At 59.9% G+C, this 57,671-nt stretch carries 50 protein-coding genes, 1 tRNA gene and 1 rRNA gene (1 of these 52 only partly in view); 33 read left to right on the top strand and 19 right to left on the bottom strand.

Annotated elements, in window-relative coordinates; translation table 11 throughout:
• From DXD16_RS03980 to DXD16_RS03940, 9 genes are all read right to left on the bottom strand, one after another.
• Positions 1-65, bottom strand: partial view of a DEAD/DEAH box helicase gene (locus tag DXD16_RS03980; protein WP_117655191.1) — the beginning only. It extends 2,380 nt beyond the left edge of the window; only the first 65 of its 2,445 coding nucleotides appear in the window; its start codon is at positions 63-65; the stop codon falls past the left edge of the window.
• A 116-nt stretch (positions 66-181) separates the two neighbouring features.
• Positions 182-1,486: an ATP-binding protein gene (locus DXD16_RS03975; protein WP_117655190.1), complete on the bottom strand. Its 1,305-nt coding sequence runs from the start codon at positions 1,484-1,486 to the stop codon at positions 182-184.
• Positions 1,479-3,233: a TerB N-terminal domain-containing protein gene (locus DXD16_RS03970; RefSeq protein WP_233502597.1), complete on the bottom strand. Its 1,755-nt coding sequence runs from the start codon at positions 3,231-3,233 to the stop codon at positions 1,479-1,481. Before DXD16_RS03970 ends, DXD16_RS03975 begins: the two co-directional genes overlap by 8 nt.
• Positions 3,234-3,320: 87 nt before the next feature.
• A complete protein-coding gene (locus DXD16_RS03965) occupies positions 3,321-4,037 on the bottom strand; it encodes a DUF554 domain-containing protein (protein WP_172622415.1) in 717 nt (238 codons plus the stop codon).
• A 118-nt stretch (positions 4,038-4,155) separates the two neighbouring features.
• Positions 4,156-5,586 carry a hypothetical protein gene (locus DXD16_RS03960; RefSeq protein ID WP_117645731.1) on the bottom strand — a complete coding sequence of 477 codons (1,431 nt, stop codon included), beginning with the start codon at positions 5,584-5,586 and terminating at the stop codon, positions 4,156-4,158.
• Between the two features lie 18 nt (positions 5,587-5,604).
• Complete coding sequence (locus DXD16_RS03955) at positions 5,605-5,820, bottom strand: hypothetical protein (protein WP_147325188.1); 216 nt, start codon at positions 5,818-5,820, stop codon at positions 5,605-5,607.
• 46 nt (positions 5,821-5,866) lie between these two features.
• Positions 5,867-6,466, bottom strand: a complete 600-nt coding sequence (locus tag DXD16_RS03950; RefSeq protein ID WP_089573324.1) for a hypothetical protein — start codon at positions 6,464-6,466, stop codon at positions 5,867-5,869.
• Between the two features lie 90 nt (positions 6,467-6,556).
• Positions 6,557-7,066, bottom strand: coding sequence for a hypothetical protein (locus DXD16_RS03945; protein WP_117629648.1), 510 nt, complete (start codon positions 7,064-7,066; stop codon positions 6,557-6,559).
• Complete coding sequence (locus tag DXD16_RS03940) at positions 7,063-7,359, bottom strand: hypothetical protein (RefSeq protein WP_089573322.1); 297 nt, start codon at positions 7,357-7,359, stop codon at positions 7,063-7,065. The genes DXD16_RS03945 and DXD16_RS03940 overlap by 4 nt, the downstream gene beginning before the upstream one ends.
• Before the next feature lie 345 nt (positions 7,360-7,704).
• Between DXD16_RS03940 and DXD16_RS03930 the strand changes: the two genes are divergently transcribed.
• Genes DXD16_RS03930 through DXD16_RS03920 form a run of 3 tightly spaced genes read left to right on the top strand, consistent with a single transcriptional unit; the run spans position 7,705 to position 11,330 of the window.
• Positions 7,705-9,306: an FAD-binding oxidoreductase gene (locus DXD16_RS03930; RefSeq protein ID WP_117655188.1), complete on the top strand. Its 1,602-nt coding sequence runs from the start codon at positions 7,705-7,707 to the stop codon at positions 9,304-9,306.
• A gap of 2 nt (positions 9,307-9,308) precedes the next feature.
• The gene (locus DXD16_RS03925) at positions 9,309-10,124 is read left to right on the top strand and encodes an electron transfer flavoprotein subunit beta/FixA family protein (RefSeq protein WP_089573320.1); all 816 of its coding nucleotides are present in this window, start codon (positions 9,309-9,311) and stop codon (positions 10,122-10,124) included.
• The gene (locus DXD16_RS03920; RefSeq protein ID WP_117655187.1) at positions 10,125-11,330 is read left to right on the top strand and encodes an electron transfer flavoprotein subunit alpha; all 1,206 of its coding nucleotides are present in this window, start codon (positions 10,125-10,127) and stop codon (positions 11,328-11,330) included.
• Here DXD16_RS03920 and DXD16_RS03915 read toward each other — a convergent pair.
• On the bottom strand, positions 11,327-12,139 hold the full coding sequence (locus DXD16_RS03915; RefSeq protein ID WP_117582900.1) for an HD domain-containing protein: 813 nt from the start codon (positions 12,137-12,139) through the stop codon (positions 11,327-11,329). The genes DXD16_RS03920 and DXD16_RS03915 overlap by 4 nt on opposite strands.
• A gap of 126 nt (positions 12,140-12,265) precedes the next feature.
• On the opposite strand from DXD16_RS03915, the gene DXD16_RS03910 reads away from it, so the two are divergent.
• From DXD16_RS03910 to DXD16_RS03895, 4 genes are all read left to right on the top strand, one after another.
• Positions 12,266-12,958 carry an AzlC family ABC transporter permease gene (locus tag DXD16_RS03910; protein WP_117645722.1) on the top strand — a complete coding sequence of 231 codons (693 nt, stop codon included), beginning with the start codon at positions 12,266-12,268 and terminating at the stop codon, positions 12,956-12,958.
• Positions 12,948-13,271 (top strand): AzlD domain-containing protein, encoded by a 324-nt coding sequence (locus DXD16_RS03905; RefSeq protein ID WP_117582902.1) that lies wholly within the window; start codon positions 12,948-12,950, stop codon positions 13,269-13,271. Before DXD16_RS03910 ends, DXD16_RS03905 begins: the two co-directional genes overlap by 11 nt.
• Positions 13,272-13,412: 141 nt before the next feature.
• On the top strand, positions 13,413-14,435 hold the full coding sequence (locus DXD16_RS03900; protein ID WP_117645720.1) for a 2-keto-3-deoxygluconate permease: 1,023 nt from the start codon (positions 13,413-13,415) through the stop codon (positions 14,433-14,435).
• Between the two features lie 190 nt (positions 14,436-14,625).
• Complete coding sequence (locus DXD16_RS03895; protein WP_158551538.1) at positions 14,626-15,768, top strand: diguanylate cyclase; 1,143 nt, start codon at positions 14,626-14,628, stop codon at positions 15,766-15,768.
• Positions 15,769-15,869: 101 nt separating this feature from the next.
• Here the strand turns inward: DXD16_RS03895 and DXD16_RS03890 are convergent, their stop codons facing one another.
• A complete protein-coding gene (locus tag DXD16_RS03890) occupies positions 15,870-16,805 on the bottom strand; it encodes a DMT family transporter (RefSeq protein WP_117655185.1) in 936 nt (311 codons plus the stop codon).
• 99 nt (positions 16,806-16,904) lie between these two features.
• Positions 16,905-20,651, bottom strand: coding sequence for a phosphoribosylformylglycinamidine synthase (locus DXD16_RS03885; protein WP_117655184.1), 3,747 nt, complete (start codon positions 20,649-20,651; stop codon positions 16,905-16,907).
• 184 nt (positions 20,652-20,835) lie between these two features.
• Here DXD16_RS03885 and DXD16_RS03880 point away from each other — a divergent pair, with 184 nt between their 5' ends.
• The gene (locus tag DXD16_RS03880) at positions 20,836-22,398 is read left to right on the top strand and encodes a cation:proton antiporter (protein ID WP_117655183.1); all 1,563 of its coding nucleotides are present in this window, start codon (positions 20,836-20,838) and stop codon (positions 22,396-22,398) included.
• A gap of 279 nt (positions 22,399-22,677) precedes the next feature.
• Here DXD16_RS03880 and DXD16_RS03875 read toward each other — a convergent pair whose 3' ends face one another.
• Both DXD16_RS03875 and DXD16_RS03870 read right to left on the bottom strand, forming a co-directional pair.
• Positions 22,678-23,427 (bottom strand): SDR family NAD(P)-dependent oxidoreductase, encoded by a 750-nt coding sequence (locus DXD16_RS03875; protein ID WP_117655182.1) that lies wholly within the window; start codon positions 23,425-23,427, stop codon positions 22,678-22,680.
• A gap of 216 nt (positions 23,428-23,643) precedes the next feature.
• Complete coding sequence (locus tag DXD16_RS03870; protein WP_117655181.1) at positions 23,644-24,987, bottom strand: homoserine dehydrogenase; 1,344 nt, start codon at positions 24,985-24,987, stop codon at positions 23,644-23,646.
• 250 nt (positions 24,988-25,237) lie between these two features.
• On the opposite strand from DXD16_RS03870, the gene DXD16_RS03865 reads away from it, so the two are divergent.
• The 6 genes from DXD16_RS03865 (at position 25,238) to DXD16_RS03840 (ending at position 31,536) form a co-directional block, all read left to right on the top strand.
• Entirely contained in the window at positions 25,238-26,404 is a 1,167-nt protein-coding gene (locus tag DXD16_RS03865; protein ID WP_117655180.1) for an ABC transporter substrate-binding protein, read from the top strand.
• 271 nt (positions 26,405-26,675) lie between these two features.
• Entirely contained in the window at positions 26,676-27,863 is a 1,188-nt protein-coding gene (locus tag DXD16_RS03860; protein ID WP_055250634.1) for an ABC transporter substrate-binding protein, read from the top strand.
• Between the two features lie 138 nt (positions 27,864-28,001).
• Positions 28,002-28,883 carry a branched-chain amino acid ABC transporter permease gene (locus tag DXD16_RS03855; protein WP_117582912.1) on the top strand — a complete coding sequence of 294 codons (882 nt, stop codon included), beginning with the start codon at positions 28,002-28,004 and terminating at the stop codon, positions 28,881-28,883.
• A gap of 9 nt (positions 28,884-28,892) precedes the next feature.
• A complete protein-coding gene (locus DXD16_RS03850; RefSeq protein WP_117655179.1) occupies positions 28,893-29,972 on the top strand; it encodes a branched-chain amino acid ABC transporter permease in 1,080 nt (359 codons plus the stop codon).
• The gene (locus tag DXD16_RS03845; RefSeq protein ID WP_089573307.1) at positions 29,962-30,822 is read left to right on the top strand and encodes an ABC transporter ATP-binding protein; all 861 of its coding nucleotides are present in this window, start codon (positions 29,962-29,964) and stop codon (positions 30,820-30,822) included. The genes DXD16_RS03850 and DXD16_RS03845 overlap by 11 nt, the downstream gene beginning before the upstream one ends.
• 12 nt (positions 30,823-30,834) lie before the next feature.
• The gene (locus DXD16_RS03840) at positions 30,835-31,536 is read left to right on the top strand and encodes an ABC transporter ATP-binding protein (protein ID WP_035137222.1); all 702 of its coding nucleotides are present in this window, start codon (positions 30,835-30,837) and stop codon (positions 31,534-31,536) included.
• On the opposite strand, the gene DXD16_RS03835 is transcribed toward DXD16_RS03840, so the two are convergent.
• The 4 genes from DXD16_RS03835 to DXD16_RS03820 all read right to left on the bottom strand — a co-directional run bounded on the left by DXD16_RS03835 (position 31,426) and on the right by DXD16_RS03820 (position 33,265).
• Entirely contained in the window at positions 31,426-31,794 is a 369-nt protein-coding gene (locus tag DXD16_RS03835) for a transposase (RefSeq protein WP_147326445.1), read from the bottom strand. The two genes, DXD16_RS03840 and DXD16_RS03835, sit on opposite strands and share 111 nt — an antisense overlap.
• A 253-nt stretch (positions 31,795-32,047) precedes the next feature.
• Positions 32,048-32,311: a hypothetical protein gene (locus tag DXD16_RS03830; RefSeq protein ID WP_089573305.1), complete on the bottom strand. Its 264-nt coding sequence runs from the start codon at positions 32,309-32,311 to the stop codon at positions 32,048-32,050.
• A 14-nt stretch (positions 32,312-32,325) separates the two neighbouring features.
• A complete protein-coding gene (locus tag DXD16_RS03825; RefSeq protein ID WP_117655177.1) occupies positions 32,326-32,958 on the bottom strand; it encodes a DUF1700 domain-containing protein in 633 nt (210 codons plus the stop codon).
• Positions 32,945-33,265, bottom strand: a complete 321-nt coding sequence (locus tag DXD16_RS03820) for a PadR family transcriptional regulator (RefSeq protein ID WP_187362357.1) — start codon at positions 33,263-33,265, stop codon at positions 32,945-32,947. Before DXD16_RS03820 ends, DXD16_RS03825 begins: the two co-directional genes overlap by 14 nt.
• 284 nt (positions 33,266-33,549) lie before the next feature.
• Here DXD16_RS03820 and DXD16_RS03815 point away from each other — a divergent pair, with 284 nt between their 5' ends.
• A complete protein-coding gene (locus tag DXD16_RS03815) occupies positions 33,550-34,227 on the top strand; it encodes a copper homeostasis protein CutC (protein WP_117655176.1) in 678 nt (225 codons plus the stop codon).
• Between the two features lie 3 nt (positions 34,228-34,230).
• The gene (locus tag DXD16_RS03810; RefSeq protein WP_117655175.1) at positions 34,231-35,028 is read left to right on the top strand and encodes a DUF4931 domain-containing protein; all 798 of its coding nucleotides are present in this window, start codon (positions 34,231-34,233) and stop codon (positions 35,026-35,028) included.
• 30 nt (positions 35,029-35,058) lie between these two features.
• On the opposite strand, the gene DXD16_RS03805 is transcribed toward DXD16_RS03810, so the two are convergent.
• Positions 35,059-36,057, bottom strand: a complete 999-nt coding sequence (locus DXD16_RS03805; RefSeq protein WP_117640564.1) for a bile acid:sodium symporter family protein — start codon at positions 36,055-36,057, stop codon at positions 35,059-35,061.
• 276 nt (positions 36,058-36,333) lie between these two features.
• Between DXD16_RS03805 and recJ the strand changes: the two genes are divergently transcribed.
• The 17 genes from recJ to DXD16_RS03720 all read left to right on the top strand — a co-directional run bounded on the left by recJ (position 36,334) and on the right by DXD16_RS03720 (position 57,546).
• Positions 36,334-39,621 (top strand): single-stranded-DNA-specific exonuclease RecJ, encoded by a 3,288-nt coding sequence (gene recJ, locus DXD16_RS03800; RefSeq protein WP_117655174.1) that lies wholly within the window; start codon positions 36,334-36,336, stop codon positions 39,619-39,621.
• A 15-nt stretch (positions 39,622-39,636) separates the two neighbouring features.
• A complete protein-coding gene (locus DXD16_RS03795) occupies positions 39,637-41,997 on the top strand; it encodes a bifunctional (p)ppGpp synthetase/guanosine-3',5'-bis(diphosphate) 3'-pyrophosphohydrolase (RefSeq protein WP_117655173.1) in 2,361 nt (786 codons plus the stop codon).
• An 84-nt stretch (positions 41,998-42,081) separates the two neighbouring features.
• Positions 42,082-42,762: an MBL fold metallo-hydrolase gene (locus tag DXD16_RS03790; RefSeq protein WP_117655172.1), complete on the top strand. Its 681-nt coding sequence runs from the start codon at positions 42,082-42,084 to the stop codon at positions 42,760-42,762.
• Between the two features lie 119 nt (positions 42,763-42,881).
• Positions 42,882-44,810, top strand: coding sequence for a BglG family transcription antiterminator (locus DXD16_RS03785; protein WP_117655215.1), 1,929 nt, complete (start codon positions 42,882-42,884; stop codon positions 44,808-44,810).
• A gap of 12 nt (positions 44,811-44,822) precedes the next feature.
• Complete coding sequence (locus DXD16_RS03780) at positions 44,823-45,143, top strand: PTS lactose/cellobiose transporter subunit IIA (RefSeq protein WP_117655171.1); 321 nt, start codon at positions 44,823-44,825, stop codon at positions 45,141-45,143.
• A 63-nt stretch (positions 45,144-45,206) separates the two neighbouring features.
• Positions 45,207-45,515 (top strand): PTS sugar transporter subunit IIB, encoded by a 309-nt coding sequence (locus DXD16_RS03775; RefSeq protein ID WP_117655170.1) that lies wholly within the window; start codon positions 45,207-45,209, stop codon positions 45,513-45,515.
• A 96-nt stretch (positions 45,516-45,611) separates the two neighbouring features.
• Complete coding sequence (locus DXD16_RS03770; protein WP_117655169.1) at positions 45,612-46,922, top strand: PTS sugar transporter subunit IIC; 1,311 nt, start codon at positions 45,612-45,614, stop codon at positions 46,920-46,922.
• Between the two features lie 97 nt (positions 46,923-47,019).
• The gene (locus tag DXD16_RS03765; protein ID WP_117655168.1) at positions 47,020-48,483 is read left to right on the top strand and encodes a glycoside hydrolase family 1 protein; all 1,464 of its coding nucleotides are present in this window, start codon (positions 47,020-47,022) and stop codon (positions 48,481-48,483) included.
• Positions 48,484-48,549: 66 nt separating this feature from the next.
• Positions 48,550-49,983, top strand: coding sequence for a glycoside hydrolase family 1 protein (locus tag DXD16_RS03760; RefSeq protein ID WP_117655167.1), 1,434 nt, complete (start codon positions 48,550-48,552; stop codon positions 49,981-49,983).
• A complete protein-coding gene (locus tag DXD16_RS03755; protein WP_117655166.1) occupies positions 49,983-50,903 on the top strand; it encodes an AEC family transporter in 921 nt (306 codons plus the stop codon). The genes DXD16_RS03760 and DXD16_RS03755 overlap by 1 nt, the downstream gene beginning before the upstream one ends.
• 188 nt (positions 50,904-51,091) lie before the next feature.
• Entirely contained in the window at positions 51,092-51,958 is an 867-nt protein-coding gene (gene fba, locus DXD16_RS03750; protein WP_035137086.1) for a class II fructose-1,6-bisphosphate aldolase, read from the top strand.
• 355 nt (positions 51,959-52,313) lie between these two features.
• Complete coding sequence (locus tag DXD16_RS03745) at positions 52,314-53,747, top strand: transglutaminase-like domain-containing protein (RefSeq protein ID WP_117655165.1); 1,434 nt, start codon at positions 52,314-52,316, stop codon at positions 53,745-53,747.
• A 39-nt stretch (positions 53,748-53,786) separates the two neighbouring features.
• Positions 53,787-53,873 (top strand) — tRNA-Leu (locus DXD16_RS03740).
• Between the two features lie 432 nt (positions 53,874-54,305).
• Positions 54,306-54,875 (top strand): translation initiation factor IF-3, encoded by a 570-nt coding sequence (gene infC, locus DXD16_RS03735; RefSeq protein ID WP_006234423.1) that lies wholly within the window; start codon positions 54,306-54,308, stop codon positions 54,873-54,875.
• A gap of 32 nt (positions 54,876-54,907) precedes the next feature.
• On the top strand, positions 54,908-55,099 hold the full coding sequence (gene rpmI, locus DXD16_RS03730; RefSeq protein ID WP_006234422.1) for a 50S ribosomal protein L35: 192 nt from the start codon (positions 54,908-54,910) through the stop codon (positions 55,097-55,099).
• Positions 55,100-55,145: 46 nt separating this feature from the next.
• Positions 55,146-55,505, top strand: coding sequence for a 50S ribosomal protein L20 (gene rplT / locus DXD16_RS03725; RefSeq protein WP_006234421.1), 360 nt, complete (start codon positions 55,146-55,148; stop codon positions 55,503-55,505).
• Between the two features lie 535 nt (positions 55,506-56,040).
• A 16S ribosomal RNA gene (locus DXD16_RS03720) occupies positions 56,041-57,546 on the top strand.
• Positions 57,547-57,671: the final 125 nt, after the last annotated feature.

Below are 57,671 nucleotides of genomic sequence, written 5' to 3'. Positions count from 1 at the left end.
CTCTCCCAATCGTGGGAGTAGATGAAGTCTTGGATAAACGGGGCGTAGCGGTCAAAGGCGTTCACGAGGCCTCCTTTCAAAAGCGAATCTCTCAACGCGGCGGGCAGTGGCTTGCTGCATTACTGCTTCAACGTTTGCCCAGATAGAGCCTGCCAAAATAAACCTGTCCCTTTTTGGCAGGTTAGATGGTGAATTCGGCGAAGTTACGGTCGCCGCCTGCGGTATCGGTGTCGCCTGTTGCGGCTGCCGGCGCCAGCGCGTCGCCGCCGACGCTTTGCAGCAGCTCGGCCACGTTGGCGTCGGGGTTTTGGCATAGGATGTCGAGCAACTCGATAAAGTCACGAATGACTTCACGCGGCGTCAAGTGCGTATCGGCTCCCACGCGGCCAAACTCAATCTTGAGGAAGTCCACCAAGTCGTTCTCGGTAAGCGTGGGCGTCCAGCCAAAGTAACCGGCATGGATTTGCATGAGTTTTTCGATGAGCACCAGCAACTCCTCATAGGTGAGTGGCTGCAGGCGGATGATGGGCGCGAGCATGTCCTTAAGGTCTTCGCGCGCAAAGCGGCCCTGAGCGAGTCGGCTGCGCAGGGCCTCGTAGGAGAACACGCCGCGGCGGCGGTCTTCGATGGAGGTTGGCGTGCCACCCATGATCATGCCCAGGTACTGCGCCTTGCCCTGGAGCGTGTCGTTGTACATGGTCAGGATCTTCTCGTAGTTGTATTGGCGCGTGATGGCGTTGGGAATCTTATACAGATTCACGAGCTCGTCGATGAGCACCAGCATGCCCTTGTAGCCGCTGCAGACCAAAAATCGCGCAATGAGCTTAACGTAGTCGTACCAGTCGTCATCGCTGATGATGGTTGAGGAACCCAGCTCGGCGCGAGCCTCGCTCTTGGTACGGTATTCGCCGCGGATCCATTTGGTCACGCGGCTCATGGCTTCTTCGTCGCCCTCGGATACGGCCGTGCGATAGCGGCGGAGCATGCGGGTGAAGTCGAAGCCGTGGACCATTTCCTCGAGCGGGGCCAGTTGGGCATTGACGACCGACTCGTCGACGTCGGCGCACGAGGCGACCCAGCGATCAAGAATAAGGTTGAGCGCACCGCCCTCGGGGCGCGTCTTGGTCGATATATTGCGTATGAGCTCGCGGTAGGTGGCAAGGCCCTGCCCCTGCCCGCCCTGCAGACGGCGCTCGGGGGATAAGTCTGCATCGGCGACGACGAATCCCTCGCCCATGGCATGCGTTCGGATGGTTTGGAGCAAAAAGCTCTTGCCGGCGCCGTAGCGACCGACCAGGAAGCGGAAGCTCGCCCCACCGTCGGCGATGAGGCTCAGATCGGTGAGCAGGGCGCGGATCTCGACCTCGCGGCCTACGGTGATGTAAGGAAGGCCGATGCGCGGGACCACGCCGCCCTTGAGCGAGTTGAGAATGACGGCAGCGACGCGCTTGGGCACGCGAGGTGCTGCGGATGCGGTATCACTCATGGTCTAGGTATCCTCTCACGTCTGCTTCGTAGTCCTCGATAATCTGCGGCCCTGCCGCGCTAAATTCAATTACGGTGTCGCCCACCAGGTCAAAGAGCGCCTCGTTGATGGTATCGACGAGCATGTCCTCGCTCTGCTCCGATTGCACTACCGCCGATTCCGCCTGTACTGCGTTGTGCTCGAGCAGCGCGCGGAGATAGGCGTCTGCGGCGAGCGCGAGTTCGTTCGTGGCGTCAGCGGGCGCAGCAGCTGCGAACGCGGGCGTCGGCGCGAGAAGCGGTGCCACGACACCAAACTGTTCGGTGGATATGGTCGGCTCGTCTGACTCGTCCTGCCCTGCGGCCGCCGCGACCGCCTCGACCGTCGCGTCGGCTACGGGCTCGGCTTCCGGTTGCCCTGAGTCCGCTGCCTCGGCTTCTGCGGACGCGCCGTCCTCGCGTTCCTCGTCGATCAAAAGCGCTTCGCGCGTTTGTGCGGCAGCGCTCCGAATGTGCCCCAGCTGGCTCAGATCGATATCGATCTTGACGGGCTGGCGTGCGGCGTCCCACGAAAGCCATGCTACAATCTCGTCATCGATAATCTTGGCCAGATATTTGGGGACCTTTTCTTCCTTAAGGGGATGGGCAGGGTCCAGGGCCAGGCGCAGGCGTTGGTCGCAGGCGCGCATCATCTCGCCAAGTTTGCTGCTCTTTTGTCTGCTGCCGTGAATCCGCATGCATTCCCAAAAACCGTTTTGGCAACGGTAGATATGGATGGGGTCCAGACGGTATTCGCAGTCCTCGTGGCGCTCGGGCGCAAAGAATACGGCCGAGGCAAACATGGTGTAGGACATGGCCGTCTCCTCCCCAAATAAACTTGCCACGATGCCGGTCTTTCGGTGCGTGTCATAGTAGCGCGCCATGCGGACATACACGGCGCACGCCACGTGGCGCAGATCGCGGTGGTGGCTGCGGTCGAGCCGCGAGCTACTTAGGTTGTACGTGGAGAGGGCGTTGATGGCGGCCATGAGTCGCTCCTCGCGCACCTCATCGGGCGGAAGGGGGAGCGTGGGCTCGGAGGTTTTGCGACGCTTAGGGGTCTGGCCGGACGGTGCCGGTACAAGGTCTCGTGCCGCGCGCCGCAGTTCGATAAGGGCGTTATCGAACATGACGGTTTTAGAGTCGCGAAGCAGCTTGGGGTCGAGCCCGTGGAACACGGCGTAATCTTGCAGCCACACGCGCGCAAACCGGTCGATGTTGGGCTCGAAGGCGCGATAGACATCCCAAAAAGCCTTGATCTTGTTAAAACCATCGAGTGGATTATCTACGCCAATGCCGCAGATCAGCTCATAGAGATACAGAAAGGCAAAGGACGTAGACGTTTCCTCGACGGTTCCGCGGCGCACTTGGGCACGCCAGGTAAAGTAGCCGCGCAGTTGCCGGTCGCTCATGGCGTTGTAGGTGGGAAAGTACGACTTAAAGGTGCCGTTGTAGGGACAGTCGTCCTCAAAGTCGGCCATCAGCAGGCCCTGGCGGTAAAAAAGCTCGGCTTCCGAAAGCCAGCGGCCCGCACCGCCCTTGGGGTCATCCTGCCAGCGCGATATCTCGCGCATTTTACGGTACTGGTCGGGGAGGAAATTCTGCATCTGTCGGCCGGTTTTGAGAATCGGCTCGTCTGCGTAGGTTTCGTTTGAGAAGCGGGCGGACTGATGGGTCCGGGCCTCGGCCATGATGCGCTCGATGAGCATCTTGATGTCCTGGTCGGCCACCGCTCCTCCTCTCGAACGCAGCTACGGTGACCTCATATCATAGCACAGCATCAAACAGATGTTCGAGATACCGCTGCGTTGATAGATTTAGAACAGGAGGGCGTAGATGACGGCGATGACGACGGAGGGAAGCATATTGGCCGTGCGGAAGGTCTGAGGACGGATGAGGTTGACGCCGACGCAGAAGATGAGCATGGAGCCTACGAGCGAAAGGCTGTTGAGGGCAGCTGTGGTCATGATGGGGGAGAGCGCGCCGGCAAACAACGTGATCGTCCCCTGGAACACGGCGACGGGCAGGGCGGAGAAGATGCAGCCGCGGCCAAGCGAGGCCGTCATGGTGCAGACGATGATGCAGTCCAGTGCGCCCTTGAGGGCAAGCGTTGACCAGTCGCCGAGCAGGCCGTCCTGGATCGATCCCACAATGGCCATGGCGCCGATGCACACGGTGAGTGAAGTCGAGACAAAAGCGTTGGTGAACTCGTTATCGCCCTCACTGCCAGTCTTGCGCTTGAGCCATTCGCCAAGGTTCTCGATGGCGGCCTCCAAGTTGATGGCCTCGCCGATGAGCGAACCGAGCGCAAATGAGACGATGAGCATGGTGGTACCGGTGGTCGCTAGCGCCTTTCCATCGATGATGAGCATCTTTTGCATGGTGCCGCCCAGGCCGATAAACAGGACGCACAGCCCCGATGCTTTCATGAGCGTGTCTTGGATGCGCGGTGTAATGAAGCGGCCGCCCGCTAATCCCAAAAGACCGCCCGCAACTAAAAGCGCAACGTTGATGATTGTTCCCAAGCCCGGCATGAGCCCTCCTGTATTGATGCCAACGTGGCAATCGTAGCAGAACGAAATGCGAGGCACATCGCGACTCATCTAATACGTTATATAAGTGGTATTAGGAATGATGCGCAGCATTTAAGCCTCAGGTGGTTGTCGGGACATAGGGATAGTAGTCAAAGCGCAGTGTCATAAGCCGCTGTGGGGATTCAATAGCCGCGGCGATGATATTGGCATCGCGGGCACGATCAAACCCTTCGAGTTCGATCTGATACGAAACGTCTTGCATAATGTCCAGACGTCGCCAGGCTAGAAGTGTGTCGCCATCGAATTCCAAGGTCTTGCCTCCGTCTGGGGCAACGGCGTATAAACGCAGTTTAGCGGTGGTTGCAGGGTCGACAACCGTGACCTTTTTAATTTCGTTTCGAGTATTCTTGGCGCCCAACAAGGTGAGCAGTGTTGGGGCCACGACCTCGCCTGATGGCAAAAAGACGACTTCGATGGATTCGGGAAATGCGATGATGGCCGACTTGCGGACGGGCTGATTGGCGGCGGCAACTTCGATGTTTGCAGCATCGATGACCTCTGTGTGGTCGAGGGCGGCAAGCACGCAGCAGTTACCTTCATCGATCTCCTGAGGATCAGCAAGTCCCAGACTGTCCGCGAGCTCGGGATCGTTTGGACCGGTAGCGGGCTCATTCGGCGCTTCGAAAGAAGCTGGGACGCTGTTTGTCGGCGACGGCGTGTCGCCCGCACCTGCTTCTTTGTCCGTGCTCTCTTCTTGTATGGTTGCGTTGATGGGTTCGTCGTTTGAGGGGAGCGTCTTGGCGTCAAGCGCGGAGGGGACAATCCCGATGGCTCCGGATCCGTTCCACTCCATTTCGAGAAGCGCCGGGTCGGCAAGAATGCGTTGCCTGCTTTGCGCGTGGGCATCGATTTCAATAGGGCCTGCCTCTATCCCTCGTGTAAGGCTGAGTGATCCGGCTGACTTCTCGAAATGAGCGTCTGTGTCTTTGGTGCTGACGGCGTAGAACAGCAGGGATGCTTCTCCCGCCGCGATGGCATCGGTGCCCGCCTTGGTCAGCCGCAGCGATGCCGTGAATGAGAGGGTGGGCTGCACATCGTCTGCATTCGCGGCGGCGCAGCCCAGACATATACCGCCTCCTTTCTCGAAAAACGCACCGTCGAAGGCGACCTTCGCTCCGTTCGCCGAGTCATCGACCGAAGCGATATCGATGCGCAACCCCAAATCGCACGGATCGCCATCTGCATCGAGCACAATCGAGCGCCATGTGCAGACGGCGCACCCCGCCTGGGAGCCGTTTGCCTTGTTCGAACGATTGATATCCACGACTATCGAGCCGTCCGTATTACGACGAAGGCATCCCGAGGTTGAGATTGCGGCCTGTGCGAACGAAAAACGCTTGCACGCAATGGCGCTCGACGGATTTGGTGCGGAGCTTAGGGCTGCTGGTAAGGAGTCTGCCATGACGGGAGTCGCCCAAGCGGCGACAGGCGTTCCGGTTGCGAGCGCGCCGCAGAGTGCGACGACGGGCAAAAGGTTCTTCGATGCCATGGGGTCTCCTTAGCTAATTTAGTGCGGCCTGTCCGTGTTTCGTTTCTGGCTGCGTTTGATGTGCAGACCGAGGCCGGCGGTTCCCGCACCTGCTGCCGTGGCGCCTGCTGCCAAGAGCCATCGTCTGTCGTCTGTCTGTGCCAACGGTTCCTTGCAGTTGCCGCGGTCGAGCTCCGAGAGGTCGACCGTCACTTGCGTGGCGGCCTGCGCCTGTTCTTGCTGGGCAAAGGCCATGGCTGGCCCAAACGCTAGGATACTGACGGCGGCCAGGGCGACGGCCTTATGCCGTGTGCGCACCGGGCTCGACCGTCCAGGTGATCGTTGCAACCTGATCGCCTTCGCCGGTTACGCGGAAGATGTCGCGCGTGACGCGGGCGACGTTTCCGCTTGTCTTGAGCTTAATTTTGTCCGTGCCGCCGGCAATGCCCTGGTAGCCCATGTCGAAGGCTGCATTCTTGGAAAGATCGAGGCCCGTCTCCTGCATTGCGGCGCTGGCGTTCTGGAGTGCGCCGTCGGGGCCGACCTTAAAGTCGATGGAATTCTGCGCGGTTCCGGCCTTGGCGTCGGCGGCAATGGTCCAGGTGTTCATGGCGTCGATCTTCATGTTGGTGACATGGATGCCGTAGGCCGAATGATTGTCGATGGTGGTCGCGTCTTCTGAGGGGCCCTGAAGCGTGCCGTCGGCCTTGGCGACGAAGGGAATAACCGTCGGAACTTTGAACTCTACGTTGTCGATCTCGGTCCTGACCATTACTTTCGTGGTTCCAACGCGCCCGGCTGCCAGAGCTGGCGTCGGGGCGGCGCCCATTGCGAGCGCGAGCGCGAGCCCTGCGCCCACGACGAGCGCTCTGGCTCCGTTCATGTTCCTGGTGATGTCCATGGTCGTTCCTTTCTATTCGCCGCGGGCCGTCCCCGCGATGATTGGACGAATGCTGGTGAATTGCGTGCGGTGTCGCGTCGGCCGAAAAAGCTAGTTCTCGGCTTGCTCAACCCGTACCTTGACACGTGTCGGATTGCCGTGGCTGTCGAGGGTCTTGGCATCGAGTGCCTGGATCTCGATGTATGCCTCTCCTTCTTTGATGTCGCCGGCGGGGCACGTCTCGATTGTCTTGCCGGTCTCGACCACACCGGATTCGTACATGGTCTCGTCGTTTTGGATGACGCGGAATCGCTGGGGAAATTTATTGTCTTGGACGTTTTGCACGTTGACGCGCAGCTTGCCGTCCTCCTGTAGCTGAGCGACCGGCGCGACCGAAATCGTCATCATGTTGTCGCGGACGATGGCATCGAGCTCATCTTGGATTTCTTGTCGCGATTTACCCTCTGCCGTCGTGACTGAGGCGCCCGCTTCGGGCACGGGCTGCGACTGCCAGGCGTATAGCCCTACGGCGATGAGGGCGCAGGCGATAGCCAGGCAGACAACGACGAGTTTCTTGCGACGCCCCAGTCCTGCGAGGCGGGGCGGCTTCTTCGCACTCATGCGGCGTCCTTGGTGGTGTAGACACGTGCGAACGTGGACGGGTCCGCTCCAAAGAGCATGTGAAGCATCAGGCGGCGCGAGTAGATGAGCTCGTCAAAGTCGTGAGGGAGCTCGATGTCGTGGATACGCGCGATGTGGTGGGCGAGCGCCGAGAACGACTCGGGGTCGCAGATAACATCGGTGGTGACGTGGTAGACCGCCGTATCGGGGAACGCCTCTTCGTCGAAAGGCAGGAGATAGGGATCGTCGTCGACTTCGATGGCGACGCCGTACTGGGGCCAGTAATATGCCATGGGAACCTCCCTGCTTCTGGGGCCAAAACTTCTATCGGTTTTGGCTGTCGACGCCGACCGTATCAGCCGCTACTTGACCAATTTCTGACCAAATGCTTGACGGATTGACATCTCCGCAGGTAAAAGGTGGAAAAATTACTTCAACTTTTTTCGAGCGACAATCGAGCGGTCGGCGACGGCGGGGCGATATGTGTCAAAAGCATCGTCTGCCGAGGAAGCCTTGCCGTTCGCCGAATTGCACAAACGTAAAAATCGCCAATTATGGAGACGGTCTCGAACACGTCGACGAAACGATGCGGTAACATCTCCCTGCAAACACTGTAGTTAGCTAAAGGGGGAGTTCGCGTGTCTGCAACCATCAAACCCTTCACCGATGAGTTCGAAGAGTATGGCCGCGATGAATCTCGTGCATCGGGCGAAGCATCGAGCATCTCGTTTCCGACAACGGAAGACGAGGTCCGTGCCATTTTGGAAACGCTCCATGCCGAGCGTGTCCCGGTAACGGTTCAGGGCGCCCGAACCGGCCTTGCCGCCGGTGCCGTGCCCCACGGTGGGCATATCCTCAATACTTCCCGTATGAATCGCTACTTGGGCCTTCGCCGCGATGAACAAGGCCAATTTCTGCTGCGCGTGGAGCCGGGCGTTGTGCTCTCGGAGCTGCGCAAGCAGCTGAGCAAGAAGGTACTGCCGACCGCTGGTTGGGACCAGGCATCGCTTGAGGCCTACGAGGAGTTCCAAGAGTCCCCCGAGCAGTTCTTTCCCACCGATCCCACCGAGGCATCTGCCTGTCTGGGTGGCATGGCGGCATGCAACGCCTCCGGCGCCCGCAGCTACGCTTACGGCCCCATGCGCCCGCATATCACGGGACTCCACGTCGCGCTGGCTGATGGCGATTTGCTTGAGCTTCAGCGCGGCGAGGCTTTTGCCCAGGGCCGCCACCTGTCGCTCGTGACGGCAGAGGGTCATACATTCGAGCTTGATCTTCCTGACTACACCATGCCCAAGACCAAAAATGCCTCGGGGTATTTTGTTGCGGACGATATGGACGCCATCGATCTTTTTATCGGTGCGTGCGGCACGCTCGGCGTCATTACCGAGCTCGAGATCGCCCTGCAGGCGGCACCTTCGGTCGTATGGGGTGTGAGTTGCTTTTTCGATAGCGAAGACAAGGCCGTGTCCTTTACCGATTCCGTGCGTCCCGTGCTGTCCCATGCCGCCGCTATTGAGTATTTCGATGCTGGCGCCCTGGATATCCTGCGTCGCCAGCGCGAGCAGTCGACAGCGTTTGCCTCGCTGCCGGCGCTCGACGACGAGGCAAAGGTCTGTGTCTACGTGGAGCTCGACTGCGATGACGAGGCGCAGGCGACCGAGGAGCTGTACCACCTTGGATGGGTGCTGGAGTTTGCGGGCGGCCGCGACGATGCGACATGGGTCGCCCGCACCGAAGTCGATCGCGAGTGCCAGCGGTTCTTCCGCCACGCGGTGCCCGAGAGCGTCAACATGCTCATTGACGAGCGTCGCCGCACCGACCCCACCATTACCAAGCTGGGATCGGATATGTCGGTGCCCAATGCACGCCTTGCCGATGTCATGGCCCTCTATCGCCGCACGCTGGCCGAAAGCGGGCTTGAGTCTGCTGCCTGGGGACACATCGGGAACAACCATCTGCATGTGAACATCCTGCCGCGCGATGCGCAAGACTACCGTCGTGGTGGAGAGCTCTTTGCCCAGTGGGCTTCCGAGGTCACGGCCATGGGCGGTGCCGTTTCTGCCGAACACGGCGTCGGCAAGATCAAGGCGGGCTTCTTGGAGACGATGTACGGCCACGAGGCCATGGTCGAGTCGGCGCGCCTCAAACTCCAGCTCGATCCTGCCGGCCAGTTGGGTCGCGGCAACCTGTTTACGGAGAAGCTCTTGGATGAACTCGTCCAGAAAGGGGGCGCGTGAAGATGAGTGATTTCCATATGGTGGTGTGCGTCAAGGCGGTGCCCGGAAGCACCGAGGTCAAGATGGACCCCAAGACCAATACTATCGTGCGTGATGGCAAGCAGGCGGTCATTAATCCCTTCGATGCAAGTGCCCTCGAATGTGCGCTAGCGCTGAAGGACGACTTTATCGGCTTTGGCATGGACGTGCGTGTGACGGTGGTGTCGATGGGCATCCCCGCGACCGAATCGCTGCTGCGCGACTGCATCGCCCGCGGTGCCGACGACGCGCTGCTGCTGACCGATCGCGCCTTTGCGGGCGCCGATACCCTAGCCACCACCTATGCCCTCAAATGCGGCATCGAGGCACTCGATGAGGACTTTGACCTGCTCATCTGCGGCAAGATGGCGGTGGACGGCGATACGGCCCAGATCGGCCCCGAGCTGGCCGGCGCCTTTGGGGTCCCCTGCGTGACCGACGTGAGCTGTGTGCAGAGCGCGGGATTTACGACGTGTGGCTCGCTGGCGCTCGTTCACGGCTGCGATGCCGGCGAGGAGACGGTGTACCTGGAGATGCCGTGTGCGATGACGACTGCCAAGGAGATTGGCCAGCTGCGCATGCCGAGTATTGCCGGTATTCGCGCGGCCGAGGATGCAGACGTGCGCGTGGCCAGCGCTGCCGACGTAAACGCCGACCCCTCGCGTTGCGGCCTTGCCGGATCACCGACGCAGGTCGTGCGCTCGTTTGTGCCCGACCGTGACCAAACGTGCGAGGCCGTCGAGGGAACGGCGTCCGAGCAGGCGGTAAAACTTGCCAAGATTATCGAGGGGATGGCATAGATGAGCGGGCTGATTATCGATAGCGAAGCCTGTATCGGCTGCGGTCGCTGCGTTCGCGCCTGCGCCTCGGGCGGCATTGTGGTGGAGGGTGAGCGCCCCAATCGCTGTGCCCGCGTAACCGACGGCTGTATCCTGTGCGGTGGGTGCGTCGACGCCTGCCCCGTCAACGCCATCTCGATTGAGCGCGACGAGGCCGCCGGCGCGGCAGACCTTGACGCATATCGAGACATCTGGATCTTCGTGCAGACTGACGAGCACGATGCCGTTGCATCCGTGGCCTTCGAGCTCATGGGCAAGGGGCGCGAGCTTGCCGATGCCCGCGGCTGCCGTCTGGTGGCACTGGTCGGCATGAGCCCCGAGGGCTCACTCGGGGACCTGGAGCATCTGATTTGCGCCGGTGCGGACGAAGTTCTGGTCTGTCGTGACGAGCGCCTGCGTCAGAACGACGCGGAGGTCTACGCTCGCTTGATCTGCGATTTGGTAGCCGAGCGCAAGCCCGAGGCCATTCTGTACGGCGCGACCGCCTTTGGTCGCGAGCTGGCGCCCGGTGTGGCCGTGCGCTTGCAGACGGGTCTTACGGCCGATTGCACGGTGCTTTCTATGGATACGGAGACGGGTCTGCTGCAGCAGACGCGCCCGGCGTTTGGCGGCAACCTGATGGCCACCATTATCTGCCCCAACCACCGTCCTCAGATGGCAACGGTGCGCCCCGGCATCTTTAAGGCGCCCGAGTTTGACTATAGCCGCTCCGGCACGATTACCCAGGTAGTGCTTGCGGATGACGTTAAGGCCCGCGTCGAGATCTCGATTCCCGCCGAGGAGTGGGGACAGCAGGCCTCAATTGCCGATGCCGAGCGCCTGGTCGTGGTGGGCCGCGGCATCGGCTCCAAGAAGAATCTGGCCCTGATGCGAAAGCTCGCCGATGCCCTGGGTGCCGAGCTTGGTTGCACGCGTCCCATTGTGGAGGCAGGCTGGTTGGAGTATCGCCACCAAATTGGCCAGACGGGTGTATCGGTCTCGCCCAAGCTTCTCGTGAGTATCGGTGTTTCGGGCGCCATCCAGCATCTTGCCGGCATCGGTGGGGCGGAGTGCATTATCGCCATCAACGAGGACCCGGATGCCCCCATCTTTGGTGCTGCCCAGTACAAGGTTGTCGGTGATGCCGTCGAGGTCGTCGAGGAGCTGCTGGCCCAGTTTGAGCGCTAGGCACGCGCCAGCCAGTCGCGCATCTCGTCCTTTAGGCGGCTCCAGGTTGCCTGCGTGGCGGGGTCGGTAAAGGGCCGCGTAATGCCAAAGGGCGCGTCGAGCAGGCGGTAGATATCGCCTTGCTCGCGCGCCAGCGCGCGGCTTGCCGGATAGACGAGCTCAAACATAAAGCAGATAAGCCCCACCAAGAAGTCGGCGGGCTCATCGCGCTCATCGCGCGCGACGCAGCGGTGCTCGTCAAAGGCGGTAAGCGCCGGTGTCGAGAAGTGGCTGGCGAGAAACGTGTCCTCATCCACCTTGAGGACGGTGTCGACGGTGCTGTCGGCGATGGTGCGCATAATGTCGATCTTGTCGCCATCGCGCACGATGTCGCAGAAGCTCCGCGTGCGCTCGTCGAGCTGTGCGGGTAGACGGAAATCGCTGTGATAGGCGATGCTCGCTCGGATGAGCTCATCTTCTGCCGGGTCATCGATAAAGTCGCGGATGCTCATTACGGCGGGTGCATCGGCGGGATTCTCGCCAAAGAGGACCTCGATGCCCAGCACTGCATGGCTCATGCTCTCGGCGTCCTTAAAGGTGTCCCAGCGTCGCAGCTGCTCAAAGCGGCCCATATCGTGCAGCAGGCCGCAAAGCCATGCCAGGTCAATATCTTCTGACGACCAGCCCTGCTCGCGCGCTACGGCATCGCATGCCTCGGCCACGTGGTACGTATGCTCGATTTTGAGCGCGATGCGTGGGTTGGTGGCGTCGTAGGCATCGGTGTAGCTTTTGAAGGCCGCGCGCGCCCGGTCTCGATCGATAGCTGTCATAATGACTTCCTAAAAAGTTGTGTCTTTCGATCCGGTGGCAATTGTAGGTGAACTTTATTGCCACCGGTTGATATTTCTGCTGCGTTGCAAGGCGCGCTGCAGACGACTTACCAGAATGGGAGTGGCATGGTCCTTAGGATCTTTAAAATCGTCTGGCCAGTGATGCTTACCTATGTTGCAATAGGCGCGCCGTGCGGAATGATCATGGGGCAGACGGGAATGGAGCCCTGGATGGTCTTTGCTCTGAGCAGCACGTTTGTGACGGGCAGCGGCCAGTTTATGATCTGCAATCTTTGGCTGGCGGGCGTACCGGCACCTTCGATTATCGCGAGCGTCGCCGCCATCTCCTCGCGCTTCGCTCTTTACTCGGCATCGATCGCACCCCATCTGGCGGGCGCCTCGAAGCGTCAGACGCTGGCTGTTGCCGCGACGCTCACCGAGGAGGCATACGGCATCTCGCTTGCCAAGCTGGTTGAGGGGGAGGATTGGGGCCCGCGCGAATCCTTCGTGCTCAACGTGATCCTCATCGCGACATGGGGCGCTTCGTGCACGATGGGTGCCATCGTCGGTGCCGTTGTCGATGTTCCCACCGCTATTGCGAGTTTCGTCTGCACGTCGCTCTTTATCTGTCTACTCTTTTCGCAGCGGCTGTCGCGCGGCAACGTTGTCGCGGCGGTTTCGGGCGCGGTGTCCGTCGCCGTATGCAAGTTCTTGGGCCTCACGAATATTGCCGTGCCGGCAAGCGTCGTGGTCGGCATTGCCATTGCGCTGGCGTGCGATGCTGTATTAGACGGAAGAGGTGCCCGCGATGCCCGTTAACGAGTTCTTGGTTCTGTGGCTGTCGTCGTGGGCTGCTATCGCGTTCTTTCGCATCGCGCCGGCGTTTGCCTTGCGCGGGAGAACGCTGTCGCCCCGCATTACCGAGGCCCTGGGTTATATCCCGCCCGCTGCCTTTGCCGCGCTGGTCGCCAACGACTTGGTGAGCCCCGGGGCGTTCGACGCGGGACTCTGGCCTGCCTTGGTTCCCTGGATTGCGGCTGCCGGCGTCGTGGTGGTGGCAATCAGGACAAAGTCGATGTTGTGGTGCTGTGTTTCGGGCATCGTGCTCTATATCGTTTTGAGCCTCGTATAAGAGCGGGACACGTTTAGCATCCCGGCCAACGAATCCAATTTTTCACCGAGCTGGTCTATTTCTTCTGGTACCATGGTCAAACTTTACTGTAGCAAAGCGTGACGTGGGCTTTTGTACCCCGTCAGCGGAAATGGGGGTTTCATGGCACAGGAAGCGACCGCCAACGAGCAAAAGAAATTCAAGGTCCCGCGCATCCCGGGCGACATCATGATCTATCCGATGATCGTCGGTCTTTTGCTCAACACCTTCTGCCCGCAGGTTTTTGAGATCGGCGGCTTCTTTACGGCTGCCTGCCGCGGTGGCTCCAATACCATCGTCGCCGCGATCCTGCTGTTTGTGGGCGCCGGCATCAGCTTTAAGTCCACGCCGGGTGCCATCAAGACCGGTATCGTCGTGCTGATCCCCAAGCTGGTCGTCGCAGCGGCTCTCGGCCTGGGCGTGGCATATTTCTTTAACGACAACTTCCTGGGTCTGAGCTCCGTGTCTATCATCGGCGGCATCACGTTTTGCAACATGGCGCTCTATACGGGCATCATGGGCGAGTTCGGCGATGAGTCCGAGCAGGGCGCCGTCGGTATCCTGTTCTTTACGGCTGGCCCCGCCGTCACGATGATCATCCTCGGTGTTTCCGGCCTCGCCAACATTCCCATTGGCACCATTATCGGCTCCATCTTGCCACTCGTTATTGGCATGGTTCTGGGCAACCTGTTCCCGTTTATCAAGAACCTGCTGGTTCCCGGTGCCAATCCCGCGATTGCCGTCATCGGATTTCAGCTCGGTGCGTCCATGAGCCTGTCGAGCTTTATCACCGGCGGTATTTCCGGCATCTTGCTGGGCCTTGTCACGCTGTTTGTCGTCGGTCCCATCACCTTTGCGTTCGAGCGTCTGTGCGGCGGCAATGGCAAGGCCGCTGTGGCTTGCTCCACCATTGCCGGCACGGCTATGACCACACCGGTTGCCCTCGCCGAGGTCGCACCGCGTTACGCCGAGCTTGCGCCCACCGCGTACGCTCAGATCGCCACCGCCGTTATCATCACGGCGATCATGGCTCCGATTCTGACTGGCTGGGTCGACAAGAAGTTCTGCCAAGGCAAGGAGGATCTGTCGCCTGTCGGTGTCGAGGCCATCGAGGAGGCCGTCGCGACTGACATCGATGGCGAGTAGCAATCGATACCCATCAATGATGCCGGCGTGTGCAATTCGCGCCGTATGGGCGCCCGAACAGAAACTGTTTTGCAGTGATGTTCGGGCGCTCTGCTATTATCCCCTTTACCCCTGCGGAGTAAAGGGGTGTTTATTGCCCTGATTCGAATTGGGCGATTCTGACCACTTGGGTATTGAAGGGATGGCGCTAGTGGTTAAGGCACTCAAGATTGAGATATTCGTGCTATGCATGATTGTTCTTATCGGGCTTGCCGTGCGAAGTCGTTGCTCCTTGTTCTCGAGCACCCAGCAGCTATTGTTTAGCATGCTTGGCTACACCTCTGCCGCGTACATATTATTCGATATGATCTGGACGCTTTCGGACGGTGTGGACGGCACGTTGGGCATTGCTGCCAACTGGATTTCCAACGCGGTTTCGTTTTCGCTCTTTGCTATCGCGTGTCTCATTTGGTTTATCTATTCCGAGACGGTGCAGGGTTCTCGTCTTTTGACCTCGCGCTATAGGGTGGTGCTTGTAGCGTTGCCTACGGCTCTGGTGGTCGTGCTGGCGTTTACCAGTTACTGGACGCACGCCCTGTTCTATATCGATTCGCAGGGCGTGTATCGTCGCGGCTTTGCCTATATGATCCAGCCCATCGTCAGCTACTGTTACGTTATACATACGTCCCTGCATGCGTTTGTGCAATCTCGCAGGGTCGAGAGCCTGCAGACGAAGGCCATCTATCGAACCTTGGCATTTTTCGCCATTCCGGCCCTGGTGGGCGGTACCTTTCAGGTCGTATACTCGGTGCCCGGCCTTTGTGTCGGCATAATGATTAGCATGTTGCTGCTTTACATCATCTACCAGGAGCAGCTCATCTCGACCGACCCGTTGACTGGACTTAACAATCGCAACCGTTTTGAGACCTATATGCTGTCGCTCTTCTCAAATGTGGATCAGGCCGAAGATGTATATCTGCTTATGATGGACGCCGACGGCTTTAAGCAGATTAACGATCGCTATGGGCATGTGGAGGGCGACCACGCTCTTCAGGTTGTTGCGACGGCGCTCAAGGATGCCTGTTCGCCGGCTGGTGGCTTTATCGCACGTTATGGCGGCGATGAGTTCGTGGTGCTCCAAAAGGCAGCGGCGGAACAGGACATCATGCGTCTGTGCGCGGCAATCAACGATGAACTCGCACGCGCCGAGGTGCCGTATCTGTTGCGGATGTCCATCGGCTATGCACGGGTCGGTGATGGTGTCGATACCTGGCAAGATTTGCTTCGCGCCGCCGACGCGGAGCTCTACCGCGTAAAGTACGAGAAGAAGAAAGCTGGCGTCCAGATACGCTAGAAATAGGGGCGCACGCTTGCGTGCATGGTGGCCCTCGGCTCTCCGATGTATTCCATTAAACTAAAGTATGTGAATCCCCTCTGCTAAATAAGGGCAGTTCGCTAGGCCTTTTTAGGCCTGTTGACGATGATGATGCCGCCGCAGACCAACAGCAGGGCGACTATAACGGTAACGGGGCTCGTGCCGGCGCCCTCGCCGAGCAGCAGCGCACTCAACAGCACACCAAAGACGGGGTTCATAAACCCAAAGACCGAGACGCGGCTGACGGGGTTGACGGCAAGCAGGCGCGACCATAGCGAGTACGCGATGGCGGAGATGAGTGCCATATAGATAATGAGCGCGATGGCGGGGATGATCGCGGTGGGGGAGAGCGCGCCGCCCATCAAAAACCCGATGGCGGTGAGGACCAGGCCGCCGACCAAGAACTGCCACCCGGCAAGCAAGACACCGTCGTGCTCGCGCGAGAAGATGCCGATCAGGCAGGTCGACAGGGCACCCGCGACGGTGGAGGCAAGGATAAAGCCCTCGCCGTCGAGCGTAAAGCCAAAGGTGCCGTCCGCGCCCGAAAGGTTGACGAGCGCGACGCCGGCAAAGCCCAGTACACAGCCGAGCACCTTGGCCGCATCGAGCTTTTCGGTGCGAAACGCCAGGGCGGCAAAGAGGATTGCGAGGAAGTTGGCGCTGGCCTCGATGATGGAGCTCGACATGGCACTGGCGCGTGAGAGTCCCAGGTAGAAAAAGAAGTACTGCCCGATAGTCTGGAAGAGTGACAGGATGCAGATGGGCTTGATATCGCGTACCTGTGGGACGAGCGGGCGGCGCTGAGCTGTGCTCATACCGACGATAACCAGGATGCCGGCAAGCGTGAAGCGCAAACCTGCAAAGAGTAGCTGCGAGGCGCTATCGTGCGCCGGGATCCCAAAGAGTGCGTAGCCGATCTTGATGCAGGGAAAGGCCGATCCCCAGAGTGCACAGCAAACAAGACAGCCCAGGATGAGTCCGGGCAGGGTGGCGAGATACGGCTTGCGGCTTTCCATGATGTCCTTCCTACATGCGCGAAGCAAAAAAGAACCCGCCACCGGATGTGTCGGTGGCGGGTGTTGTTACCCGAGGGGATTGTACCCGATGGGAAAGGCTTAGGCGAAGTAGGCTACGCCGCTCTCAAAGATCGGCATGAACTTGTCGCCGGGGACATGCTCGGGCACGTTGCGGTACAGGTTGTCGCCGCGACGCTCGGCATGGCCCATCTTGCCCAGGACGCGGCCGTCGGGGCTCGTGATGCCCTCGATGGCGAGTGCGGAGCCGTTAGGGTTGACGGAAAGGTCCATGCTGGGCTTGCCGTCCTCGCCCACGTACTGCGTGGCGACCTGGCCGTTGGCGATCAGCTGGGCGAGCACCTCGTCGTTGGCGACAAAGCGGCCCTCGCCGTGGCTGATGGCGACGGTGTAGGGGTCGTCGAGGCTGCACTGCGACAGCCACGGGGACAGGTTGGACGAGATGCGGGTGCGCACCAGGCGGCTCTGATGGCGACCGATGGTGTTGAACGTCAGCGTGGGCGCATCGGGCGTGGCGTCGACGATGTCGCCGTAGGGTACCAGGCCGAGCTTGATCAGGGCCTGGAAGCCGTTGCAGATGCCCAGCATCAGGCCGTCGCGGGCCTTGAGCAGGTCGCGAACTGCCTCGGTGACCTCGGGAGCGCGGAAGAACGCCGTGATGAACTTGGCGGAGCCGTCGGGCTCGTCGCCGCCCGAGAAGCCGCCGGGGATCATGACGATCTGGCTTTGGCGGATGCGACGGGCAAGCTCGTGGGTGCTTTCGGCAACAGCCTCGGGCGTGAGGTTGTTGATCACGAAGGTGTCGGCCTCGGCGCCGGCGGCGCGGAAGGCGCGGGCGCTGTCGTACTCGCAGTTGTTGCCGGGGAACACCGGGATAATCACGCGCGGGCGGGCGATTTTGGCGCCGCCGTACACGTGGATATCCTTGGTGCGATAGTCGATGGTCTCGACCTCGGGCTGCTCGCCGGTGCTGCGGTAGGCAAAGACACCTTCGATGCCGCTCTCCCAGGCCTCTTGGAGCTCGGAGAGCTCGATGACCTCGGAGCCGGTGTCGATGACATAGCCCTCGACGGTGGTGCCCAGGGGCTCGACGACAACGCCGTCGGCGACCTCGGGCAGCTCGGCGTCATCGGCGAGCTCGACGATAAAGCTGCCGTAGAGCGGGGTGAAGAAGCTCTCCACGTCCACATCCTCGGCAAGCTCGATACCGATCTGGTTGCCGACGCACATCTTAAAGAGGCTCTCGGCGCCGCAGCCGTAGCCGGGCGTGGAGATGGCCAGGGCGTTGCCGGTAGCAGTGAGCGCCTCGACGGCGTCAAATGCGGCGAGCAGCTGCTGGGCATCGGGACGGTAGTCCTCGCCGTAGGTGGCGGGGGCGATGCGGACGACGCGGTGCGTCAGACCCTTGAACTCAGGGGAGACAGCGCGCGCCGCGCGGCCCACGGCCACAGCGAAGCTGATCAGGGTCGGCGGAACGTTGAGCTCGCCGGCCTCGTCCTCAAAGGAGCCGCTCATGGAGTCCTTGCCGCCGATGGCGCCGGCACCCAGATCGACCTGGGCCATAAGGGCACCCAGGACGGCTGCCATGGGCTTGCCCCAACGCTCGGCCTCGGTGCGCAGGCGCTCGAAGTACTCCTGGAAGGAGAGGTAGGCGCGCTTGTGCTCAAAGCCGGCGGCAACGAGCTTGGCGATGGACTCGACTACGGACAGGTAGGCGCCCGCAAACTGGTCGGCCTCCATCAGGTAGGGGTTGAAGCCCCATGCCATAGCGCTCGCCGTGGTGGTCTCGCCGTCCACGGGGAACTTGGCGACCATGGCAGAGCTCGGAGTGAGCTGCGTCTTGCCGCCAAAGGGCATGAGCACGGTCGCGGCGCCGATGGTGGAGTCGAAGCGCTCGGAAAGGCCCTTGTTGGAGGCGACGTTGAGGTCGGTGACAAGCGAGGTCATGCGCTCGGCAAGCGTGGTGCCGGCCCAGCTGGGCTGCCACACGCTACGGGCGCAGACGTGGGCGACCTGGTGCTTGGGCGCACCGTTGGAGTTGAGGAACTCGCGGGACAGGTCGACGATGGCGACGCCGTTCCAGGCCATGCGCATGCGCGGCTCGGCGGTAACCTCGGCGATGACGGTCGCCTCCAGGTTCTCCTCGGCGGCGTAGCCCATGAACTCATCGACGTCACCATCGGCGACGGCGCAGGCCATGCGCTCCTGGGACTCGGAGATGGCGAGCTCAGTGCCGTCAAGACCGTCGTACTTCTTGGTCACGGTGTCCAGGTCCACGTACAGGCCGTCGGCAAGCTCGCCCACGGCGACCGAGACGCCGCCAGCGCCAAAGTCATTGCAGCGCTTGATCAGACGGCAGGCGTCGCCGCGGCGGAACAGGCGCTGCAGCTTGCGCTCGACCGGGGCGTTGCCCTTCTGGACCTCGGCACCCGAGGTCTCGATGGACTCGGTGTTCTGGGTCTTGGAAGAGCCGGTAGCGCCACCGATGCCATCACGGCCAGTGCGGCCGCCCAGCAGGATGATCTTGTCGGTGGGGGCGGGGCACTCGCGACGCACGTGGTTTGCCGGGGTGGCGCCCACGACGGCGCCGACCTCCATACGCTTGGCGACGTAGCCGGGGTGATAGAGTTCGTTGACCTGACCGGTGGCAAGGCCGATCTGGTTGCCGTAGCTGGAGTAGCCGGCGGCAGCAGTGGTCACGAGCTTACGCTGCGGCAGCTTGCCCTCGAGCGTCTCGGACACGGGGACGGTGGGGTCGCCGGCGCCGGTGACACGCATGGCCTGGTACACGTAGCTGCGGCCCGACAGCGGGTCGCGGATGGCACCGCCCACGCAGGTGGCGGCACCACCGAAGGGCTCGATCTCGGTCGGGTGGTTGTGGGTCTCGTTCTTAAAGAGGAACAGCCAGTCCTGGTCCTCGCCGTCGACATCGACCTTCACCTTGACGGTGCAGGCGTTGATCTCCTCGGACTCGTCGACATCGGTCATGACGCCGGTCTTCTTGAGGTACTTGGCGCCGATGGTGCCCATGTCCATGAGGCAGACGGGCTTGGTGTCGCGACCGAGTTCGTGGCGCATCTCCATGTAGCGGTCGAAGGCCTGCTGCACCACGGCGTCGTCGATCGTCACGTCGTCCAGGACGGTGCCGAAGGTGGTGTGGCGGCAGTGATCAGACCAGTAGGTGTCGATCACGCGGATCTCGGTGATGGTGGGGTCGCGATCCTCATCGCGGAAGTACTGCTGGCAGAAGGCGATGTCCGCCTCGTCCATGGCAAGGCCGCGCTCGGAAATAAAGGCGGCAAGGCCGGCTTCGTCGAGCTCGCGGAAACCGTCGAGCACCTCGACGGGCTGGGGCTCGGGGGTCTCCATGTACAGCGTCTCGGGCAGGTCGAGCGAGGCGATGCGCGCCTCGACGGGGTTCACCACGTAGTGCTTGATGGCATCGATGGCGGCCTCGTCCAGAGCGCCCGAGATCATATAGACCTTGGCGGAGCGCACAGCGGGGCGCTCGCCCTGGCTGATGAGCTGCACGCACTCGCTGGCGGAGTCGGCGCGCTGGTCAAACTGGCCAGGCAGGAATTCGACGGCAAAGACGGCGCCATCGCTTGCGGGGAGCTCGTCGTAGGTCACATCGACCTGGGGCTCGCTAAAGACGGTCGGCACGCAGGACCGGAAAAGCTCCTTGTCGATGCCCTCGACGTCGTAGCGGTTGATAATCCTCAGGGCCTCGATGCCCTTGATGCCGAGAATTTCGGTCAGCTCGCCCTTGAGCTGCTGAGCCTCGACGTCGAACCCGGGTTTCTTCTCCACGTAGATACGAGAGACCATTGGTTCCTGCCTTCCTGATCGGTTGGGCGTACGGTACGGTATGCGGCAGCGGTCGGTTTGCGGGGTCTGCCCTGCGGTCGCCTTGAGCCACATGTTTGTAAACCTCACTATGATACGACAGCTCGCGGCGCGTTGAGGACGGCGAGGGTGCTACAGTGAAGCGCAAACAAGAGAAAGGCATCACATGGCATTCGTTTCGCTCGCCATCATCGCACTCGTGGCCTTTGCGAGTCCTTTTATCGCCTCGGCGATTCCCGGAAAACCCGTTCCCGAGACGGTCTTTTTGCTCGTGCTCGGCGCGGTACTGGGACCCCATATGCTCGGCGTCATCCATGTAGATGCTGAGGTCTCGCTGGTGTCCGAGCTGGGCCTGGCCTTTTTGTTCCTGCTTGCCGGCTTTGAGATCGACCCCAAGAGCATCACGGGCGTCGAGGGGCGCTACGGCTTGGCGACGTGGGTCGTCACGTTTGGTATCGCCTGGCTTGCCGTGCGCTTTACCCCGTGGTTCTCAGTCAGTCATTTCGACGGTATCGCCGTGACGCTTGCCCTCACTTCGACGGCGCTCGGTACGCTTGTGCCCATCATGCGTGAGCGCTCGCTCACCGGCACGCGCGTGGGCGACTCGATTCTCGCGTATGGCACTTGGGGCGAGCTCGGTCCCGTGCTCGCCATGTCGGTGCTGTTGTCTGCCCGCACTGGCATCCAAACGCTCGTTATCCTTGGCTTGTTTGCGGTGGTTTGCGTGTTGCTGGCCGTGGTCCCGAGCCGCTCCAAGCGCGTCGGCAGCCGCTTCTTTGCATTTGTTGAGGAGCGCGCCGATACCACGTCGCAGACCTTCGTGCGCCTGACGGTGCTCATCCTGGTCACGCTCGTGGCATTCTCGGCTGTCTTTGATCTCGACATCGTGTTGGGTTCTTTTGCCGCTGGCTTTGTCCTGCGCTATATCATCCCCGAGGGCAACCATACGCTCGAGACCAAGCTCGACGGTCTGGCCTACGGTTTTTTGATTCCGGTGTTCTTTACCGTGTCGGGCGCAAAGATCGACCTGACGGCCGTGGCGTCGCGCCCGGGCTTGCTCGCGGGCTTTATCGTGGCGTTGTTGATTATTCGTGCCGTGCCCATTCTTATTTCCATGAGCATTTGTCCTGCGACGCGCGATGTGTCGGCGTATGGTCGCATTACCGTGGCCCTGTACTGCACCACGGCGCTGCCGATCATCGTTGCCGTTACGAGCGTTGCCGTCAACGCGGGCGCGCTGTCGCAAGATATTGCGTCGGTCATGGTTGCCGCCGGTGCCATCACGGTGTTCTTGATGCCATTGCTCGCGCAGCTCTTCTACCGCGTGGTGGATGCCGCACCGGTCGCCGCCGTGGCAGAGGTTGCCGAGCATCCATCCGATGCGCTCGACATCTTGCGCGCCCACCACGACCTAGCGAGCTTGCTCGCGCGCGAGCATGAGCTGCTGACCTCGCATGGCCATGGTCGCGTATTCGAGGGCCTGCCTACGCTCGATACGATTGCCGAGCGTCTTTCCGCCGAGGCGGCGAGCGGCCACATCGATGCCCGCATCGTGGACGCGGCGCACCTGCTTGCCGATAAGACCTATGGAGACGAGGTCGACCCGTCCGAGCTGACTCCGCGCGAGCGTCGCCGCCTGGAGCGCGCCAAGCTCGCCGTGCGCGAATACCGCCGCCGCATGCTGGAGCTCTACGCGCGCGATGAAGCCCAGGACGACGACGGCAAGTAGCCAACGCCGCCGCGGAAAATGCATCCCGGAGTTGGCGTCCAGAGTGGGACGCGCTTTCCGCGAGAGGCCCGTTGTGGAAAGCGTGTCCCAGAATCCGCGCCCAGAATGGGACATAGTTTCCGAAAAAGGCCCTGAGGGAAGTTTCGCCCCGTTCTGAGCTGAAATACCGGGACGCAGGTTCCCCTATAAACAGAACAAGGCGCGCTGCCTGCGGTTGATGCAGGCAGCGCGCCTTTTGCGTTAAGCTCCGTTGAGGTTTGAAGTCGTGGCTTGCGACCTTTAGGAGCGGGCGGCTCCGTCGACGGGGAGGATGGCGCCCGTGACGTAGGAGGACATGTCGCTCGCCAGGAAAACAAAGGCGTTGGCGACATCCTCGGGCTCGCCCATGCGTCCCAGCGGAATGGTGGCGATGATGGGCTTAATAACCTCTTCGGGCAGGTTGGCGACCATATCGGTCTTGGTTACGCCAGGCGCGACGGCATTGACGCGAATACCCATGGGGGCGAGCTCGCGCGAGAGCGACTGGACCATGCCGTTGACGGCAAACTTGGACGTAGGATAGCCGACGCCGGAGGGCTGGCCATACTTGGCGACCATTGAACTCGTGGTGGTGATGGTGCCGCCGTGGCCGGCCTCGGCCATGATCTTGGCGGCAGCCTGGTGACCATTAAAGACGGCGACGACATTGAGGTCCATGACCTTTGCAAACTCTTCTGCCGTGTAATCCAAAAGGGGCGAGCGCTGGGAGATGCCGGCATTGTTGACGACCGTGTCAAGGCCGCCCATGTCGGCTGCAGCTTGGGTAAAGGCCTCGGTCACGGCCTCGAGCGAGGTGAGGTCGCAGGAGCGGCCCCAGACCTTGGCCTCGGGATAGGCGGCTACTAGCTTCTCAACGGCCGCGTCGGCAGTCTCCTGGCGCGAGCCAAAGACGGTGACGGCAGCGCCTTCCTCGATAAAACGGCAGGCGATGGCATAGCCGATACCGCGCGTGCCTCCGGTGATGATTGCTTTCTTGCCCTCGAGCAACATGGTGCTTCCTCTCATCGCGGGCGGACATTCGCAGCACAGCGTAGCGGTAGCCGGAATCGGCCGCGTTTGCATATCGGTGAACGGTAGCCCGCGTTACCGATGAGCGGCTCGCGCAAATATGCCCTACCGTTGTGCTTGGGGCAGGTGACAAAAGGACTCCCGTCCCACATAGGACGGGAGCCCTCCCGAGGCACGTATTGTTAAGCGGGTGTTGGACTAGTTGGCCATGACGCCTTCGGTCCAAGCCTCGACGTCCTCGATGCGCAGGACGTTGGCGACCTCGGCCACGCAGTCGACGCTGGCAAGCTCGGCGGCGGCAGCCTGGACGTCCTTCTCGAGCGCGCGGTGCGTCAGGAAGATGACCGAGCAGGCATCGCTGACGCCCGACTTGCCGTCCTCGACCTGGTTGATGAGCGAGATCGAGATGTTGTGCTTGGCAAAGATGTCGACCGTCTCGGACAGGGCGCCCACGCGGTCGGCGACCTTCAGGCGCACATAGTACTTGGTCTGGAGCTCGTCCATGGGCTTAAAGGCGAGGTTGTGACCATAGGGCTCAATCTCGGGCAGCGGAGCCACGCCGCGACTGATCTGCTCGGAGAGCGACAGGATATCGCCCACGACGGCACTCGCGGTGGGGAAGGAGCCTGCGCCGGCACCGTAGAACATGGTTTCGCCCACGGCGTCGCCTACCACGTAGACAGCGTTCATGGCGCCGTTGACCTTGGCGAGCATATGGTCTGCCGGGATGAGCGTGGGATGCACGCGGACGTCGACGCCGGCGTCGGTGTTGCGTGCGATGCCCAGCAGCTTAATGGTGTAGCCGAGCTCGCGGGCCTGGGCGATGTCCTCGGCGCCGATGGTACGGATACCCTGCTGGTACACATCGTCGGTGGTAACGCGGGTGCCAAAGCCGATGGAGGCGAGGATCGCCGTCTTGCTGGCGGCGTCGAAGCCGTCGACGTCGGCGGACGGGTCGGCCTCGGCATAGCCCTTGGCCTGCGCGTCGGCAAGCACGTCGGCGTAATCGGCGCCCTCGGCGTCCATGCGCGACAGGATATAGTTGGTGGTACCGTTGAGAATGCCGGCGATGGTCAGGATCTTGTTGCCCACCAGGTCGTGCTCGAGCGTGCTGACAATGGGGATGCCACCGCCGCAGCTGGCCTCGCACTTAATCTGCACGCCGCACGCGCGCGCCTTCTCGGCGAGCGTCTCGACATGACGGCCCAGCAGGGCCTTGTTGGCAGAGACGACATGCTTGCCGTTCTCGAAGGCGGTAGTGAAGATTTCGGTCGCGGGGTGCTCGCCGCCGATGAGCTCGACGACGATATCGACGGCGGGGTCGGTGACGACGTCGTGCCAGTCGCTCGTAAAGGCCTCGCGCTCAATACCGGCGGCTTCGGCCTGCTCCCAGGCAAGCGCGCAGGCGCGGGTCAGCTTAAGGTCGATGCCGTAGGCGGCCAGGTACTCATCGTGGTGGCTCTTGATCAAACGGGCCACGCCGCCGCCGACGGTTCCCAGACCGATCAGACCGACGTTCACGGTGCGCAGGGGTTCGCTCATAGATAGCTCCTTCGTGCATCTTGTGGATGGATTAACTGCTTATAGGTTGAGTGCATTCTAGCGTGAAGTGCGGGCGCGTGCTTGCCAGGCAGCTGGAGCTGTGCAAAACGCTACCCCCGAAACGCTGCGGAAATATTGGAAACACACTCGCTACAAACGAACTTCCGTAACAAACTGTCAACGTTTGCGCCATAAGGTTTGCCCTGTACCGCAAGACGGCCGCACCGCGGCCAGCGAAAAGGGGGACACCATGTTTAGCATCAACAACGTACTTAACCGCAGGAGTTTCTTGGCTGGCGCCGCGGCGCTCGGCAGCACCGCCGCACTCGCTGGTTGTTCGTCGGGTGGCTCGGACGGCGGCTCCGCCGATGACGGCAAGACCTTCAAGATCGGTGTCATCGGCCCTCTGACCGGTGCCGCGGCAACCTATGGCGTTTCGGCCGAGAAGGGTGCCAAGCTCGCCGCCAAGGATTTCTCGACCAAGGACCTCAAGCTCTCGCTTAAGTCCGAGGATGACGTCGCTGACGGCGAGAAGGCCATCAACGCCTTCAATACCCTGTGCGACTGGGGCATGCAGGCGCTCGTCGGCCCCGTCACGACCGGTGCCGCCGTCGCTGTCTCGGGCGAGATTGCCGACGATATGCTCATGGTCACGCCCTCTGCTTCGTCCCTCGACGTCACCAAGGACAAGACCACGGTTTTCCAGGTTTGCTTTACCGACCCCACCATGGGCGCGAGTGCTGCCAAGTTTTTGGCCGAGAAGTATGCAGACGCCAAGATCGCCCTGTTCTACAACTCCGGCGATACGTATAGCTCGGGCGTTGCCGACGCTTTTGCCGAGCAGGCCAAGGCATCCAAGCTCGACATCGTCGATACCGAGACCTTTAAGGACGACTCTTCCACGAGCTTTACCAACCAGCTCACCAAGGCCAAGGAGGCCGGCGCCACGCTTATCTTTGCGCCGATCTACTACACGCCGGCGTCCGTTTTGCTCAAGAACGCCAAGGACATGGGCTACGACATGACCCTCATGGGCACCGACGGCATGGACGGTCTGCTCTCCGTTGAGGGCTTCGATACCTCTCTTGCCGAGGGCGTGCTGCTCATGACCCCGTTCTCTGCCGACGATGAGAAGAACGCCGACTTCGTCAAGGCCTATAAGGACGCCTACGACGAGACGCCCAACCAGTTCGCCGCCGATGCCTATGACTGCGTCCATGCGATTGTCGAGGCTATCGATAAGGCAGACATCGACATTACGGCCGACGGCGCCGACATTGCCGGCGATCTTGCCAAGGCCATGCGCAAGATCAAGATCGAGGGTCTGACGGGCGAGCTCACGTGGAACGACGAGGGCCAAGTCGAGAAGCCCGCTACAGCCTATGTGATCCAGGACGGCAAGTACATCGCCGCCTAAGTGCGCATAAAGCGCTACCGGTGAGGCCGTTTTAATCAGGGCGGGGACGCTTGTAACAGAATGGAAACATTACTTTCACACAATAAAGTGGCTAAACTGCATAAACCAATAGAAATACGCATAATTATGGATAAACGGACAAAACAAAAGAAAAGTTGAAATAATCGCCACTTTTCTCAACTAAAGCGTCTACTATTTTGCGAACGCCGAACACGGCGAAGGATGGCCTGTTGGGTAACCGAAACCCGACGAGATTTGAGAGGAGAGCCGCATGTCGAGCCTCACCGGTAAGTCATTGAACCCTGTTATGAATCGCAGGAGCGTTATCGCGAGCGCAGCAGGTCTGGGGGCGATGTCCATTCTAGCTGGCTGCTCCTCCAACGGCGGCGACAGCGGTTCCGCTTCGGGCGACGCTTCGTTTAAGATCGGCACCATCGGCCCGCTGACCGGTGCCGCCGCGTCTTACGGCAAGTCCGTTACCCAGGGCGTCGAGCTTGGCTGCAAGGACTTCTCCACCAAGGAGCTGCCGCTTGCCAGCAAGGCCGAGGATGATCAGGCCGATGGCGAGAAGGCCGTCAACGCCTTCAACACCCTGCTCGACTGGGGCATGCAGGCCCTCGTCGGCCCAACCACCACGGGTGCGTCGGTTGCCGTTGCCGCCGAGTGCGGAAACGACCCCAAGACGTTCATGATCACTCCGTCCGCGTCCTCCGAGGACGTCACTGACGGCAAGGATTGCGTCTTCCAGGTTTGCTTCACCGATCCCAACCAGGGCGTCAACGCTGCCAAGTTCCTGGCGCAGAAGTATGCGGACGAGAAGTTCGTGCTGTTCTATAACTCCGGCGACGCTTATTCTTCGGGTGTCGCGGATGCCTTTAAGGCCCAGGCCGCTGAGTCCAAGCTCGAGGTTGTCGACGAGGAGACCTTTAAGGACGACTCCGCCACGAGCTTTACCAACCAGCTGACCAAGGCCAAGCAGGCCGGCGCCACCATGATCTTTGCACCAATCTACTACACGCCGGCGTCCGTCCTGCTCAAGAACGCCAAGGACATGGGCTACGACGTCAAGATGATGGGCTGCGACGGCATGGACGGCATCCTGGGCGTTGAGGGCTTCGACACTTCTCTTGCCGAGGGCCTGCTGCTCATGACCCCGTTCTCCGCCGACGACGAGAAGAACGCCGACTTCGTCAACGCTTACAAGGATAAGTACGGCGATACCCCCGACCAGTTTGCCGCCGACGCCTACGATGGCGTGCACGCGGTGGCCGAGGCCCTCAAGGAGGCCGGTCTTGGTGTCGACGCCGACCCGACCGAGGTCGCCGAGAAGCTGCCCAAGGCTATGCTCAAGATTACCGTTGACGGTCTGACCGGCAAGCTCACCTGGAACGATAAGGGCCAGGTCCAGAAGGACCCCACGGCGTACGTCATCACCGACGGCAAGTACGTACAGGCCTAATAAGCCGCCTTACATAGAGCGGTTTTGATCCCAAGCAGGGGAGGTTTGGCCTTCCCTGCTTGCTTGGTATCTAGGGACAGTGTAACGTCCCTGTTTCATACATTAACTGGAAACCTATTCGAAAGGGGGATGTGGAACATGACGGTCTTTATCCAATACCTGGTCAACGGCCTGTCCATGGGCAGCGTCTACGCCATCATCGCGTTGGGCTACACCATGGTCTACGGTATCGCCAAGATGCTGAACTTCGCTCACGGCGACGTTATCATGGTCGGTGCCTATGTCTCGTTCTGTGCCACGTCGTATCTCGGCCTCCCGGGCTGGGCATCTGTAATTCTCTCTTGTGTGGTCTGCACCGTTCTCGGTGTTCTCATCGAGGGTCTGGCATACAAGCCGCTGCGTCAGGCGGGCCCGCTGGCCGTTCTGATCACGGCCATCGGCGTGTCTTACTTCCTGCAGAACGCCGCGCAGCTTCTGTGGGGCGCCACGCCCAAGAACTTCACTTCGCTCGTCACCTTCCAGGTGCCGGAGTTCTTGGCCAAGTTCAATGTAAGCGCCGTTTCGCTCGTCACCATCGTCGCCTGCCTGGTTATCATGGCCGGTCTGATGTTCTTTACAGGTAAGACCAAGATGGGCAAGGCCATGCGCGCCGTGTCCGAGGACAAGGCAGCCGCTCAGCTCATGGGCATCAACGTCAACCGTACCATCTCGATGACGTTTGCCATCGGCTCCGCCCTTGCCGCCATCGCCGGTGTGCTCCTGTGCTCCTACTCGCCGGTCCTGCAACCCACCACGGGCGCCATGCCTGGCATCAAGGCCTTCGACGCCGCCGTCTTCGGCGGTATCGGCTCCATCCCCGGTGCCTTTGTCGGTGGCATTCTCATCGGCATCATCGAGGCGATGGCACAGGCTTACATTTCCACGAGCCTTGCCAACTCCATCGTCTTTGGTGTTTTGATCATCGTCCTGCTCGTCAAGCCTGCCGGCCTCTTGGGCAAGTACGTCCCCGAGAAGGTGTAGGTGAGCGTTATGAAGTTTCTTAAAGACAAGCAGACGCGTCACGACTTTGTTACGTACGCCATGTGCCTTGTGGCGTTCGCCATCGTGTTCTTTATGCAGTCCAACCATATGATTCCGCGCATGATCGCCGGTCAGCTGGTTCCCATCACGGCCTATATCGTCATGGCCATCTCCCTTAACCTCGTCGTCGGCATCGCGGGCGACTTGTCGCTGGGCCACGCGGGCTTTATGAGCGTCGGCGCCTATACGGGCATCGTTACCGCGGTCGCGCTGGAGAGCGCCGTTCCCTCCGATCCGGTGCGCCTTATCATCAGCATCGTGGTCGGTGCCATCGCTGCCGCCATCCTGGGCTTCTTGATCGGCATCCCGGTCCTTCGCCTGAGCGGCGATTACCTGGCTATCGTGACGCTGGCCTTTGGCGAGATCATCAAAGAGATCGTCACCTGCCTTATCGTGGGCGTCGACTCCCGCGGCCTGCATGTGATCTTTAACATCACAGGTAACTCCACGATCGACGACCTGCACCTGCTCGAGGACGGCACCGCCATCATCAAGGGCGCGCAGGGCGCATCGGGCGTGTCGACGTACTCGACCTTCCTCGCCGGTGCCATCCTGGTCATGGTCGCACTCGTGATCGTGCTCAACCTGGTTCGCAGCCGTACCGGCCGTGCCATTATGGCCGTGCGCGACAACAAGATCGCTGCCGAGTCCGTGGGCATCTCCGTCACCGAGTACCGCATGATCGCCTTCGTGGTTTCCGCCGCTCTCGCCGGCGCTGCCGGAGCCCTCTTCGGCGGTAACTTCTCGCAGCTTTCCGCCACCAAGTTCGACTTCAACACGTCCATCCTCATCCTGGTGTTCGTGGTCCTGGGCGGTCTGGGCAATATGCGCGGCTCCGTCATCGCGGCGGCGTTGCTCACGGTGCTTCCCGAGCTGCTCCGTCAGTTCTCGGACTACCGCATGCTCATCTACGCCATCGTGCTGATTCTGGTCATGATCTTTACCAACAACCCGCAGCTCAAGTCGTTCTTCGCACGCATTAAGGACCGCTTTGCTTCCAAGAAGGAGGTGGCAGCCGATGCCCAGTAAGTTTGAGTTCAACAAGGGCAAGATGGTCCCGTATCCTTCTGGCGCCATCGTTCCCGACCGCGACCTGGGCCAGCGCCCGGCGCTCGAGTGCATCCACTTGGGCATTGAATTTGGCGGCCTTAAGGCAGTCGACGACTTTAGCCTGACCATCGGTAAGACCGAGATCGCCGGTCTGATCGGTCCCAACGGTGCCGGTAAGACCACGGTCTTCAACCTGCTCACCAAGGTGTACCAGCCCACGCACGGTACTATCCTGCTCGACGGCGAGGACACCTCGGGCAAGTCGGTCTATCAGGTCAACCGTATGGGTATCGCCCGTACGTTCCAGAACATTCGCCTGTTCAACACCATGACGGTGGAGGACAACGTTAAGGTCGGCCTGCACAACCAGGAACGCTACTCTGGTTTTGAGGGCGTGCTGCGTCTGCCGACGTACTGGAAGCACGAGAAGGCCGCCCACGAGCGCGCCATGGAGCTGCTGTCCATCTTTGATATGGAGCACCTGGCAAACGAGCAGGCCGGCTCGCTGCCTTACGGCGCCCAGCGTCGTCTGGAGATCGTCCGCGCGCTTGCCACCAACCCCAAACTGCTGCTGCTCGACGAGCCTGCCGCCGGCATGAACCCGTCCGAGACCGCGGAGCTCATGGAGAACATCGTCAAGATCCGCGACACCTTTGGCATCGCCATTATGCTTATCGAGCATGATATGTCGCTCGTCATGAACATCTGCGAGGGCATCTGCGTGCTCAACTTTGGTAAGGTCATCGCCAAGGGCACGGCCGAGGAGATCCAGAACAACGATGCCGTAATTGAGGCATATCTGGGCAAGCAGGATAAGGGGGAGAACTAAATGGCAGAGCCGATGCTTTCCGTCTACAACATCAACGTCTGGTACGGCGCTATCCACGCCATCAAGGACATCTCCTTTAACGTCAACGAGGGCGAGATCGTGGCCCTGATCGGCGCGAACGGCGCCGGTAAGTCCACGACGCTTAAAACCGTCTCGGGCCTGCTGCGTTCCAAGACCGGCTCCATCAAGTTTATGGGCGAGGACATTACCCATACGCCTGCCGATAAACTGGTGGGCAAGGGCCTGGCCCAGGTTCCCGAGGGCCGTCGCGCCTTTTTGCAGATGACGGTCGAGGAGAACCTGGAGATGGGCGCCTACACGCAGCCCAAGTCCACGGTGGCTCCGGGCCTTGAGCGCGTCTACGAGCAGTTCCCGCGCCTTAAGGAGCGCCGTCGCCAGGTCGCCGGCACCCTTTCGGGCGGCGAACAGCAGATGCTCGTTATGGGGCGCGCCCTTATGAGCAACCCCAAGCTGCTCATGCTCGATGAGCCTTCCATGGGTCTGGCGCCGATTCTGATTGAGCAGATCTTCCAGATTGTCGAGGACCTGCACAAGGCCGGTACCACGGTGCTTCTGGTCGAGCAGAACGCCCAGATGGCGCTTTCAATCGCCACGCGCGGCTACGTGCTCGAGACCGGCAAGATCACCATGACCGGCACCGGCCAAGAGCTCCTGCACGACGACAACGTCCGCAAGGCTTACCTGGGCGGCTAGGGACTTCCGCCGTTCTGCCGAACGGCGGACCGGCCGACGCTGCGCGGGCGCCCTGATCGACGTGCCGAAGCTCCTCACCCTTGGGGCTATGCCGCGGTACGAGGCCAGGTGGTCATGGTCCGGGAACCTCGCGATGTCGAATGACACCGCGAGGTTCGCCGCCGTCCTCGGCGGCCTCGACCCCCGAGTGGGCGATCCCCACGCGCTAACGCCTGCAAACAAGGGGATTGCCAAGACGCCGCCGGGCACCTCCGTCATAGACGTGGAAGTGCGGCCGCGCTGAAGCACTGCGCGGTGTCTGCTCGCTTATGTGCGCATCACGAAGGAAGACCAGATCGGTGAGCGGGATTGGCCCGAAGTCGAGAGATTCCCATCAGCCTCTCGTCGGTCGATGACCGGTTCACCACGCAGGAAGAGCGTGACGGAAGGTCTCGCAAAAAGGCTCCGAGCGCGGCGTGCTCATGCCCGTCGTGGTGCGCCCGAAGGGGGGGGACGGCTGCTACGAGCTCGATCATTTGCGAGGAGAAGACGAACCAGTCGTTGCAGATCCAATATGGATCTCGCCGACCTCGGCAAGCTGCTCGATGAGTGGAAGCCCTGTCGGGTCGTCTATTTCAACACCACCCAGAATGATGGTGTCATCGCGCAGGTCGATCTGCGTGTTGAGCACAGCGAGGTTAAAGCCGGAGGCCACAAATCCGATAGCAGCCAGGACGAGCCCCGTGGCAACAAGCCCACCCGCTACGGCAAGGTAAATCCTTTTTACGCTGGACATGTTTGCACTCCTTCCTATGCCGTGAGCGGCGCCGCTTCGGCGCCCATGCGGCTCTTATTGCCTCGATCTTTCCAGAAGGGCGAAACGGCTTTCTTCGCCCAAAGGGCAGAGAGGCGCGCGATCTGCTTGGACGCCGTCCAGGCGCCGGCTCCCGTGAGGAGCGCCACACCGATGGAAGCGAATCCCATTCCCATCGAGGCCAAAACGTACGGAACATGCCCGATAATGATGCCGTCCACGGCGAACAGGAGCCCTACCAGGCCCGCGCCCCCGAATGCCGCGGCCACGATCCACACGCAGAGCGCAAGAACCCAAATACAGATGTAGACTGCAGCGGCAACGGCGACGAACGCGAGCAGCAGCGGAATCCATACCGGAGAGCCCACGATGGCGAGCGCCCATAGAAGTGCCGTGCTCTTGCGCTTGGTCCTCGCGATCGCGCGCGGCACGGCGGGCAGTTCGTCGAGCGTTGCCTCGGCGACCTCACCGGGCGTGCCCATGGCGGCCACAGCCTCGGCCTCCGTCATGCCGTCCTCCATACGGTCGGCGATGGCCTCCGCGTAGAACTCCTGCGTTTCCTTTACCTGATCTGCCGGCAGGCAGGCCAGAAGCTCGCCCAGCCGGTTCAAGAACTCATCGCGCGTCATGGTGCGCCCCCTCCACGTAACGGTAGATCTCCTGCACGGATGGCCATTCGGCGAGGAACTCGGCGATACGCTCGCGCCCGGCGTCCGTGATGCGGTAGTACCTCCGCAGCCGCCCGTTGTGCTCGGCGGAGCGCGCGGTGATGCAGCCCGCCTTCTCCAGGCGCTTGAGCAACGGATAGAGCGTGGATTCCGTGAGCCCCATACTCGCGGGCACGTCCTTCACGATCTGATAGCCGTAGGATTCCTCGCCCGAGACGGCCGCGAGCACGCAGGCCTCGAGGAAGCCGCGCTTCATCTGTGCCTCCATCCGCACACCTCCTTTCGTAGTATACTGTGTAACACCTACTATATGAAACATAGTATATGATGTCAACAGTTGTCGTATAGGGAGTCCGGTCTGTCTGTCCCCTGCGGGTACTCATTGGGGACGTACTTAAATGAGTACCCATCGCTCAAGGTGGCACCTGGGGACGTTCCTTATGTGCCGGCACTTTGGGACACTCCTTGTCAAGGTTTTGTTCCATCGTGCGGGTTGCTGTTTAACGTGCGACAATGCCGTGTGGAAATCGAAATGTCTCCTGGGGGCTATCTATGCTGTACGAGTTTTGTGCCGAGAACTTTGAGCGAGTGCCGGCGGCCATCGAGGCCGGTGCGGGGCGCATTGAGCTGTGCGACAACCTCGCCGTCGGTGGCACCACGCCTTCCGCCGGCGTTATCAGCGCTACGGTCAGCTATGCTCACGAGCATGACGCGCGAGTGATGTGCATGATTCGCCCGCGTGGCGGTGACTTTCACTACAACCAGGACGAGCTGCGCATGATGGAGATGGACTTGGGTCTTGCCGTGAGCGCCGGCGTTGACGGCCTGGTCTTTGGCTGCTGCAAGCCCTGTGCCGGCGGCTGGGCGCTCGACGAGCTCACCCTCGGCGCCCTCGTGATGGCTACGGGCTGCGCGACCGAGGAGTGCAAGCGCGGGGCCATCGATATCACCTTCCACATGGCCTTTGACCAGCTTTCGCTCGAGGCTCAGCTCGATGCCATTGACACACTCGCCGACTGCGGCATCACGCGCATCCTGACGCATGGTGGTGCTGCTGGAACGCCGATCGAGGACAACCTGGAGTACCTGTCGCGTCTTGTCGAGTATGCGGGCGACCGCCTGACCATCCTTCCCGGCGGCGGCATTTCTACGGCCAACCGCGATACCGTGGCGGCGGCATTGAGCGTCTCCGAGCTCCATGGCACCAAGATCGTGCAGTTGGAGGTATAACCCGTGGCGCTGGTATTTGACGTTCAGCAGGCGAACGGTAAGCCCGACGATAATCGTCGCCCTGGCACCGCGTGCCCCTTTTGCGACACGGAGGGGCTCGCCAACATCATCGAGCGCGATGGTGACTGCATCTGGCTCGAGAATAAGTTCAAGACCTTGCGGGCCACCCGTCAGACCGTATTGATCGAGTCGGCCAATCACGACGCCGACCTGGCGACCTATGAACCGGATGAGCTGCATCATGTGATGCGGTTTGCCCTGGGCTGTTGGCAGCAGATGATCGATTCCCAACAGTACCTCAGCGTGCTCATGTACAAGAACAAAGGCCCGCTTTCGGGCGGCAGCCTCGTCCATCCTCACATGCAGATTGTGGGTTTGGAGCAGGAAGACGGCTATGCTTCGCTGACTTCCGCCAATTTCGAAGGCATCAATGTCTGGCGGCAGGGGAGAATCTCGGTCAACATCTCAACCGAGCCGATCATGGGATTCTTTGAGGTCAACGTCTCGGCTCCACAGGGAATCGCCGCCAGCGACGACGCCCGCGACCAAGCCGAAGCGGACCTGTTTGCCGATGCGATTCAGGTGGCCCTGCGCTATATCCTGCACGAACACCACGGCGGTCGCGCGGAGTCGTACAACTTGTTCTTCTACCACATGGACGGCCGGACCATTGCCAAGGCGTTGCCACGTTGGGTGGTATCGCCCTACTTCGTGGGCTATCGTCTGGCCCAGGTTAATGCCGAGACCACGCTCTATATCGATGCTGAGCGCCTACGCGCGCATCTGGAAACGCTCGTATAGCAAGGCGAGCGCCTGCGAAAAGTGTGCTGCCTAGCGTGCCATCGCGTCGCGCCCAGCCTTGACCCGCTTGCGCTGCTTGGCGCGCTCCTCGCCGGTCAGTCGCTCAAAGAGATGTCCGATAACCGAGGCGAGCACCTGCTGAAACAGCGTTCCGCACATGACGGGAAACACGACCTCGCCGGGAAAATACTGCGTGGCGATGACGGCGCCCGAAGAGATATTGCGCATGCCGCAGGTAAAGCACATGGTGGTCGTCTCGCTATACGGCAGGTGCAACGCGCGGGCGACCAGAATGCCGACGACAAAGCCGCTGATGGCGAAGGTCAAAATAAAGAGGGCAACTTCCAGGCGCACCGCATTCATGTGTAGCACGTACTCGCTCATGGCGGTGGAGTTGGAGGCGATGACACCCATCATCATAAACTTGCAGGCGGGCGAAAGCGCGGGGGAGAGTTTCTCGTGTCCCCATCCGCGCGTGAACTCGTTGATCACGATGCCGAGCACGGCGGGGATGGCGATCATAAAGGCCATGTTCTGCATCATGCCCGTAACATCGATTGCAACGGTGGCACCCAGCAGGAGCTTAAGCGTGAGCGGAATCGTGACGGGCGAGATGACCGAGGACGTCAGGATGATGGTGAGCGCGAGCGGGCCGTTGCCGCCGAACATACTGATCCACATAAAGGCGGTGACTGCCACGGGTACGCTGTACTCGAGCACGATGCCGCAGACAAGGTTGGGGTTGGAGCCAAAGAATAACGATCCCATGGCATAGGCTGCGATAGGGATAAGCACCGCCGAGACGAGTAACGCCAAGACCAGGTGCAGCGGACGGCGGAACACCTCGGTTACCTGGTGAAAGGTGTTGCTGAGCGCACCCTGAAACGTCATAAAGGCAAACAGGGTGGGAACGATGGGCTTGAGTACGCCAATCTGTTGGGGAAAGAGCACGCCGAGCGCCACGCAAATCGGAACGATGACCTGCATGTGCCCCGCGAGAAACTTGCCCAGTCCAACCCATTGCTTCATATGCGCTTGTGACTCCCTTTGCCCGTGAATCCGTTTTGAATGGATATGCTAGACGCTCGCATGCGTCCGTGCGTCAGAAACGCTCGAATATTTCGAGGCTATTACCGGCATCGTTTACCGAAACCGCGGCGTGCTGCGGCGATTTGCGTCTGCTCTGCACGGTATAATAAATCCGTTCAACAGATCTGCCTGCCGAAGCGGGCATACACAGAGGACTCATCGCTATGAACCGTGAGAGGTATCGCGGCGACCTGCCCCTATCGGGGGTGGGCGCCTATGTCATCGCTTAAGACGACGCATCGCTGGGCGGTCGCTCGGCAAAACCCCGAGCTCGAAAAGGAGCTTTCGGCTGGCTTGGGCATACCCGGGCTGGTGGCGCGCATTATGGTCGCGCACGGCATTACATCCATCGAAGAAGGCCAACTGTTTTTGACGCCTTCGCTCGATCGCGACTGGGCGGACCCGCTCGTTATTCCGGGCATGGCGGTCGTCGCCGACCGCGTTGAGCGTGCTATTCACAGCCACGAGCGCATCGCCGTCTTTGGCGATTTTGACGTCGACGGCATTACGTCGACTTGTCTGTTGACCGAGGCGCTACGTTCGTTTGGCGCCAACGTCACGCCGTTTATCCCGCATCGCTTTGACGAGGGCTACGGCCTGTCGCGTGCGGCGCTCGACCGCGTCAACGAGCTCGCCCAACCCAACCTGATTGTGACCGTCGATAACGGTATTGCCGCCAAGGAAGAGGTTTCCTATCTGGAGAGCCTGGGGATCGATTTGGTGGTCACGGACCATCACGAGCCCTCCGACCAGGTGCCGCAGGGCGTGCCCTTGACCGACCCCAAGCTCGAGGACGAGGGTCCCTCGCGTGAGCTTGCCGGTGCCGGCGTGGCACTCAAGCTGGTGCAGGTTCTGGGCGAGCGTTTGGGCAAGCCGTCGTATTGGCGTTCGCTGATAGAGGTCGCGGCGCTGGGCACCGTGTCCGACATGATGCCGCTCACGCCCGAGAACCGCGCGTTGGTCGCCGAGGGCATCCAGCAGATGCGCGTGACGGCTCGTCCCGGCTACATCGCGCTGGCAGCGCTCGCCAAGGCCGACCTCTCTAGCATTACGGCCGATGGCCTGTCGTTTTCGCTCATTCCCCGCTTGAACGCCGCCGGTCGCATGGCCGATCCCAAGCTGGCGCTCGACCTGCTGCTTGCCCGCGATCCTATCGAGGCAAGCGCGCTGGCGGCCGAGCTCGAGGAGATCAACCGTCAGCGCCGCGAGATCGAAGCGGAGCTCACACGCGACGCCATGGCAAAGGTCGAGGAGACTTATGATGGCGGTCGCGCAATCGTCGTGGGTGGCGAGGGCTGGCACGAGGGCGTCAAGGGTATCGTAGCGAGCCGTCTGACCAACCGTTATCACGTGCCGGCGCTGCTCTTTTCGATCGAGGACGGCGTTGCACGCGGATCGGGCCGCTCGGTGGGCAAGGTCAACCTGTTCGATGCCGTAGAGCGCTGCTCGGATCTGCTGATTCGCCGCGGCGGGCATGCGGGTGCGGTGGGCGTGACCATCGAGGCGTCCAAGCTCGACGAGTTCCGTCGTCGCCTTTCGGCCGTGCTATCGGAGCTTCCCGCCGATGACTTTGAGGACACTGACGAGGTTGCCGCCACCGTTGACCTCTCCGAGCTAAATATCGAGACTATCGAGCAGATTTCTCGTCTTGAGCCGTTTGGCCAGGGCAATAAGGTGCCGCTGTTGGCGGCCGAGGGCGTGACGATGTGCGATCGCGCCGTGGTGGGCAAAACCGGCGAGCACATGCGCTTTGTGGCGACTGATGGCGCCGCGAGTGTGCCGGCCATCATGTTCCGCGTGCCGCAGATCGATAGGCTCATCAATTGCGACAGCGCCGTCGACTTGGTATTCGAGGCCGTGGCCGAGCATTGGCAGGGACGCGTGAAGCCCAAGCTCATGATCAAGGATGTCTTGGTGCGTGATACCACGGCGCCCAATATCGACGATCCGGCGTGCGAGCTTCGTCGCGGCGTGCAACCGGCGGACTTAGGCCCGCGCCTGGAGTCGCGTAAACGCGAGACGCTCGCCCAGCTTTCTTATACCGAGCTCACGCGCTCGCTTATCCATAGCTTTATCGGCTCGAACCAGCCACATCGCGCGCAGGTCGAGGCACTCGACGCGCTCGCCGACCACCAGAGCGTTTTGGCCGTTATGGGGACGGGACGTGGTAAGTCTCTGATTTTCCACGTGCACGCCGCACGCGAGGCGGTCCTTCGCGGTCGCGCGAGCATCTTTGTCTATCCGCTGCGCGCGCTCGTTGCCGACCAGGCCTATCATCTTTCATCGACGATGGCTGCGCTCGGCATTGGCGTGGGCGTGTTGACCGGCGAGACCGTGGAGGCAGCGCGCGATGACGTGTTTGCCGGCCTGGCTTCGGGCCGCACCGGCATCGTGCTCACGACGCCGGAGTTCCTGTCTATTCACCGAGACCGCTTTGCTCGCTCGGGTCGTATCGGGTTTGTCGTTATCGACGAGGCGCATCATGCCGGTCTTGCCAAGGGCGGCGACCGTAGCGCATACCTCGACATGCCCGACATCCTCAAGGCCCTGGGCGATCCGGTCGTTATGGCGGCGACGGCCACCGCGACGGCTCCGGTCGTGGCGGAGCTTGCCCGCGTGTTGCCGATTACCCGTACGGTGGTCGACGAGACCGTGCGCGAGAACTTGCGGCTCGAGGACGACCGCGATCTTGCGAGCCGCGAAAACCGCCTGGTGTCCATCGTCGCGACGGGGGAGAAGACCGTCATCTACGTTAACTCGCGTGATCAGTCCGTGGTGCTTGCCAAGACGCTACGCAAACGCGTTCCCGACTACGCGTCGCATATCGCCTTTTACAACGCGGGCCTTACGCGCACCGACCGCCATCGCGTAGAGGAGGCGTTTCGTGACGGATGCCTCAGCTGCATCGTCTCGACCTCTGCCTTTGGCGAGGGCGTCAACCTTCCCGATATTCGCCATGTCGTGCTCTACCACATGCCGTTTGGCGCGATTGAGTTTAACCAGATGAGCGGCCGCGCCGGTCGCGATGGCCAGCCCGCCGTGATCCACCTGCTCTATTCGTCGCGCGACGCCCGCATTAACGAGCGCCTACTCGACTGCTATGCGCCCGAGCGCGACGAGCTCGTCACGCTCTATCGCGCGCTGCAAACCATGTGGCGCTCCAACCGCGGCAAGACCGGGGACGATTCCTTTAGCGCGAGCGATATCGACATCGCGCAGATGTGCCTTGCCATCGATGCTCGCACGCCGGTCGACGAGCGCTCGGTGGAGAGTGGCCTGGGAATCTTCGAAGAGCTTGGTTTCTGTCGCGTTTCGGGGTTTGACGACACCCGTCGCATCGCGATGGCCGAAAACCCCGGCCGTGTGCAATTGAGCAGGTCAATTCGCTATTTGGAGGGGTTGCGTTCGCGCATGGAGTTCTCGGCTTTCCGGAGTTGGGCGCTCGATTCGTGCGCTTCTGATATGCTAGCCAAAGTTAACCGCCCGATCGTACCGCGGGCCTAGGGGAAGGGGACCTCGATGGATGCCGCAGCCCGTACCGCCCATGATTCCACCCTCCAGCCGTTCTCGGAGATGGAGCACTATAAGCATGCCGATGAGCTGCCGCCCGAGATTATGGCGGACAGCTACGACAAGCTGGAGCGCCTGTGCCTCAAATATATGAATCAGGACGACTTTTCTAAGGTGGAGCAGGCCTATTGCTTTGCTGCCGAGAAGCACTGCAACCAAAAGCGCCGCTCGGGTGAGATGTACATCAACCATCCCGTCGAGGTGGCCATCATTTTGGCCGATCTCAAGATGGACTGCGATGTGGTGTGCGCCGCGCTGCTGCACGATACCGTCGAGGATACCGAGACCTCGCTTGCTGATGTTTCCGGCCTGTTTGGCGATACGGTGGCCGAGCTCGTCGATGGCGTGACCAAGCTCACCAACATCGAAGTCGACAGCATGGACGAGAAACAGGCGCTCACGCTGCGCAAGATGTTCCTCGCCATGTCCAAGGACATCCGCGTTATCATCGTCAAACTCGCCGACCGCCTGCATAATATGCGCACGCTCGCCGCCCTGCGCGAGGACCGTCGCCTGTTTAAGGCACGCGAGACTATGGACGTGTACGCGCCCCTGGCCGACCGCCTGGGCATGAGCTCTATTAAGTGGGAGCTCGAGGATCTGTCCTTCTTCTATTTGGAGCCCGACGCCTACCAGCGCATCGCGCGCATGGTGGCAGAGTCGCGTGAGGTTCGCGAGCGCTATCTGGCCGAGACTATCAAGACGCTCACCGATGAACTCAACCGCATTGGCCTGGAGGGCTTCCAGATCAACGGCCGCTCCAAGCACTATTGGTCCATCTACCAAAAGATGAAGCGCAAAGGCAAGGAATTCTCCGAGATTTATGACTTGGTGGCGCTGCGCGTCATCACTCATTCGGTGCGCGATTGCTATTCCACGCTCGGTGCGGTGCATACGCTGTGGCACCCCATGCCCGGTCGCTTTAAAGACTATATCGCCATGCCCAAGGTCAATAACTATCAGTCGCTTCATACGACGGTTATCGGCCCCACGGCCCGTCCGCTCGAGATTCAGATTCGAACCTACGAGATGCACGAGCAGGCCGAGTACGGCATCGCCGCCCACTGGCTGTACAAGAAGTCGGGCGGATCGTCTGCTTCAAAGACCAATGATGCCCAGCGTCTGGACGACCAGATAAACTGGCTCAAGCATTCGCTCGATTGGGCAGCGTCTGATGAGATTACCGATGCCAAGGAATACCTGCACTCGTTGAAGGTCGACCTCTTCGACCAGGAGATCTTTGTCTTTACGCCCAAGGGCGAGGTCATGGCGCTTCGTGCCGGCTCCACGCCGCTCGACTTTGCCTATGCCGTTCACACCGAGGTGGGCAACCACTGCGTCGGCGCTAAGATCAACGGTGCGGTCGCGCCGCTCACGCATGAGATCAAGACGGGCGACCGCGTTGAAATCCTGACCAATAAGAGTTCCAAGCCGTCGCGCGATTGGCTCAAGATCGTCAAGACACCTTCGGCCAAGTCGAAGATTCGCCGTTACTTCGCTGCCGCGACCAAAGACGATGACGCTGCCGCCGGCCGCGATATACTGGCCAAGGACCTGCGCAAGCGCGGGTACGGCATCTCTACGCCGCGATCTACGCGTGCGCTCAATGCCGTGGCAGAGCAGTTTAACTACAAGCAGCTCGAGGACCTGTTCGCAGCCGTTGGGGCGGGCAAAGTCGCCCCGCGTGCCGTGGGCAACAAAGTCGAGCAGATCTTGGATCCCAAGCCCGAGGAGCAGCTCGCCAAGGCCGAGGCCATTGCCGAGGTCGTGAAGCAGCCCGCGCGCGGATCCAACCGCAAGCCCCAAAAGCGTGGCAAGAGCGCCAGCAACGGTATCATCGTCAAGGGCGAGAGCAACAGCGGCTTGCTGGTTCGTCTGGCGCATTGTTGCAACCCCGTGACGGGCGACGATATCGTGGGCTTCATCACGCGCGGCCGCGGCGTCTCGGTGCACCGTGCCAACTGCCCCAACGTCAAGGGTCTTATGGAACACCCCGAGCGCATGATTGACGTTGAGTGGGACGGCGCTGCCGATACCCTGTTCCAGGTTGAGATCGTGGTCGAGTGCCTGGACCGCATGGGCCTTCTCAAGGATGTCACCATTGCCATTGGCGATGCGGGCGGCAATATCCTTTCTGCCGCCACGTCGACCAACCGCGAGGGTATTGCAACCCTGCGCTTTATGGTCGAGATTTCGGACGCGAGTGGTCTGGATCCGCTGCTGGCTTCCATCAGCAGTGTCGACTCGGTCTATGACGCACGCCGTCTGATGCCGGGTGAGGGTGGAGCTCAGCTCAAGCGTCGCGTTTAGTCGCGACGAACGTGCCACATTATCGATATTCGCTACACTCGAGGCATCGTTTGATGCCTCGAGTTCTATAGAGAGGAGAGGGGCATGAGTGCTGTGTCCTTGGATTTAACTCCCAAGGGATCGGTCGAGATCGAGACGCTCGTAAACGGTCCCATTCAGACCAATAGCTATGCTGTCATTTCGGACAATGAGTGCGTGATTATCGACCCCGCATGGGAAGGCGAGCGCTTGGTGGAGCATATTCGAGCCGAACACCCCGATGTGCAGGTGCTCGGCGCCGTTTGCACGCACGGTCACGCCGACCATGTTGGCGGTGTCGCTGGAGTTCGGGCCGCCGTTGGCGCCGACGCCCTGTACGAGCTGTGTGGCAAGGACGCAGCAGTGCCGCATGCGAATATCGAGGAGCAGCGAGCGATGTGGGGCATCGAGACGCCCGATCCAGGTGAGCCGACGCGGCTGCTTGCCGAGGGCGACACCATTGAGCTGGGCGACATTTGCCTGCAGGTAATTGAGGTGCCCGGGCACACACCGGGCGGCATCGTTCTGTTCGCCGCCACTGAGCAGAGGAACATTGCCTTTGTGGGCGACACCCTATTCCCGGGCAGCCACGGCCGCACCGATCTTGCCGGTGGCGACGAGGCAGCGATTCTGCGCTCGCTCTCCAAGCTCGCCCACATGCTTCCACCCGATACCGTTTGTTTGACTGGCCACGGTCCCTCGACCACTATGGCGCGTGAACTCATGTGCAACCCGTTCATGCGCTAGACAGTTTCCGTTTCCACCCAAGAGACTTCCGACTTCTGGGGAAATCGGGATTGTGGAACACCTTTCATAAACCTTGTATCTTTCTAATTGTCGGATAGATACGGGGAGGTGAAACGTTGGTGTTAGATTCACAGGTTCAAAAAGTACTTGACTACATAGAGGCTAATCACGATGTTTCGCCCGCTCGTCTTTGCGAAGAGTTTGGCGTGAGCGATCGCACGATTCGTACTTATGTCAAGAAGCTCAACGCTGTCCTCGAGCCTCAGGCCCATATCCATAAACACCGTGGCGGGGGTTATACCCTCAATATCAGCGATTGCGACGCATACCGCTCGATCAAGGACGATGCATCCAATGGGGGTCTCAAGTCAATTCCCTCTACGAGCGAGGGGCGCGTTGAGTACTTGCTGAACGACCTGTTGAGTCGCGTCGACTGGATCACCCTGGACGATCTTTCGGAGATCCTCTATGTATCCCGCAATGCTATTTCAGGCGATCTCAAGCGGGTTGAGGCACAGCTGGCCAAGTTCGATCTCAAGCTTGAACGGCGTCCTCATTACGGGATTCGCGTGAGCGGCTCGGAGATGTCGCGTCGCCTCTGCTTGGCAAGCATTACGCTCGACAAGCTTGCAGAGCATCGTGAGAGCGATTCTCAGAACCAGGTGACCCTCGACACGATTGCCACCTGTGTGAATGAGGTCATTGCCGAGGAAGGCTTCCAAATCAACTCAGCGGCCTATCAAAACTTGCTGGTTCATATCGCGGTCGCCATTTGGCGAATCCGCGAGCAGTGCTACGTCCCGCTCGAAGCCGAACATATTGAGAAGCTGCGTACAGCGCGCGAGTTTGCGGTGGCCGGTTGTGTGGCTTTGCGTATCGAGAAAGCTTTCGACATTCGGCTCCCAGAGGAGGAGGTTGCCTACATCGCCATTCACCTTGCGGGAAAGCAATCTCTGTATGCTAGTTCCGACGGTGCAGATGAAGGTCTCGTAATTTCCGACGAGGTTTGGGATGTGGTCACTGAGATGCTCGAGTGCATCTGGGATTCCTATCACTTTGATTTTCGCGGCGATCTTGAGCTCCGCATGAACCTCGCGCGTCATATCGTTCCGCTTGCCGTGCGTCTCAAATATCGCATGCATATCGATAATCCGCTGCTTGCCGATATCAAGGAGAGATTCGCGCTCGCGTATTCGATGGCACTCGATTCGTCGGTCATCCTTGCCGAGCACTACGGTAGTCGTCTTTCGGATGACGAGATCGGCTATATCGCACTCGCCTTCGCCTTGGCGCTTGAGCGCCAGAAGAGCGAGGTCCCGCGTAAGAATATCCTCGTAGTGTGCGCGAGCGGACAGGGAAGCGCCAAGCTCCTTGAGTACCGATACCGCCAAGAGTTCGGTGCTCTCGTGGACAAGATTGTGACCTGCGATGCCTCCCATGTCGACAGTATTGATATGACGGGTATCGATTACGTTTTTACCACGGTGCCCCTGCATCGAGCGCTTCCGGTGCCCGTGCGCGAGGTGAGCTTCTTTCTCGATGCCGATGATATGCACGATGTTCGTGAGATTCTTGCCGGTGCAAATGTTACCGGTGACCTTGCACCTTATTTTTCGGCTGACCTTTTTGTCTCCGATATGGTCGCTGCAGACAAGAACGAGGTCATCTCAATTCTATGCGAGCAGGTCGCCGCCATGCGTAACGTGCCTGACGAGTTTAAGCAGCTGGTCATGCGTCGCGAGGAACTCGCGCAGACGAGTTTTGGCAATCAGGTCGCCATGCCCCATTCGGTCAAGGCCGTGACGGACGAGACGTTTGTTTGCGTTGGACTGCTGCGCGAGCCGGTCGAATGGAACGGGCAAGCGGTGCGGGCGGTCTTTCTAGTATCAGTCTCAAAGGCTAAGGACAAGAAGCTTGACCGTTTCTACCGCAGTATGGCCAAGATGCTTACCAGCAAAGAGGCTATCCAGGGGCTTGTCGACAACCAACGATGGGAGACCGTCGTCAAGCTTTTGAATATGTATGGAAAAACAGACAACAACGAGTAGAAGGAGACACCGATGGACGAGAGCAAATATGAAAATGCCCTTCAAATCATCCTGCATGCGGGCAACGCCAAGTCCGCCGCGCTCATGGCAATCGACGCCGCCCATGATGGCGATTTCGAAGAGGCCGAGAAACAGCTCGCCGAGGCGCAGTCCGAGATGAGCGCTGCCCACAAGATGCAGTTCGAGCTCACTCAGGCTGAAGCGAACGGCAATACCGTCGATATCAACATCATCTTGATCCATGCCGAAGACCATCTGACGATGGCCATCATGGCGAGTGATTTTGCCGAGCGCTTTATCGAGCTTTATCGCGATAAGTACGAGGGCAAGTAACCCTAAAATACCGAGTTTGGTCAATCGGGCGCCCAAGATGAGCGCTTTTGAAAGGAGTCCGTTATGAACATCATGTTGGCTTGCTGTGCTGGTATGAGCACCTCGCTCGTTGTGAGCAAGATGGAGGAGGCCGCTAAGGCCCAGGGCAAGGATGATTACAAGATTTGGGCCGTCGAGCAAGGCCAGGTTGCCGAGGAACTCGGAAACTTTGACGTTTTGCTGCTTGGCCCGCAGGTCCGCCATCTTCAGCGCAAGCTCACCAAAGTCGTTGACGGCAAAGCTCCCGTTGCCGTAATCGATCCGGTTGCCTACGGCAGCTGCGATGGCGCCAAGGTCCTCAAGCAGGCGGAGGACCTGGTCGCCAAGGCATAAGGGCTCAATAGCCCAAAATCGCCGCTGTGCGACTAGCACTCGACAGCGGTCTACATCCGAAAGCACGTCATTAACTTTCGAAAGCAGGTACATCATATGGCTTTCTCCGAGAAATTCGAAGATGTGATGATGGTTGTCGCAGAAAAAGTAGGCGACAACGTATATCTCTCCGCAATTAAGGATGCCTTTACCGCGTTTATGCCCTTCGTTATCGTGGGTTCTATGGGCACGCTGCTCAAGACGTTGGTCTCTTCCACCACGACGGGGCTTGCACAATGGGTGCCCGCGCTCGCGGGGCTTGAGCCGGCATTTTCCGCTATCAACTACTGCACCATGTCCTTCATGACGGTGCCCATCACCTTCCTGATTGGCCTTTACCTGGCCCGTGCCAAGAAGGCTCCGGAGTATCCGACGGCGCTCGTCTCCGTGGCGGCCTACATCTCCATGATTTGCACCTCTATCAAGGTCGACGGTGCCGGCACGGCTCTCGAGGCTCCGGTGTCTGGTCTTCTTACCACTCAGATGGGCGCTCAGGGTCTTTTTGTCGGCATGATCACGGCCGTTGTGTTCGGTTCGCTTTTCTGCTGGCTCTCTAAGATCGACCAGATCAAGATCAAGATGCCTCCTTCGGTTCCCTCTGGTATCTCCCAGTCCTTCAACGTTATGATCCCGGTCTTTATTGTCCTCGTCGTGAGCGCTATCTTCGGCCTTGGCTTCCAGGCCCTTACCGGCTCCTATATCAACGATTGGATCTACGGCCTTATGCAGGCTCCGCTCGAGGCGGCCTTCAAGACTCCGGCTGGCGTTGTCATCATCGTTGTCGTGTCCCAGCTCTTCTGGGTTCTCGGTATCCATGGCGGTCTCATTGTTTCCCCGGTGCGCAACCCCATGTTCAATGCCGCAATCGCCGCCAACACCGCCGCCCTTGCCGCTGGCACCATGCCCGATTCTCCGTTCACCATGGGTTTTTGGAACTGCTTCGTTGCTCCCGGTGGCGCCGGTATGACCCTCTGCCTCATCATCGCTATTTTCCTGTGCTCCAAGCGCGATGAGGAAAAGGCTATCGCCAAGCTCGGTTTCCTGCCTGGCATCTGCGGCATCTCCGAGCCCGTCGTCTTCGGTATCCCTCTGGTCTTGAACCCGATCTACGCGATTCCGTTTGCCTTTGGTTCCGGTATCTGCGTCGCCATCGCCATGTTCGCCACCTCTATCGGCTTCCTTCCCTGCAACACCGTTGACGTGCCCTTTGGTGTGCCCATCCTGCTTAATGCCTTTGTTGGCCATGGCTGGCAGGGTGTTGTGGTCCAAGTCGTCGAGCTCGTCGTGGGCGTCCTTATCTGGATCCCCTTCGTCCTCGCCAACAGCAAGCTGGCCAAGAAGGAGCAGGAAGAGGCTGCTCAGGCCTAATGGCTACACCTATCGGCTGTCCGATAATATGCCTGTAACTTCGAGGGGCGCGGTGCACGGGAGCGCCGTGCCCCTCTTTTTAACTAAGGAGATAACTATGAGCTACGTGTTCCCAGAAGGCTTTTTGTGGGGCGGTGCCACTGCCGCCAACCAGTGCGAGGGTGCTTGGGATGTGGATGGCAAGGGCCTTTCGGTCGCCGACTGCACCACCTATAAGCCCAAGGTCGACAAAAAGGACTACGCGGCCCTTCACGGCATCACTGACGAACAGATCAAGGAGGCCGAGGCTTCGACCGATATCCACGTGTACCCCAAGCGTCACGGCATCGACTTCTTTCATCGCTACAAGGAGGACATTGCGCTTTTCCAGGAGATGGGCTTCAAGACGCTGCGCGTATCCATCCAGTGGACTCGCCTGTTCCCCACGGGTACAGAGGAAGAGCCGCTCCAGGCCGGCATCGACTACTACCGCGACCTGTTCCGCACCATGAAGGATGCGGGCATTGAGCCACTTGTGACGCTTCACCACTACGAGATGCCGCTCTATTTGGCAAACCACTACGATGGTTGGGGCAAGCGCGAAGTCATCGACTTCTTCTTGCGCTTCTGCGAAGTCTGCTTCCGCGAGTTTGGAAAGTACGTTACCTATTGGCTCACATTCAATGAGATCGACTCTGTGTTCCGCCACCCCTGGACCACGATCGGCGTTTGCACCGAGCGTTATCCCGAGGATAAGCGCGAGGAGCTTATCTACCAGTGCGTGCACAATCAGTTTGTGGCGAGCGCCCTTGCCACCAAGATGCTGCACGAGATGGTTCCCGGTGCTCAGATGGGCTGCATGGTCACGCGCACCCTCACCTATCCCGAGAACTGCAATCCCAAAAACATGCTGCTTGCGCAGAAGGACAACCGCGATAACTACTTCTATAGCGATGTCCAGGTACTTGGCGAGTATCCGCAGCATGTGCTCAACTATTGGAAGCGCAAGGGCATCCACGTCGAGTTCGGCATGGGTGACGAGGCCATTCTCAAGCAGTATCCGGTCGACTTCGTCTCGTTTTCTTATTACATGTCGATGGTTGACTCCATTGATGCGGACAAGCGCGAGAAAGTCGGAGGAAACCTTGCTACCGGCGTCAAGAACCCCTTCCTGCCCATTTCTGACTGGGGTTGGCAGGTCGACCCCGATGGCCTCACCTACGCGTTGATCGATATGCAGGACCGCTACCATAAGCCGCTCTTTATCGTCGAGAACGGTCTTGGCGCCTACGATAAGGTCAACGAAGACGGCACGATTGACGATGACTATCGCATCGACTACTTCCGTGAGCACATTAAGGCCATCGGCGCTGCTATCGAGGAAGGTGTCGACGTGATGGGCTATACCCCGTGGGGGTGCATCGACCTGGTCTCGATGTCGACGTGCGAAATGGACAAACGGTACGGCTTTATCTATGTTGACCTCGACAATGAGGGCAACGGTACCTATGCACGCTCTAAGAAGAAGAGCTTCGATTGGTACCAGAAGGTTATCGCCACCAACGGTGCTGACCTCGACTAGCTTTCATTCAACAAGTGTGAGGGCCGTCGCGATGACGGCCCGTTTCCTATAGAAAAGAGGACGACCATGGGTGTTTTTCCAAAAGACTTTCTTTGGGGCGGCGCGACTGCTGCCAATCAGTTCGAGGGAGCCTGGGACGTAGACGGCAAGGGTCCGAGTTGCATGGATATGGCCACTAACGGCAACCATCACCACCCGCGCGAGATCACGCCCGAGCTCGACCCCAACAAGCTCTATCCCTGTCACGATGGTGTCGATTTCTACCATCACTACAAAGAGGACATCGCCTTGCTCGCCGAGATGGGATTCAAGGTCTTTCGTTTCTCGATGAACTGGCCTCGCGTCTTCCCAACGGGATTCGAAGATGAGCCCAACGCGGCTGGCCTTGCGTTTTACGATTGCGTGATGGACGAGTGCCATAAGTACGGCATCGAACCGCTCGTGACGCTGAGTCATTACGAGATGCCTTTTGCCATGTGCCAGAAAGTCGATGGCTGGGCTTCGCGCGAGGCTATTGACTGCTACGTGAAGTATGCCAAGACCGTCATGGAGCATTTCAAGGGCAAGTGTCGCTACTGGCTCACGTTCAACGAGATCAATTGCGGCATGATGTCCCTTGGCAACTACATGAGTCTCGGCATTCTGAATCCGGGCTCCTTTGACCTTCGCCATCAGAAAGATGACCCGCAGAAGCGTTTGCAGGCGCTGCACCATCAGTTTGTCGCAAGTGCTCTTGCGGTCAAGGCGGGGCACGAGATCGACCCCGACAACAAGATAGGTTGTATGATTGCCTACATGCTGGCCTATCCGCTCACGCCCAATCCTGCGGACGTCGAGCTTGCCCGCGAGCGTAACCAGTATCGCAACTACTACTGTTCAGATGTCCAAGTGCGCGGCGAGTACCCCTACTTTGCCCAGCGCATCTGGGACGAGGAGGGCGTGACGCTCGATATCACCGACGAGGACCGTAAGATTCTCAAAGAGGGTACGGTCGATTTCTATACGCACAGCTACTATCAGAGCCAGTGCGCAAGCACTGACCCTGCCGAGGAGACGAGCGGTAACCTTCTCGGGGGCGCCAAGAATCCTTACCTCAAGGAGACTGCATGGGAGTGGCCAATCGACCCTATGGGTCTGCGTATCATGCTCAACCAGGTGTACGAGCGCTATCAAATTCCCATTATGGTGGTTGAGAACGGCCTCGGCTGCTGCGACGAGGTCAATCCGGATGGATCCATCGACGACGACTATCGTATCGAGTACTTGCGCGATCACATCAAGGCCATGGCCGAGGCCATCAAGGATGGTGTTGAGGTCTGGGGCTACACGCCTTGGGGCTGCATCGACCTGGTGAGCAATGCCGATGGAGAGATGGCCAAGCGCTACGGGTTTGTTTATGTCGATAAGCACGATGACGGCACCGGTACTATGGAGCGCTCGCGTAAAAAGAGCTTCTACTGGTACAAGAAGGTTATTGAGACCAACGGCGAGGAGCTGTAATGGGAGGAGCGGTTGCCGCGCTTATCAGTCAGATCGTCATCATGTTTATCCTGATGGCGATCGGCTATTTTCTCTACCGCATGAAGATTATCGACCGCAAGGGCACGAGCCAGATGGCCAATGTGGTCATCTATGTGGCGTATCCCTGCATTACGCTGAGAACCCTTATGGTCGACTTCGAACCCAACATGATCCGCGACGCGGGATTTTGCTTTGTGCTTACCGTTGTGGTCACACTAATTTCGATTCCGCTCACGCGTCTGTTTTTTAAAAAGGAGGATGGTGTCGCCCGTTACGGTGCCATCTTCTCCAACAGCGGCTTTATCGGGGTTCCCATTGTTATGGGCGTGTTCGGGTCCGAATACGTCTTCTACCTCTCCATCGGAGTCTCATGCCTCACGTTTTTCATTTGGACGTATGGCGTATGGTTGGTTTCGGGTGATAAGAGCCAGATGTCCTTTAAGAACTGCATTACTAACCCCAATCTCATCATGATCTTGATTGGTCTTGTTTGCTTTTTCTTTTCAATCCATCCGCCCGCGTTGATGGCGACGATTCTCGATGACCTGGGTGCGCTCAATACGGGCCTAGTGATGCTTGTGCTTGGAGCCTATTTGGCGCAGAGCGATATGCGCGCTGTCGTTACGAGCAAAAAGGCCTATCTCGTTAGCTTGGTGAGACTCGTCATCATCCCGGCGATCGTTGTTGGCATATTGGCGCTCTTCCCGTGGATTGATGCCAAGGTTCGCCTCACGATGCTTATCGCTCTCGGTGCACCTGTCGCATCGTTCGCGGCCATCTTGTCCGAGAAATACGGCGGCAACTATAAGTTTGGAATCGGTTTGGTGACGCTGTCCACGATTCTGTCGCTCGTCGCCATGCCCATCATGCTTGAGCTCGCGTCTTTGGTGATCGTATAGCTGGTTGGTATTTGGGGGGTTGACAATAACGTCAACCCCCCAAACTCGTCAACGGCCGTTCTGAGGCGGCAGGCGGTATAAAAAATCGCTAAAGTACCCATATTCGTGAACAAACGAACGTTTATGCCCGGGTGCGCCGTGGTAAAATCTCAGGCGTTATCGGAGCAACCTTACAGGAGGTTTCTTTTATGCTCGTCAACGCAGCAGACATGCTCAAGAAGGCTGAGGCCGGCAAGTACGGTCTCGGTGCCTTCAACACCAACAACCTCGAGTGGACCCTGGCTATTCTCCAGGCCGCCGAGGAGGCCAAGTCTCCGCTGATCCTTCAGTGCACCGCTGGTGCCGCTAAGTGGATGGGCGGTTTCAAGGTCTGCGCCGACATGGTCAAGGCTGCCGTCGAGGCCACGGGCGTTACCGTTCCCGTCGCCCTTCACCTCGATCACGGTTCTTACGAGGACTGCTTCAAGTGCATCGAGGCCGGCTTCACGTCCATCATGTATGACGGCTCTCACGAGGAGACCTTCCAGCTTAACCTCGACCGCACCAAGGAGCTCGTTGAGCTTGCCCACTCCAAGGGCATGTCCATCGAGGCCGAGGTCGGCGGCATCGGCGGCACCGAGGACGGCGTGACCTCCAGCGGCGAGCTCGCTGATCCTGCTGAGTGCAAGCAGATCGCTGACCTGGGCGTCGACTTCCTCGCCTGCGGTATCGGCAACATCCACGGCGTGTACCCTGCCGACTGGGCTGGCCTTTCCTTCGAGCGTCTGGGCGAGATCAAGGCCCAGACCGGCGATCTGCCCCTCGTCCTGCACGGTGGCACCGGCATCCCCGAGGATCAGATCAAGAAGGCCATTTCCCTGGGCATCTCCAAGATCAACGTCAACACCGACCTGCAGCTCGTCTTCGCCAAGGGCGTTCGCGAGTACATCGAGGCTGGCAAGGATCAGCAGGGCAAGGGCTTTGACCCCCGCAAGCTCCTCAAGCCTGGTCGCGACAACATCGTTGCCCGCACCAAGGAGCTCATGGAGGAGTTTGGCTCCGTCAACAAGGCGTAAGTAGCGGTTTAACTTCCCGCCGGAGGCCCCGTTTCCCCTACGCTGTTTCCCTCGCGCTCACCTGGCTTCGCCAGAAGTCGCGCGACGGAATCAGCTCCGGGGAAACGGGGCCTCCTTCGTTAACTCGCTACAGGGTTACTGGGCTAAATTAAGATGGCTACTGGCTTTGCCAGAAGTCGCGCCAAGGAAACAGCTCCGGGGGACGGGGCTTCCTTCGTTTAACGCCGCAGGGTTACTGGGCTGAATTCATTTTTTATAGGCACCGTTTATCAGTGTTGGGGGCTCCTTAATTGGGGCTTTCTTTTTTATCTCGCTACAATGGGCTTCAAGCGTTCTAGTGACTTGGAGTTTTGGTATGGCTGTTATTAATGTGCTGCCTTCGGATGGGAAGGTTATTGACGAGGGCCCAGTTGGTTGCTCTGCTGATGTTCACTGTGATGACTTTCGTCATCTCGATGTTGGACTGCCGCCCGAGATTCTTCGTCTTAAGGATGCCGGGTATTTGACGCAGGCTGTTGCTGCCTGCGATCGCCTTTTGGAGCAGAACCCCGAGCCTTCGCTGGCTGCTTGTGTTCGTGCCGAGCGGTATCGCATGCTCGAGACGCCGCTTCATTTTTCGGTGTCGCGCGATCAGGCTATTGCGATGATTCGCGAGGAGTGGCCAGAGTTTATCGAAGAGCAGTTTGATGACCTGATTAATCGTAAGCGTATTGACTGGCGCTTTATCGATGGCGAGCTGTTCGTTCTCGACAACTTCCTTGATTCTTTGCGCGTGTATCCCAAGGAGGTTCCGGGTCTGCGCCCCGATTCTACGGATGGTATGGCGCTGCGCAATCAGATGCTTAAGGAGATGGAATCGCAAGGCGGGCTGTCTCGCGCCATTACGCTCAAGGCATGCGTGTCTGTTCCTGGTGCTCTGGAGGGAGAGACTGTTCGCTCGTGGCTACCCGTTGCCGCCGCCTGTCGTCAACAGTCTCATATCGAGGTTCTCGATATGACGCCGGAGGGTGCTGTTGCCCCCGCGAATGCTTCGGCGCGTACCGCCTCGTGGTCTTCTTCGAGTGAGCGCTCATTCTCGGTGACCTATCGCTATCAAATTGATGCCGCTTATCGTGATGTCTATGGGGGTGCGCTTCCGGTGCATCCTTGCATGGACGTGCCACTGCCCGTGGACACCTCCGAGGACCGTCCGCACATTGCATTCACGCCGTATCTGCAGCAGCTGACGGCCCGTGTCATTGACGGGCTCGAGGATCCGCTCGATCGCGCCCGTGCTATCTATGATTACCTGACGCAGCATATCGACTATCGCTATCAGCCGCCGTACTTGCTTTTGGGATCTATTGCCGATGACTGCGCGCATTCGCTCCGCGGCGATTGCGGCGTTATGGCGCTCACGTTTATCACCATGTGCCGTATCGCGGGCGTGCCTGCCCGTTGGCAGAGCGGCCTGTATGTTACGCCCGATTCGGTGGGGTCGCACGACTGGGCAGAGTTCTATACGCCGCAGACCGGTTGGCTCAACGCCGACGTATCATTTGGGTCTTCTGCTCGCAGGATGGGGGAGGAGTGGCGCCGCCGTCACTACTTTGGCAATCTCGACCCGTGGCGTATGGTGGCCAACAATCGATTCCAGGCAGAGTTTGAGCCCTCTTTCGACGGCATGCGCGAGGACCCTTACGATAACCAGATGGGTGAGGCTTCGGTCGACGGTCGCGGATGCCGTCGGCGCGAGATGCTCCGCACGGTCGAACTCATCGAAATGCTCGAAGTTCCATTTTCGGACTAATCGGTAGAAAGCTGTGATAAACTAACTCACGCATTGCGTGCCCGAGTGGCGGAATTGGCAGACGCAGTGGACTCAAAATCCACCGTTGGCAACAACGTGCGAGTTCGAGTCTCGCCTCGGGCACCATACATGCAAGTGAGCGTTCAAGGGGGTTGCGGCCCCCTTTTTCGTGCCGAACTCGCGTGAGCGCGCGGAGCGTTAAGCAAACAGGCCTGTGGCCTGTTTGTAGCGGAGCGCGGCGAGGGCGCCATGCGCCCGAAGCCCGGGGCTTCGCGAAGCGAAGGCCCTTCGAGTCTCGCCTCGGGCACCATACATGCAAGTGGACGTTCAAGGGGGTCAAGGCTCCCTTTTTCGTGTACGTAATGTGATAACGCGCGGTACGTGTTATTATCGCCAAGGCGTTGTCCCCGCAATGCCTTAAAGAGGAACCCGAGGGTTCCCACCTTTTGGCGCCAATGAGCAGCTGACTGGTCATACAACTTAGATTCCCTTCCTCAAATCGAGGAAGTCTATGTGTACGACCTGGTTGCTGAGAAGCGCCGGGTTATTTTTTTATGAATGGAGGTAGGGAAAATAGCTAAGTCTGATGACACCCGCATCAACGACGAGATCACTGCATCTTCGTGTCGTTTGATTGGCGTCGATGGCTCTCAGCTCGGCCTGTTCGCCATCCGCGATGCCCAGCGCGTCGCCGACGATCAGGGTCTCGACCTAGTCGAGATCGCTCCCAACGCGGAGCCGCCGGTCTGCAAGGTCATGGACTACGGTAAGTTCAAGTACCAGCAGGCCATGAAGGCCAAGGCTGCTCGTAAGAACCAGTCCAAGGTCGAGGTCAAGGAAATGAAGTTCCGACCCAAGATCGACGTTGGCGACTACGAGACCAAGAAGGGCCACGTTCTGCGTTTCCTCAAGAAGGGCGCACGCGTTAAGATCACCATCATGTTCCGCGGCCGTGAGATGGCTCACCCGGAGCAGGGTCTTAACGTTCTCGAGCGTCTCGCCGAGGATCTCAAGCCTTACGCTACGGTCGAGTCCAAGCCTAAGATGGAAGGCCGTAACATGCTTATGCTGCTCGCCCCGATTAAGGGCGCCTTCGATGAGGATAAAGCGGCAAGCGATACCAAGTAACTAGTGTTCTGTAACCGATTAAGGAGTATTTCATGCCTAAGATGAAGTCCCACAGCGGCACCAAGAAGCGTTTCCGCAAGACTGGCACCGGCAAGCTTATGCGCGCCAAGGCTTTCAAGAGCCACATCCTGAGCAAGAAGTCCACCAAGCGTAAGCGTGGCTTCCGTCAGGAGACCGAGATCGCCGCTGCCGACCGCAAGGTCATCAAGTCGCGTCTCGCCTAAGTTCGCGTTCCCGTTTTTCGTTTTACCGTCTAGGAGTTGATAGAACATGGCACGTATTAAGCGCGCTGTTGCCGCCAAGAAGAAGCGCCGTACCGTTATGCACCGTGCGAAGGGTTACTACGGTGCCGCTTCGCGTACTTACAAGCATGCTAAAGAGCAGGTCCAGCACTCCCTGCAGTATCAGTATCGTGATCGCCGCAACAAGAAGCGCGAGATCCGCTCTCTCTGGATCACCCGCATCAACGCTGCCGCTCGCCTGAACGACATCTCTTACTCTCAGTTCATGCACGGCCTGAAGGTTGCCGGCATCGAGCTCGACCGCAAGGTCCTGGCTCAGATGGCTTACGAGGACATCGAGTCCTTCAACGAGCTGGCCACCATCGCCAAGAAGGCTCTAGAGGCCTAATAGATTCTCTTGAATCGCTAGGGGAGTGTCGCGTTGTGCGCGGCGCTCCCTCTTTTTATCTGAAGCGCGGTTTACATTGCTAAAAGCGCGGGTAGATAAACACTTATAGGTGACCGATCTCTATATATTCCTGAACCAAAGGGTCATCATCTGATACGTGCGGAAGATCCGCACCAGTCTTTCTATTACCTATAGAAAGCAATATGTTGTGTAGGACTTGTGAAGAGTGGAATTGACGTCCCACAGGGCTTCGCGGTCTGGCAATATATCTCCTTGCCGCGCGGCCCGGTCGGACCGGATCAGCCGCGCAGGCGTGCACCTTGAGAACCGGATACTGCGAGGATGGACACATCAGATGTGTCGCATCCGGGCAGACATCGAACCATTTGAAATGGTCTAACTTGGATTTGTTTTTCGCAAGGCCGCCGAGAGGCGGCCCCGAGAAATTCCTTTTCCTATACAGAACCATATGAATCGAACGGAACCGATCAGCGATGGACTGAGAGGACCGGACGGGCTCGAAGCCCATATATTTTGGACGGAGAGTTCGATCCTGGCTCAGGATGAACGCTGGCGGCGCGCCTAACACATGCAAGTCGAACGGCACCCCTCTCCGGAGGGAAGCGAGTGGCGAACGGCTGAGTAACACGTGGAGAACCTGCCCCCTCCCCCGGGATAGCCGCCCGAAAGGACGGGTAATACCGGATACCCCGGGGTGCCGCATGGCACCCCGGCTAAAGCCCCGACGGGAGGGGATGGCTCCGCGGCCCATCAGGTAGACGGCGGGGTGACGGCCCACCGTGCCGACAACGGGTAGCCGGGTTGAGAGACCGACCGGCCAGATTGGGACTGAGACACGGCCCAGACTCCTACGGGAGGCAGCAGTGGGGAATCTTGCGCAATGGGGGGAACCCTGACGCAGCGACGCCGCGTGCGGGACGGAGGCCTTCGGGTCGTAAACCGCTTTCAGCAGGGAAGAGTCAAGACTGTACCTGCAGAAGAAGCCCCGGCTAACTACGTGCCAGCAGCCGCGGTAATACGTAGGGGGCGAGCGTTATCCGGATTCATTGGGCGTAAAGCGCGCGTAGGCGGCCCGGCAGGCCGGGGGTCGAAGCGGGGGGCTCAACCCCCCGAAGCCCCCGGAACCTCCGCGGCTTGGGTCCGGTAGGGGAGGGTGGAACACCCGGTGTAGCGGTGGAATGCGCAGATATCGGGTGGAACACCGGTGGCGAAGGCGGCCCTCTGGGCCGAGACCGACGCTGAGGCGCGAAAGCTGGGGGAGCGAACAGGATTAGATACCCTGGTAGTCCCAGCCGTAAACGATGGACGCTAGGTGTGGGGGGACGATCCCCCCGTGCCGCAGCCAACGCATTAAGCGTCCCGCCTGGGGAGTACGGCCGCAAGGCTAAAACTCAAAGGAATTGACGGGGGCCCGCACAAGCAGCGGAGCATGTGGCTTAATTCGAAGCAACGCGAAGAACCTTACCAGGGCTTGACATATGGGTGAAGCGGGGGAGACCCCGTGGCCGAGAGGAGCCCATACAGGTGGTGCATGGCTGTCGTCAGCTCGTGTCGTGAGATGTTGGGTTAAGTCCCGCAACGAGCGCAACCCCCGCCGCGTGTTGCCATCGGGTGATGCCGGGAACCCACGCGGGACCGCCGCCGTCAAGGCGGAGGAGGGCGGGGACGACGTCAAGTCATCATGCCCCTTATGCCCTGGGCTGCACACGTGCTACAATGGCCGGTACAGAGGGATGCCACCCCGCGAGGGGGAGCGGATCCCGGAAAGCCGGCCCCAGTTCGGATTGGGGGCTGCAACCCGCCCCCATGAAGTCGGAGTTGCTAGTAATCGCGGATCAGCATGCCGCGGTGAATGCGTTCCCGGGCCTTGTACACACCGCCCGTCACACCACCCGAGTCGTCTGCACCCGAAGTCGCCGGCCCAACCGAGAGGGGGGAGGCGCCGAAGGTGTGGAGGGTGAGGGGGGTGAAGTCGTAACAAGGTAGCCGTACCGGAAGGTGCGGCTGGATCACCTCCTTTCTAGGGAGATACTTCTTCTAGAGAGAAAACACTTTAACTCGAATAGAGGGCAGGAGCCCGTCCGGTAGATGTCCGCCAGGATATGTCCCCGCAGCACCCGGTCCCCGGGGTCGCACCCGCGTACC

This window comes from Collinsella sp. TF11-5AC (genome assembly GCF_003436775.1).
Taxonomy (GTDB): Bacteria; Actinomycetota; Coriobacteriia; order Coriobacteriales; family Coriobacteriaceae; genus Collinsella.
This window is presented reverse-complemented; position numbering and strand designations above follow the sequence as displayed.

What these genes read in the sequence shown, in the direction of transcription:
- fba (WP_035137086.1), top strand. Translation starts at nt 51,092, where the DNA reads ATGCTCGTCAACGCAGCAGACATGCTCAAGAAGGCTGAGGCCGGCAAG.
- DXD16_RS03755 (WP_117655166.1), top strand. Translation starts at nt 49,983, where the DNA reads ATGGGAGGAGCGGTTGCCGCGCTTATCAGTCAGATCGTCATCATGTTT.
- DXD16_RS03765 (WP_117655168.1), top strand. Translation starts at nt 47,020, where the DNA reads ATGAGCTACGTGTTCCCAGAAGGCTTTTTGTGGGGCGGTGCCACTGCC.
- DXD16_RS03840 (WP_035137222.1), top strand. Translation starts at nt 30,835, where the DNA reads ATGCTTTCCGTCTACAACATCAACGTCTGGTACGGCGCTATCCACGCC.
- DXD16_RS03790 (WP_117655172.1), top strand. Translation starts at nt 42,082, where the DNA reads ATGAGTGCTGTGTCCTTGGATTTAACTCCCAAGGGATCGGTCGAGATC.
- DXD16_RS03745 (WP_117655165.1), top strand. Translation starts at nt 52,314, where the DNA reads ATGGCTGTTATTAATGTGCTGCCTTCGGATGGGAAGGTTATTGACGAG.
- DXD16_RS03885 (WP_117655184.1), bottom strand. Translation starts at nt 20,651, where the DNA reads ATGGTCTCTCGTATCTACGTGGAGAAGAAACCCGGGTTCGACGTCGAG.
- infC (WP_006234423.1), top strand. Translation starts at nt 54,306, where the DNA reads ATGGAGGTAGGGAAAATAGCTAAGTCTGATGACACCCGCATCAACGAC.
- DXD16_RS03920 (WP_117655187.1), top strand. Translation starts at nt 10,125, where the DNA reads ATGAGCGGGCTGATTATCGATAGCGAAGCCTGTATCGGCTGCGGTCGC.
- DXD16_RS03815 (WP_117655176.1), top strand. Translation starts at nt 33,550, where the DNA reads ATGCTGTACGAGTTTTGTGCCGAGAACTTTGAGCGAGTGCCGGCGGCC.
- DXD16_RS03890 (WP_117655185.1), bottom strand. Translation starts at nt 16,805, where the DNA reads ATGGAAAGCCGCAAGCCGTATCTCGCCACCCTGCCCGGACTCATCCTG.
- rplT (WP_006234421.1), top strand. Translation starts at nt 55,146, where the DNA reads ATGGCACGTATTAAGCGCGCTGTTGCCGCCAAGAAGAAGCGCCGTACC.
- DXD16_RS03870 (WP_117655181.1), bottom strand. Translation starts at nt 24,987, where the DNA reads ATGAGCGAACCCCTGCGCACCGTGAACGTCGGTCTGATCGGTCTGGGA.
- DXD16_RS03905 (WP_117582902.1), top strand. Translation starts at nt 12,948, where the DNA reads ATGCCCGTTAACGAGTTCTTGGTTCTGTGGCTGTCGTCGTGGGCTGCT.
- DXD16_RS03835 (WP_147326445.1), bottom strand. Translation starts at nt 31,794, where the DNA reads ATGACGGAGGTGCCCGGCGGCGTCTTGGCAATCCCCTTGTTTGCAGGC.
- DXD16_RS03780 (WP_117655171.1), top strand. Translation starts at nt 44,823, where the DNA reads ATGGACGAGAGCAAATATGAAAATGCCCTTCAAATCATCCTGCATGCG.
- DXD16_RS03855 (WP_117582912.1), top strand. Translation starts at nt 28,002, where the DNA reads ATGACGGTCTTTATCCAATACCTGGTCAACGGCCTGTCCATGGGCAGC.
- DXD16_RS03805 (WP_117640564.1), bottom strand. Translation starts at nt 36,057, where the DNA reads ATGAAGCAATGGGTTGGACTGGGCAAGTTTCTCGCGGGGCACATGCAG.
- DXD16_RS03770 (WP_117655169.1), top strand. Translation starts at nt 45,612, where the DNA reads ATGGCTTTCTCCGAGAAATTCGAAGATGTGATGATGGTTGTCGCAGAA.
- DXD16_RS03965 (WP_172622415.1), bottom strand. Translation starts at nt 4,037, where the DNA reads ATGCCGGGCTTGGGAACAATCATCAACGTTGCGCTTTTAGTTGCGGGC.
- DXD16_RS03775 (WP_117655170.1), top strand. Translation starts at nt 45,207, where the DNA reads ATGAACATCATGTTGGCTTGCTGTGCTGGTATGAGCACCTCGCTCGTT.
- DXD16_RS03875 (WP_117655182.1), bottom strand. Translation starts at nt 23,427, where the DNA reads ATGTTGCTCGAGGGCAAGAAAGCAATCATCACCGGAGGCACGCGCGGT.
- DXD16_RS03865 (WP_117655180.1), top strand. Translation starts at nt 25,238, where the DNA reads ATGTTTAGCATCAACAACGTACTTAACCGCAGGAGTTTCTTGGCTGGC.
- DXD16_RS03975 (WP_117655190.1), bottom strand. Translation starts at nt 1,486, where the DNA reads ATGAGTGATACCGCATCCGCAGCACCTCGCGTGCCCAAGCGCGTCGCT.
- DXD16_RS03915 (WP_117582900.1), bottom strand. Translation starts at nt 12,139, where the DNA reads ATGACAGCTATCGATCGAGACCGGGCGCGCGCGGCCTTCAAAAGCTAC.
- DXD16_RS03760 (WP_117655167.1), top strand. Translation starts at nt 48,550, where the DNA reads ATGGGTGTTTTTCCAAAAGACTTTCTTTGGGGCGGCGCGACTGCTGCC.
- DXD16_RS03950 (WP_089573324.1), bottom strand. Translation starts at nt 6,466, where the DNA reads ATGGACATCACCAGGAACATGAACGGAGCCAGAGCGCTCGTCGTGGGC.
- DXD16_RS03955 (WP_147325188.1), bottom strand. Translation starts at nt 5,820, where the DNA reads ATGGCCTTTGCCCAGCAAGAACAGGCGCAGGCCGCCACGCAAGTGACG.
- DXD16_RS03830 (WP_089573305.1), bottom strand. Translation starts at nt 32,311, where the DNA reads ATGTCCAGCGTAAAAAGGATTTACCTTGCCGTAGCGGGTGGGCTTGTT.
- DXD16_RS03925 (WP_089573320.1), top strand. Translation starts at nt 9,309, where the DNA reads ATGAGTGATTTCCATATGGTGGTGTGCGTCAAGGCGGTGCCCGGAAGC.
- DXD16_RS03900 (WP_117645720.1), top strand. Translation starts at nt 13,413, where the DNA reads ATGGCACAGGAAGCGACCGCCAACGAGCAAAAGAAATTCAAGGTCCCG.
- DXD16_RS03940 (WP_089573322.1), bottom strand. Translation starts at nt 7,359, where the DNA reads ATGGCATATTACTGGCCCCAGTACGGCGTCGCCATCGAAGTCGACGAC.
- DXD16_RS03845 (WP_089573307.1), top strand. Translation starts at nt 29,962, where the DNA reads ATGCCCAGTAAGTTTGAGTTCAACAAGGGCAAGATGGTCCCGTATCCT.
- DXD16_RS03820 (WP_187362357.1), bottom strand. Translation starts at nt 33,265, where the DNA reads ATGGAGGCACAGATGAAGCGCGGCTTCCTCGAGGCCTGCGTGCTCGCG.
- DXD16_RS03880 (WP_117655183.1), top strand. Translation starts at nt 20,836, where the DNA reads ATGGCATTCGTTTCGCTCGCCATCATCGCACTCGTGGCCTTTGCGAGT.
- DXD16_RS03910 (WP_117645722.1), top strand. Translation starts at nt 12,266, where the DNA reads ATGGTCCTTAGGATCTTTAAAATCGTCTGGCCAGTGATGCTTACCTAT.
- recJ (WP_117655174.1), top strand. Translation starts at nt 36,334, where the DNA reads ATGTCATCGCTTAAGACGACGCATCGCTGGGCGGTCGCTCGGCAAAAC.
- DXD16_RS03960 (WP_117645731.1), bottom strand. Translation starts at nt 5,586, where the DNA reads ATGGCATCGAAGAACCTTTTGCCCGTCGTCGCACTCTGCGGCGCGCTC.
- DXD16_RS03795 (WP_117655173.1), top strand. Translation starts at nt 39,637, where the DNA reads ATGGATGCCGCAGCCCGTACCGCCCATGATTCCACCCTCCAGCCGTTC.
- DXD16_RS03860 (WP_055250634.1), top strand. Translation starts at nt 26,676, where the DNA reads ATGTCGAGCCTCACCGGTAAGTCATTGAACCCTGTTATGAATCGCAGG.
- rpmI (WP_006234422.1), top strand. Translation starts at nt 54,908, where the DNA reads ATGCCTAAGATGAAGTCCCACAGCGGCACCAAGAAGCGTTTCCGCAAG.
- DXD16_RS03850 (WP_117655179.1), top strand. Translation starts at nt 28,893, where the DNA reads ATGAAGTTTCTTAAAGACAAGCAGACGCGTCACGACTTTGTTACGTAC.
- DXD16_RS03825 (WP_117655177.1), bottom strand. Translation starts at nt 32,958, where the DNA reads ATGACGCGCGATGAGTTCTTGAACCGGCTGGGCGAGCTTCTGGCCTGC.
- DXD16_RS03945 (WP_117629648.1), bottom strand. Translation starts at nt 7,066, where the DNA reads ATGAGTGCGAAGAAGCCGCCCCGCCTCGCAGGACTGGGGCGTCGCAAG.